We start from the raw sequence: 54,414 nt of genomic DNA, 5'->3' as shown, positions 1-54,414 counted from the left end.
TCCGTGGTTTCGACCTTGGAGAATTCCGGGTGTACCTTGTCATGCGGGACACAGATGATTTTTTCATCCTGCCCGGATTCGTCTTCCATCTTCAGCACGCCAATTGGACGCGCACGAATAACGCTGCCCGGTACCACGTTGGAAGGGGTCAGAACCAGCGCATCCGTCGGGTCACCATCGGCTGCCAGCGTATTGGGGATAAAACCATAAGCCGTTGGGTAGGCCATAGGTGTAAACAGAAAACGATCCACGAACAGAGCGCCACTTTCCTTGTCAATTTCGTATTTGACCGAGGAACCCTGCGGGATTTCAATAACGACATTGATGTCGAACGGTACATCCTTGCCGGGAGAAAGTTTGGAAACGTCCATGAACACTGCTCCAACTCATAAATCAAAGGTAATGGAGCAGACCCTATCCGCCCGCCTGCGGCTTGCCAAGAGCCGGAGCATAAACCGGAGAATATATGGATTTTCCTGCGCCAGACCCTTGCCAAATGGCGCTGGTTGCGTAAATCAGTACTCGCCTGCGCGCCCGTAGCTCAATTTGGTTAGAGCGGGCCGCTCATAACGGCTTGGTTGCGGGTTCAAGTCCTGCCGGGCGCAGGCTGTTCCAGCCTACAGTGCAGCCTGTGACCGTTTTATTTTTTCAGCTTTAGTCCGCATACGGGAGTTCATCATCATGGCATCCTATCAATACGTCTATGTGATGAAGGATCTGACAAAATCCTATCCCGGTGGGCGCGAAGTGTTCAAGGGGATCACCCTTTCCTTCATGCCCGGTGCCAAAATTGGTATTCTGGGTGTTAATGGTGCGGGTAAGTCCACCCTGCTCAAGATCATGGCAGGGATTGATAAGGAATATGGTGGGGAAGCCTGGGCCGCCGAGGGCGTGCGTGTTGGCTACCTTGAGCAGGAACCCCAGCTCGACCCCAAACTGACTGTGGGCGAAAATGTTGCTCTGGGTTTTGGCGACCTGAAAAAAGCGGTGGATCGTTTCAACGAGATTTCTGCCCGTTTTGCCGAACCCATGGAAGACGATGAAATGAATGCCCTGCTGGCTGAACAGGCCGAATTGCAGGAAAAAATCGATGCGGGTGATGGCTGGGAGCTGGACCGCAAGCTGGAAATTGCGCTGGATGCCCTGCGCTGCCCGCCAGCGGATAGCTCGGTAGAAAAACTCTCCGGTGGTGAGTGCCGCCGTGTGGCGCTGTGCCGCCTGCTGCTGGAAAAACCTGACCTGCTGCTGCTGGACGAACCAACCAACCATCTGGACGCCGAAAGCGTGGCATGGCTGGAAAAAACCCTGCGTGACTACGATGGCACGGTGATGGTGATTACCCATGACCGTTACTTCCTGGATAACGTGACCAACTGGATTCTGGAAATCGAGCGTGGTCGCGGCATTCCGTTTGAAGGTAACTATTCTTCCTGGCTGGAACAGAAGCGTAAGCGCCTGTCGCAGGAGGAAAAGGAAGAAAGTGCGCGCCAGCGTGCCCTTGCCGCCGAGCAGGAGTGGATTAACGCCAGCCCTAAGGCCCGCCAGAGCAAAAGCAAGGCCCGTATTGCCAAGTATGAGGAAATGCTGGCCGCCAGCGCCGAGCGTGTGGGCGGTGTGGCCGATATTGTTATCCCCCCCGGCCCGCGCCTTGGTGGTACGGTAATCGAAGCAGACAACCTGACCAAAGGGTTTGGGGACAAGCTGCTGATTGATAATCTGAGCTTCAAGCTCCCACCGGGTGGCATTGTGGGTGTTATTGGTCCTAACGGTGCGGGTAAATCCACCTTGTTCAAAATGATCATCGGGCAGGACAAGCCGGATGCGGGCGAACTGAAAATCGGGGAAACGGTCAAGCTTGGCTATGTTGACCAGTCGCGCGATGATCTTGCCCCCGATAAAACGGTCTGGGAAGAAATCTCAGGCGGGACGGATGTTATCTATCTGGGCAAGCGGGCTGTTCCATCCCGCGCTTATGTCGGGGCTTTTAACTTCAAAGGTTCCGACCAGCAGAAAAAGGTGGGCGTACTCTCCGGTGGTGAGCGTAACCGCGTACATCTGGCCAAAATGCTCCGGCAGGAAAGCAACGTGATCCTGCTCGACGAACCGACCAACGATCTGGACGTGGACACACTGCGTGCATTGGAAGATGCTCTGGCTGAGTTTGCAGGCTGTGCCGTGGTTATCTCCCATGACCGCTGGTTCCTTGACCGTCTGGCAACGCATATTCTGGCGTTTGAAGGTGATTCCCACGTTGAGTGGTTTGAGGGTAACTTCCAGGCTTATGAAGAAGACAAGCGCCGTCGTCTTGGCCCGGATGCCACGGAGCCGGGACGTATTCACTACAAACCACTTGCCCGCTAAAAGGGTGCATGTATGGAGGCTCCGCCATGGGGCCTCCTTTTGTTACGGGGGCTGAGCGCTGTGGATTTACGCTCGGTCCGCACACCACGCCTGCTCCTTAAACCCGTTACATGGCGGGATATGGATGATATGGCCCGTCTAAAGGCCGATGGTGGGGCTTTTGGCCAAATGCTGGGTGGTGTTTGCACCCGCCAGCAGGCTGAGTGCGAAATGGCGGATGACATTGCCTTTTGGGCCTGTCATCGCGTTGGTATTTTTACCATTCATGAAAATGGCCAGTTTGTTGGTATGACCGGCATCCATGACCGACCAGATGGCCGTGGGTTTGGGCTACGCTTTGCCTTGTTCGCCCATGCAAGAGGGCGGGGTATTGCGCGCGAGGCCGCCAATGCGGCCCTGAACTTTGCACACGATGCTGGCTTACACCGCGTTATTGCCGTTGCTGCGGAAAGTAATGTGGCGTCCCGTACTATTCTGGGCGGTATTGGGATGCACGTGTGTGAGACATTTTCCAGAAATGGGCAAACCATGATGGTTTACGAGAGTAAGCGCACATAAAAAAGGCACCCCTGAGGGTGCCTTTTCTGGTTTTGTATACGGATTGTACGACCGTTTAGTCGGCAGGCTGTGCGTGGCGGTCCAGCTGCTTTTGCAGGGCGGACAGCAGCGTATCCACATTGCCACCATTGCGTGCGATAAAGGAGGAATAGTCGTTGCGCTGGGTCAGGCGCAGGCTCGCTCCTTCGCCAATGACGTCCACAACCTGAGGTTTCCCGCTATCATAGCTTACAATCCACTGCATGGCTGCGGGGGGCTGTTGTGGGCGCACGAGGGTGGCGCTGACCGAATCTTCACTCCCAACCTTGCTGACATCCCCAATCGTAAAGCTGACACCACGGTACTCACCCAGCTTGTCGGTAATGGCGTTAACCAGAACCTGATGGAAAAGGGTCAGGTAATGCTGCTTCTGTTCAGCTGTGGCAATTTTCCAGTAGCGGCCAAGGCAGTAGCGACCGATTCCGTCAATATCCACGTTTTTCTGCACCAAAGGTAGGACTTTGGTCTTCTTTTCGGCCAGTGGAACAGGGCTGTTCACAACGGCGACAAGCTGGTTGCCAAAACTTTGAATGAACTGCTTGGCGTTATCCGCTGCACGGGCAGGCAGGGCAAACAGTCCGCTGGCGCATGTCAGGGCCAGAGTGGCAAGAACAATACGGCGACCAGAAAGAAGTTTCATGTCTGCGCTACCTTCTTGTTGTTAGTTATTGATACCAGTCCGGCACGGTGGCGCGATGGTCATTTTTAATGGCCTCGGCCTGAGCCTTGCGCTGCTGCTGGTATGCGCTACGGATGGTGGCGTATGGGTCCAGCGCATCACGCTGCAAAGCGTCCAGATCTTCCAGATGCTCGGAGCGTCCATGCACGACACCCATCATGTTATAGGCCCAGTTAAAGCTGACCAGCCCATAACCACGAGGGACATAATCCCAGGGGGACAAGCCCTGGTCAATGCCGTAGCCAATACCATCGCGGAAGGATGATGGGCCCATAGGCAGGAACAGGTAAGGACCGGAGGAAATGCCCCAGTTGGCCATGGTCAGGCCGGCATCGTTATCGTGGTGGGGGTAGCCTGCCATTTTGGCGACATCAATCAACCCACCAATGCCTACGGTCATGTTAATGCACCAGCGCACGAACGAGTCCCCCGCCCGGCGTGGCTTGCCTGCGCCCACGTCGTTAAAGAAGACGGAGGGTTCGTTCATGGTGGTGATCATGTTGCCCAGCGAATTGCGTACGGGGCGCGGGACGGCCCACACATACGCTTTGGCAACTGGCCGCAAGGCCCATTTATCGAACTTCATGGTCATGTTGAAGACCTTGCGGTTCAACGGTTCGTATGGGTCGTTGGCGGCCTTGTATTCAGCCAGTGCATCAGGGTCTTTGGGAACAGGGGCTTTAATGGAACTGCATCCCGTGGTGCCAACCATGACCAAGCCAAGGCAGAGTGTTCCCAGACGGAAACGGCGATATGCCGAGGAACCTTCCCGCGTCTGATCATGCTGATCCTGAGCGCGAGGGCGGAGCCGTGAGCCGTTCCGTCCTGAAATCATTGCCACCTTTACCTTTGCCTTGTGACGTCCGCATGGTCTGCTGAACAAACCTGTTATTGCTGCCTTCTCTACCATGAGAAACGCAGGGTGCAATGGCAGGGCTTCTCTGCGTAGAGGGCAGGGGACAAAAATAGCCCTTTGCATGTTGCCTTTTTGCCGTGATGGGCGGATTTTTGCAACCGCTGTTGCCAGAAAGTCGCACATCCTGCTCAGGATGTGATGGATGGTGGGGACTCCGGCGCTACAGTCCCCGCTCACGCTTGATAATGTCCCATGCAGCGTTGATTTTGGATATACGGACCGATGCAATCTGGATTTCCTCGGCACTGGCGTTGCGGGCGGCCATGACATCCGGATGGTATTGCCTGACGAGTTTTTTCCAGTGTGCGCGCAGTTCCTCGTTGGGGAGGGAGGCGCTGACACCCATAATGGTATAGGCATCCTCTTCCCCCATTGCGGCTCGCGCCCGGCCCTGTTCGGCCCGTTCCCATGCGCCGCGGCCCAGACCGAACTGGGCATGAACGCGTTTGAGAAAGCGCAGTTCCTCCGGGGCGAGTGGTTCGCCATCAGCCAGATCGGCACGGGCAATGGCGAACAGAATACCCATCAGGTCTTCAAGTGGTGGTTTATCTTTGGCGTAAGCCTGCCCCAGTTCCCGGGCAAATGCCTCGTAGTCGTCTGTCCGTTGGCGCGCCATGTCAAACAGGCGGCCAATGTCGCGCATGTTTTCATCAGGAACGCGGAAGCGTGTTTTAAAGGCGTTGATTTCCCGCCTGTTAACAGGTGCATCGCATTTGGCCAGTTTGGCGCATAGAATAACGCATGTCAGGCCGTAGAGCTGCTCTTTTTTGCCCAGTGTTGCCGCCAGTTTGGCAGCAACAAAAGCTGCGGCCCCGTTAGGGTCCGGGCGGGTTGTCCATCGGTCGCCCCAGCCCATGGCCGGTGGATGCAGCAGGGTGCCGCTATCCGCTGCATGGCCTAAAGCCGTGCCCAATGCTGCACCAATTGGTCCGCCAACGGCAAAGCCGGTTACGCCACCAAAAATTTTGCCCCATATCGCCATAAGCTCTTTTACCATGTTCTGGAGTGGAACCCTAGCCTGAGGAAAGATCACAAAGGATGGGCAGCAATGTGTTCAGGTCGTGTTTGCAGAAAAAATCGGGATAAAAGGTGAGTATGAACGTCCCTATTACTCCACGCCACCTTCCCACCAAACCCACTGTCGCTCTGGTAGGGGCGGGGGCTGTTGGGCTGGTTATTGTTGCAGCTTTTGCCCGTGCCGGGTGGGATGTGTGTGTGTGTGGTGCTCGCGCACCGTTTGAGCAGATTGCAGTGGAGGAGGGGGAGCGCACGCAAAGCTATCCGGTCCGGCATGTTCGTGCTCCGGCGGAGCTTGGCGCGTGTACGGTGGCGGTTGTCGCGGTCAAGGCGCACCAGACTGCGGCTGTTGCTGACTGGTTACGGGCGCTGAACCGGCGGGATATGCCTGTTCTGCTTGCCCAGAACGGACTTGAGCATTGCGAGCGTCTGGCAACCTATGCGCCCATGGCGGCAGGGATGCCTACGGTTGTTTATTTTAATGCAGCACGTCTGGCTCCGGGGCGGAGTGTTCTCCGGCGAATCGGAGAGGTCGATTTGTGCCTGCCCGCGAGCACCGTTGTGCACAAAAGTGTTGTGGCCTTGCAAAAGGGTGGTCTGCGGGTCGTAACGGCAGCGGATATGACCACCGTGGTCTGGAGCAAGTTGCTCACCAACAGTGCCGCCAACCCCCTGACGGCCTTAAGTGGGCAGCCTACGGGTGTTATGCGTGCACCAGCCATGCTGGCAAATGCCCGTCAGATTATGACCGAAGTGGTGCAGGTCGGGCAGGCCGAAGGGGCGGCCCTTACGGAGCGACATGTAGAGCAGGCTCTTGCATGGCTGCAAACCATACCGCCGGAGAGCATGACCTCCATGCTTCAGGACCGTCTGGCGGGGCGTACATTGGAGTATGATGCAATAACCGGGGCGATTGTCAGGGCAGCGGAGCGCCATGCGCTTGATGTGCCCCTTAACCGTTTTATGCTTGGTCTACTGTCTGCCATCAGATCTTCAAAGCCCTGATCCTCAGACTTTTGTTCTGGCTTGGGGCGCAGCAGGCTAAAAATATTGCGATCAGGTCCATCTGGTGGTTGGGTGCAGAAGCCCCGCCCGCATTCCCCTGCTTTTAACCGTTTATGCGAGAAATCTTATGAAACGTGGCTACAAGGTTGTGGATGTTTTTACAAAAATGCCGTTTACGGGCAACCCGGTTGCCGTTGTGCTGGATGCGCAGGGGCTGACAACACAGGCTATGCAGGCAATAGCCAACTGGACCAACCTGTCTGAGACAACATTTGTGCTGCCGCCTCAAAGTGAGGAGGCAGATTACCGATTGCGCATTTTTACACCCCGGAGCGAATTGCCGTTTGCGGGGCATCCAACGCTAGGGAGTGCTCATGCCGTTCTGGAGGCAGGGCGCGCCACACCACGCAATGGGCAACTGGTGCAGGAATGCGCGGTAGGTCTGGTGGGGCTGAAGGTGGGTGGCAGCGCTGCGGACCGTCAACTCTCGTTTGCTTTGCCCCCCGCCAGGCAGGCTGTTCTGGAGCAGGCGGACAGAACGGAGCTGGAGGCTATTCTTGGCGTGGCCGTGGACGACATCGCTCCCCCGATGATGGTGAATGTAGGCCCGGTATGGATTGTGGCCCGTGTTGCCAGCGTGGACCAGTTGCTGGCCCTGCAACCCGACTTTGGGCGGTCGCAGGTGTTTGAGCAACGGCTTGGGGTAACGGGTATCAGTGTTTTTGCCCTCAAGGATGATTGTGGGACGGATATAGAAGTCCGCTCTTTTGCGGCCTCACAAGGTGTTAATGAAGACCCTGTGTGTGGGAGTGGTAACGGTAGTGTGGCGGTGTTTCGCCATGTTCATGGTCTTTTACCGTCTGGTGTGGAGGATTATACGGCCACACAGGGCCAGTGTGTAGGCCGTACCGGGCGCGTGCATGTGCATGTTGGTGCAGATGGCGGCGTGGAAATTGGTGGTCAGTGCGTTACTACGGTCGATGGTTTTCTGGCTGATTAAAAGCGTAATGCACAGACCTGTTAAAAACCTCTTATTCAGGAATGTGTTTTTTGTTGATCCGACATATCACGTTCCTGGAGCCATTCCAGTGCGTACACCCGTAAGGCGGATGCCAAGGACTGGTCTGGTGCTCGCGTGGCATCAACCTGAGTGACCAGTTGCGCCAACGTGGTGTTCTGGTGGGTCAGAATGCGCTCAAGCACGGACCAGAAGGCTGGTTCCAGAGCAACACTGGTATCGTGCCCGGCCAGTATCAGACTTCTTTTTCGTAAATGTCGGCTCATGCTCATATGCTTTCAAGCTGTGCCACAGACCAGTGGGCTGCATCCCTTACAATCGCGTCCGGGTCCGTGCAGAGGGCGCGGGCATGGGGGAGGAGGGAGGGAGTTCTGGAATTGCCAATGGCTATCAACACATTACGGATAAAGCGGTTACGGCCAATACGCTTGATGGGTGAGCCGGAAAAAAGGGTTCTGAACGCTGCATCATCAAGTTGGCTTAGCGTTGCCAGATCAGGGGCAATCAGGTCTGCTCGGGGCTGGAGTTTGATGTGGCGTGCCGTTCTGGCAAATCTGTTCCACGGACAAACAGCCAGACAATCATCACATCCATAAATGTGGGTGCCTATTAAGGGGCGCAGCTCTGTGGGTATGGGGCCTGCATGTTCAATGGTCAGGTAGGAAATGCAGCGCCGCGCATCCATCTGGTAAGGGGCGGGAAAAGCCTGTGTGGGGCAGGCGGTCAGGCAGCGGCTGCAACTACCGCACCCCCCTCCGGAGGGAGGGGAGGCAGGCAGGGCGAGTGTTGTGTAAATCTCCCCCAAAAACAGCCAGCTTCCATGCCTGCGTGAGACAAGGTTGGTATGCTTGCCCTGCCAGCCCAGTCCGGCCTGTGCAGCCAAAGGCTTTTCGGCCACTGGGGCTGTATCCACAAAGACTTTCACTTCCGGGCTGGTCGGGGTCGCCTGCTTGCCTTCGCGCACCACAAACTGCGCCAGATGTTTGAGCATTCCCTTGATAACGTCGTGGTAGTCCCGGTGGCGGGCATAGACGGAAATATTGCCACATTCCGGCTTTTGCAGCGTGGCCAGTGCGTTCCCTTCCGGTGCGTAGGATGTGCCAAGGGCAATAACTGTACGGGCTTCGGGCCATAGGGCTGTGGGCTGGCTGCGTTGTTCCATACGCTCGGCCAGCCAGCTCATTTCCCCATGGTATCCGTTTGCCAGAAAATCCTGCAATCGCGTGCGTGCTTCCGGGCCGAGTGTTGCCGGGCAAAAGCCAATGGCATCAAACCCAAGCTCCAGCGCCTTGTCACGGATGCGGGCGGCAAGGCGGCTGGCAGCAGGAGAAGGATCAGCGTGCCGGGGGGGAGGAGTGTCTGTCGTCATGGCGGGGTGGCGCGCCCGGGCTGTGCGGTGCGGTATGAAGGGCTGTTAAGGAACGGGAGGAATAAAGGGTTGCGGCATTTCATCTTCCGTCCAGTCCTGTGCAGCCCATTCGGCTCTCATTGCAGCGGCGGTATCGTTCAGGTTCCTGTCCATGATTGCCTGACGGATCTGGCGCATTAAACGCTGGTAGTAGGCAATATTATGCCATGTGAGCAGCATGGGGCCCAGAATTTCGTTCGCACGGAACAGGTGGTGCAGATAGGCGCGACTGTGGCGCGTGCAGGCCAGACAGTCACAATGGGGGGAAATTGGCCGTGCATCCGTGGCATGGCGGGCGTTGCGCAGGTTGAGCGTACCCCGTTCGGTATAGGCGCGGGCGGTGCGGCCTGCGCGTGTGGGCATAACGCAGTCAAACATGTCCACGCCACGTTGTACGCTGCCAAGCAGATCGTCTGGTGTGCCAACGCCCATCAGGTAGCGGGGCTTGTCCTGGGGCATAATGGGGGTTGTTGTGTCCAGCGTTGCAAACATCAGTGCTTGCCCTTCGCCCACAGCCAGCCCGCCAATGGCGTAGCCCTCAAACCCGATGTCCGTCAGTGCTTTCACGCTTTCTGCGCGTAGGTCAGCTTCTGTGCCGCCTTGCACAATACCAAACTGGCCATAGCCCGCGCGGGGTACATAAGCCTCGCGCGAACGGGCGGCCCAGCGCATGGACAGGCGCATGGAGGCGGCAATGGCTTCGGGTGGGGCTGGTAAAGCCGGGCATTCGTCAAAACACATGGTGATGGTAGCATCCAGATCATGCTGGATGGCTGTCGAACTTTCGGGCGTTAGCCTGTGTTCCGAACCGTCAATGTGGGAACGAAAGGTGACACCATCCTGATCCAGCCGCCGCAAGGCCCCCAGCGACATGACCTGAAACCCCCCTGAATCGGTCAGTATAGGGCCAGACCAGTCCATAAAGCGGTGCAGGCCGCCCAGGGCTTTTACCCGTGCAGCACCGGGGCGCAGCATAAGGTGGTAGGTATTCCCCAGTACAATGCCAGCTCCGGTGGAGCGCACGGCATCCATGGTCATGGCCTTGACGGTGCCCACAGTGCCGACAGGCATAAAAGTAGGTGTGGCCACGGGGCCGTGGGCAGTGTGCAGCATTCCTGCACGGGCTGCGCCATCAGTGCTTTCACAGGTCCAGTGGAAACGGCTCATCTGTTGGTCCTTGTGGGCTGGTCCGGGGGGAGGGCAAAAAATCAGGGGGTATGAATGCTGTTTGCGCATTGCAGCAGACAGGCATCGCCATAGGAATAAAAGCGGTAGCCGGTGCTTAGGGCATGGGCATAGGCGGCCTTTGCCTGTTCCTGCCCGGCAAAAGCGCAGACCAGCATAAACAGTGTGGACCGTGGGAGGTGGAAGTTGGTCATAAGCACATCCACCGCTTTAAACCGGTAGCCCGGACGGATAAAAATGGCGGTCTCGCCCGCAAAAGGGTGAATAATGCCGTATGCGTCCGCAGCACTTTCCAGCAGGCGCAGGGTGGTGGTGCCAATGGCAATAATGCGCCCACCAGCTGCCCGTGTGGCGTTAATACGCTCAGCGGTCTGAGCGGTGATAACCCCGTGTTCGGAATGCATATGGTGTTGTGTAATGTCATCCGCACGCACTGGCAGGAACGTGCCCGCACCAACATGCAAGGTTAAGGCGCAACGTTCGGCGCCAGTCGCATCCACCGCAGCAAGGAGTTCGGGGGTAAAGTGCAAGCCTGCGGTGGGGGCGGCCACCGCACCTTTGTGGCGTTCAAAAATGGTGGCGTAGTCCTTGGTGTCCTGCGCTGTTGGGCCATCGGGGCGATGAATATAGGGGGGTAGGGCCAATGCGCCCGCTGCCTGCAAAAAGGCGTCAAACGCATCCCCCTCGCAGGAAAAGCGCAAACATGCCCCTCCACCGGGTTCCAGAGCCGTGACCAGTGCAGTCTGGACTGAATTGGGGAAAGTGAGGGTATCCCCTACCCTGAGGCGGCGGGCATTGCGCACGAGCACATGCCATGTGCCATCGGGGCGAATCTGGTCCAGCGTAATGCCAATTTTGGCCTCGTTACGCAGGGCGTGGAGTTGTGCACGAATAACCGCCGTGTTGTTGGCAACCAGCAGGTCCCCTTTGCGCAGCAGGTTTGGCAGGTCACGCACATGGCGGTCCACCAATGCTGTGGGGGTTGTTGCATCCAGCAGACGTGCGGACTCACGCGGGCGGGCAGGCTCCTGCGCAATCAGGGCGTCGGGGAGGTGGAAGTCAAAATCTTCGGTGCGGTTGCTCATGGTGTGCCGGGTTTACGCAATAGGTGGACGCAAGACCAGAGGGAAAGGGAGAGCAGCCTCCACACCACAGGGCTTGCACAGATGCCCATGCAAGCCCAGATTCGGTCTGGAACGCCAGAGCACTCATTACTCTGGCACATGGTTGATTTAAGGAGATGGTCCGGTATGTCCTATGCTTTGCTTGATGCGGCTCGTGTAGCCAAAGCTGCTGGTGTTTCGCTTGGTGTGTTGAAAGCCAGTGAGGAAACATCTGAAACACACGTCCGCAAGGTGGTCATGATTGAACGGATTGAAGCGCTGGCAACCGCTGCATCCGAATCCGGTGAGCGTGTGACCCTGACGTCTGAAGAATTCTGGCTGATTAGCAAAAACTGGTAAAAGGGAGCGCAGTCATGGCATTTGTTCTGACAAGCCCGGCTTTTGCCAATGGAGATGTTCTGCCACAGGCTCAGGTTTACAATGGTATGGGCGAAAACGGGCAGAATCTTTCTCCCGCGCTCCAGTGGCAGGGTGCCCCACAGGGGACCAGAAGTTTTGTGGTGACAGTCTATGACCCCGATGCTCCAACCGGTTCTGGCTGGTGGCACTGGGTTGTGGCGAATATTCCCCCAACCACAACTTCTCTGCCCGAAGGTGCCGGTTCAGGCAGAGCCGGTTTGCCAGCGGATGCCATACAGGTCAGGACTGACTTTGGCACGCCCGGCTACGGTGGTGCTGCGCCACCGGCAGGGCGGGTACATCGCTATGTGTTTACAGTGTATGCGCTGGATGTGCCCAAGCTGGATGTAACACCCGATGTCAGTCCGGCTTTGGTTGGGTTTATGGTGCATCATCACCAGTTGGGTGCCGCAAGCCTGACAGCCCTTTACGGGCGTGCCCAGCGTTAGGGTTTTTCCCCCAGTCAGCCAACTGCCGGAATATGGGCTTGCCGTTTGCGGCAGGCTGTTCAGGCGGTGGGCTGGTTGGGCCTGCGGGGGGTGTTGATCGCCAGATCATGCAGCACATCATCCTGCGAGATCAGGGGTGTACCAGCCTTGACGCTGGGCATTACCAGAATGTCTGGTCCTTCGTTTAAAAACCGGATGGCAAGCGTGTTCCAGCGCGGTAGAATAAAGTGCCGCAGCATTTGCGCCAGTGCACAGCGGTCCATGGCTGTGTGAACCGTGCTTTTGGGCGTATATACGGTATTCAGGTAATCGCTCATAAATGCAGCAATGGCGGGCAGGCGCTCCACTTCGCCCAGATAGAGCAGATCCGTGCCAAGATCCCATGGAGTGCCGCTGGTCTGGTGGCCCTCGTGGTCGAATAATGCCAGATCAAATCCATATGTTGCCGTATTTCTGAGGGTGCGCAGCAGGGTTGCCATGTTGGCGGGAAAATACCCCGCGCAATCCCCCACTAAAACCGGGCAACGGAATTTGGCAACAAGGTCAGGCAGGATCAGGTAGCGCAGGGCAGGTTCCAGTGCGGCATCCTGCACCGTGGTGGCGCCATAGCCAAAATTCAGGCGCAGGCTGGTGGCGTATTGTGCCAGCCAACTGGCAACCGTTTGCAAAAAGCTCAGCTGCGCCGTGTCGGGGTTGGCAACGCCTAGGCACAGTTCTATCCGCCCTGCCGAACGGTCCTCCCTGCAGGCCTGTAACAAGGAGAGGATAAGGCCGGGTAACAGATGGAAATTACGGCTATCGCACGCAAAGACCAGGCAAAAGGCTGCTGGTGCATCTGCCGTGCTGAACTGCCATTGCCAGCGGGAAACACCAGTGCGGTCCGGTATGGCGCGGCTGGCAAGCTGGTTACATTCCTGCGCACCCAGCCAAGAGAAAATGCCCGCGTTTTCGGGCGATGGTGTTGCCCCAGCCTGTAACGCCAGACGGCGGGCAATGGCGTAGTGCGTGTCTGCCTCGGTCTGGAGCCCTGCGAGCCAGCTTGTGTGGCCCATGGCGGCCTCGGTCCACCAGCTCAGCCCGTTCAGCTTTGCTTCGGTTTCCAGCAGGCGGAGGTCTTTGGTGGTGCTCAGCCTTTGATAGGCGTTTTCAAAAAGCATTGCGTATATCTGGCGAATGTCTGGCCCATTTTTGGCCGCCAGTCGCATGGGTACCAAGAGTGTATCAAACCGTTCGTCAAAGCCCGGTAGATCAAGCTCATACAGCATGTCGGGCACAAGAAGCAGCGCGTCCTCGCCTTGCCGCAAGCGTTCCAGAAGTTGGGGCAGGGTGGCCGAAAAATCCTGCTTTGGGTAACGTGCCTGCAGGGCCTGAACCAGCAGGTCGGCTGCGCGTGTATGGTCGCGCATACGCAGGGCTATAAGGGACTGGAGCCACAGCAGGTCCGCCATTTGTGCAAACGATTGGGCGTAGGCGGCAAACTGGCTGCCCAGTTCTCCCTGTCCAAGCTGGCAGCATAGCTGGGCCAGAACAATACAGGGTGCGATGGCTGAAGGGTTGAGGCTGAGCTTAAAAACCTGTTCGCGCACATCGTCTGCTGTAGCCCACGGGTTACGCGCACGGCGGAAAGCCCCGACCTCCAGCAATTCGCACGCAATGTCCAGCAGGTTCTGGAGTGTGCGCGATGGGCAGGTGGTCAGTGTCACCTTATGGGGCGCATTATCCGTCCATAGGGTTAGCGTATCGCCACGGAATTCGGCCTGTAGCTGTTCTATGGGCCATTTATGTGGGCCAAGGCGCAGGTCATGCCCGGTACAGATGGGGGCACCCACATAGGTGTGGCCATCATGCCATGTATTCTGCAACATGGTGCGCAGGAGGTCTGTGTGCTCTGGTGTAAGCAGTAAAAAATGTTCCCACGTTGCGCATACGGGAGCCGCATCGAACTGGGTGGAGCTTCTGCTGGAAAGGTAAGTGTTCCCCGCTCTCAGCGCGACAAGCGGACGATTGGTTACGGTTTCTATTGGGCAGGCCGTAACAAATGCTCCGCCGGGTGAGAGCGTGTTGTGCTGTGTGTCCAGCTCAACGGTTCTGGTGGCACGGGTTGGGGTTGCTGCGGGGCAAAGCGGATGCAGCTTTAAGCCGGTGCAACCGACCAGAGCGCCGTGGAAAGAGAGAAGAGAAAAAGCCATGCCACCCCGTTGATAAAAATGGAATATCCGGGAAAAGTCTTGGACTTAAAAGCATTTTCCCAGAAAATTCCGGTTCAGGACACCGCTTCGAGCAGGGCGGGTAAGTAATGTTCCAGCTTGATCCGTACCGGCATAAGGTAAGCACATCCTTGATCCGCAGCCAGCTCGCGCAGAACAGTCTGCGCAAAAGTAATGTTGGATTCAAGTGTTGTTGAAAAATCCTTGGGGAACACAATATGGTTCGTGGTCTCCCAATAGGAGCGCGAGCGTGGACCAATTACGGGGGAAAGCCCCCAGAACACATCCTCATCCCGCAGCCATTCGCGGCACAGGTCAAAAAGCTTATAATCAAAGACCGGCTGTGTGAAAAAACCGCTGGCTCCAGCTTCTTTTTTACGGGCAACATCCTCCAGTTCCTTCCACGGTGCGCGGCGGTAAGGGTCGAATGCAGCATAAATTTTAAGGTGTGGTGCTTCCTTGCGATAGCGGCGGATAATGCTTTCCGTGCTGTTGGGGTATGTGCGCATGGACAGGTCGGCGGGTGGATCCCCGTGTATGACCAGAATTTCTTCTAGCCCCGGCTGTTCAGCCCCTGGCAGGGGGGCGTTGGGGGCAATATCAATGGCACGGATATGCGGAATAACGCGGGGGAAGGTGGGGTGGAGCTGTGCTGCGGCCTCCCAGCTTCGTAGCGGAAAACGCATAAGGTCAGGCACATTCAATGTATCTGCCGCGGGAAAAACGGATTTAACGGTTGCCACATCCTGCGCCAAAGACTCGGCAGAGCGGGGGATCAGCTCAACACACAGGCGGTTCAGGCTCATTCGGTTTTTCCCTCAATCTGCATCTGTGCCGCGGTGAGCGTGTTTTTAAGCAGGCAGGCAATGGTCATGGGGCCAACGCCACCGGGTACGGGGGTAATGCGCCCGGCCACTTTTGCGGCCTCGTCAAACGCTACATCGCCAACCAGACGGCTTTTGCCGCTTTCAGTCTGGGTGCGGGTAATGCCCACGTCAATAACCGTAGCACCGGGTTTGATCCAGCTGCCTTTAACCAGTTCGCGGCAACCGGTTGCAACCACCAGAATATCCGCCTCGCGGGCAAGGGCTGCTGTATCGCGCGTGTGAATATGGGCAATGCTGACGGTGCAGCCCTCAGCCAGCAGCAACAGGGCCATGGGTTTGCCCACAAGGTTGGATGCGCCAATAACCACCGCGTGCAGGCCCTTCATATCTCCCAACTGGTCACGGAGCAGAAAAAGGCAGCCCAGCGGTGTGCATGGCACAATGCCCGGCAGGTCCACGGCCAGGCGCCCGGCATTGACCTCGCCCAGACCATCCACATCTTTTTCTGGCAGAATGGCGTTGGTTACACGGCGGGCATCCAGACCTTTGGGGAGCGGAAGCTGCACCAGAATGCCATGAATTTCCGGGTCCTTGTTCAGCCGTTCGATCAGGGTCAGCAGCTCTGCTTCTGATGTGGTCTCGGGCAGCATGTGCATAAACGAGCGCATTCCCGCATGGTGCGTCTGAATGGCTTTGTTTTTAACATACACTTCGCTTGCGGGATCATTGCCAACCAGAATAACAGCCAGTCCGGGCGTTACGCCGTGCTGTTCGTGGAAGGCCAGAACATCCTCGCGGATCTGTTGGCGCATGGAGGCGGCAAATGCCTTGCCATCGATCAAGGTCGCCTGATGTTCGGAGGGAAGGGGGGTGGATGTGCTCATCAGTTCTGTGCCGGTCCGGTCGCGTAAACAGGTGGAAAAAGGTCACACCGGCATACGCAAAAAAAAGCGTGCCGACAATGTTTCACGCTTGGAAAAAGCCGCTTCACAGGGGGTGGTATGGGCGGATTTCAGGCATGGAGTGGCTAGGGCGTGCTGTCCTGCCGGTAGGGGCTGAGAGTGCTCAGGGTCTGGGCTTCTGCCTGCATGGCCGGTCGCTCGGCCTGCAAAAAGCGGTCTACCGCCTCGCGCAGGGAGGGGCTTTGCAGCCAGTGGGCGGAATGGGTCAGGCTAGGCAGGTAGCCGCGCTGGATTTTGTGTTCCCCCTGTGCTCCGGCTTCTACCCGTTGCAGGCCATGGGCAATGGCAAAATCTATGGCGCGATAATAGCAGAGTTCAAAATGCAGGAAGGGCCAGTTACCCTCGCACCCCCAGTTGCGACCATATAGCGTGTTTGTGCCCATCAGATTAAGGGCGGCCGCAACCGGGGTTGTGCCATGGCGTGCCAGCATAAGCACCACGCGTTCGCCCAGCCGTTGGGCCATCAGCGGGAAAAACTCTGGCGTCAGGTAAGCGCTGCCCCATTTGCGGTCTATGGTGTTCTGGTAAAATTGGTAAAAGGCCTGCCAGTCGGCCGGTGTTATGCTGGCCCCCTGCAAGGTTTCGAACGTAAGACCCGCATTGTTGGCATCGCGCCGTTCACGTTTGATGTTTTTGCGCTTGCGGGCTGAGAGTGTGGCTAAAAAATCGTCAAATGTTGCGTAGTTCCTGTTATGCCAGTGGTATTGCACACCAAGGCGGGGCAGCCAGCCACGCTGCGCCAGAACAGCACTGTCTCCTTCGGTGCAGAAGGTCACATGGGCGGAGGACAGGCCCGTATCCGCACAGATCTGGCGTAGGGCATCGGCCAGTACGGCCCGGGTTTCGGGCGGAGCGCTGGGGTGGACCAGCAGCCGTGGGCCGGGTGCTGGCGTAAAGGGGACGGCAATCTGGAGTTTGGGGTAGTATTGCCCTCCTGCCGCCTCATACGCGCGGGCCCACCCCTGATCAAAAACATATTCGCCCCAGGAATGGCCTTTAAGGTAAGCGGGGCAGGTAGCAGCAAGCTGACCATCGGGGCTGTGCAGGCATACGTGCCGGGGCAGCCAGCCAGTCTCGCGCTGGACAGAGCCGCTGTCTTCCAGTGCGGATAAAAAGTCATGGCTGACAAAAGGGTTGTCCGGCCCTGCGCAGTCCGCCCACTCCTGTGCGGGAATGTCGTGAATACTGTTGTGCAGGGTAACGGACCAGTCAGCCATGGCGTTTTGTTCCGATTGGTCAGATGATCTCGAACAGACCTTCCACTTCCACCGGTGCATCGAGCGGCAGGGAGGGAACGCCAACGGTGGAGCGGGCATGGCGGCCTGCATCCCCAAACACGGCCACAGCCAGATCGGACGCACCGTTCATAACGGATGCGTGGGCTGTGAACTCCGGCGTGCACGCAATAAAGCCGCCCAGACGGACAACGCGCTTCACGCGGGAGAGGTCACCAACGGCGGCTTTGACCTGCGCAATAACGTTGATCATGCTGTAACGCGCAGCTTCAACCGCTGTGTCCACGCTGACCGCATCTCCCAGCTTGCCGGTCGCGAACAGCTTGCCATTGTGCAAAGGCAACTGGCCGGAAACCACAAGCAGCGAACCTGTTTGAACACAGGCAACATAATTGGCAACGGGTGCTGCCGGTGTGGGCAGTTCAATACCCAGTTCAGCCAGACGGGATTGGGGAGTGCTCATAGCGTTTTATTCCGTTCCTTGTACAAACAGGGGCCTAGCACACCAGCCGCAGGTTACGCCTTGGGCGGGTGGGCTGCGTATCATCCCCTTCGGGCAGGTCCAGCGGGAGCAGCGGGTCCGGTTCGGAGGTGCTGTCCTGATGGGGGCCGTCGGGCAGGCGTTTGTCCAGATAGGTGTCGGACAAGGCCCTGAAGACGTAGTCCAGCATGGAAGTGGCATAGGAGGCAACCGGGTCGCCTTCCACAGTGCCCGCCGGGCCAAAGCAGGAATAGGCAAAGTTTTCCACGTAAGCTTCCAGTGGCGCGCCGTATTGCAGGCCAATGCTTATGGCATCGCCAAAGCTTTCCATCAGCCCGCGCACCATATTACTTTCCCGCGTGGGGGTCAGGGACAGTTCGCCCAGCGTGCCGTCCTCATATTCTCCGGTGCGCATGAACAGGCGGTGCCCACCAATGGTGGTCTTTTGTGTAAAGCCGCCATGTCGTGCGGGGAGAATCCGCCGCATCCCCCGTTCGAGCTTAAGGCGTACTGGCGTTGGGAGTGTTTCGGGGCGGGCGGGCATCCGGTCTGCAAAGCCGGTTAGGGCGCGGTACATGGCCAGATGGGCCTTGGGGCCGGGCTGGGGCAAAACCGTTTCGCCCGCAAGGGCCGCGGCCAGTGCCGTTTCCACCGTAAAGCCGCGCATGTCCAGCCGTTGCCGTGCGCTGTTGGCAAGCCGTCCATCGGGGCGCAGCATGGAAAAAACTGGTGCCAGCCCGCAGGCTTCCACTCCAAGCAGGCCATCTATGGGGTTGGGGGTGGAAAAACCTGTTTCAATCGGGGCCAGCGGGGCATCGGTTTCCACCGCGGCTTCGTTCCAGACTGCACGCAGGGTTTCGCCCAGTCCGGGTAGCACAGTCCGGACGGGAGGGAGTGGGAGCGATTCCGGTCCCCGGCCTGCATGGGCGGTCAGTGTGGCCAGAGCGGTAATGGCGCAGGCGGCTGCCCGGCCATCTTCACTATCATAATCCAGCCCAACTCCCGCCAGGCAGGCATCCATGTTGGTGAGCAGAATATCGCCAGCCGTAGGGGCCTGGAGCGGAGGGGCATCCGTGCCTGCGGCATGGGCGGGCACAAACAGGTCTGGTAGAAGCAGGTCACCATTGCGCTGGTCTGCCATATTCCTGGCCGTTTGGCGCAGCACCGAACAGATCAGCTTAAGGGCGGCCACAAAGGTGCGGGCGGCAAACCCTTCACCGGGGGAGACAAAGGCTGCCAGATTGACCACAAAGCCCGCAGGCCGATCAAAGGCGCAGTGCCACACAGCCTCCACCGGCGCAGCCTGCCGCGTAAGCAGCAGCCAGACCAGCGACCGTGCGGAGGCCTCGTCCGGCGCAAGGGCCGTAATCCACCGCGACGCAATGGCGGGCAGATCAATCGGGCCGTCGCCCGGCATAAGTTGGGCAAGTGCGGAAGCGGCGTCCACATCCCACTCTGCGGGCAGCGTAACGGAGCGAAGGGGTGCATCCGGGTCTGCTGCGGCCTCCAGTGTGCTCATCAGCACACCGTTCCAATGGCGTCTGGCTGTTGTCATGTCTGCATGTTACTGCCGGGCGTGCAGGCAGCGGAACCCGACAAAACAGCTTCAGGCTGCCGTTATTACCCTGCAAAGTGAGGATATGGGGGATAACTTTTGCCCCAACCCGCTCGAGCGCAGTTGATCGGGCGTTGGACGATAAAATATGGACCGCAGGGTGTGCGGAGTCCTATCATCCTTCTTATGGCAAATTTCGGAACATGGCTGCATACGCGCCGGAAAGGTCGGCTGATTGGCAAGGATGCCGATGGCCGCTGTTATTACGAATCAACCGGCCCGGCCCGTAAGGGTGGCGGCATGGATCGCCCCGAACGTTGGGTGATCTACCTGAAAGGGGAAGATGCCTCCGCCGTGCCGCCAGAATGGTGGGGGTGGCTGCACCACACACTGGATGCACCGATTGCGCCAGAAGAGCGCAAACCCTGGCAGATCCCTTACCAGCCCAACATGACCGGCACAGCGCAGGCTTACCACCCGCAGGGCAGCCTGTACGCCACAGGCCAGCACCCGCCAGCAACGGGTGATTATGAGCCTTGGACACCGGAGAGTGCGACCGAGGCGTGATTTGCGGAACATTCCCTGTTACAGTGGCTGCAAGCATTAGGGAGTGTACGTAGTTCATGGCATCGGCAATGGCGGAAAAATCACGGCGCAGTCTTGCAGAGCTTCTGACCGGCACTGCCGTGCTGGTCGCTCTGGCAGGCATGTTGACCGCAGCAGTGGTGGGCGAAGGCCGTAAGACGGATACAGTCGGTTATCAGCTTAGTGCTGATTTCTCGCATATTGATGGTTTGGATGTTGGATCGGATGTGCGGCTGGCCGGGGTCACAGTTGGCACCGTGCAGAGCGAGAGCGTCAATCCGCAGACCTTTAAGGCGCATGTGGTTTTTACCGTACGGCCTGATATTCACCTCTCCGCAGATACAGCCGCTATTATTACCAGCGATAGCCTGCTGGGCGGCAAATACATTGCGCTCTCTCCGGGTGGGGATGATAAAACCCTGTCAGCAGGGAGCAGCATAAGCCAGACGCAGGGGTCCATCAGTCTGGAACAGCTCTTGAGCAAATTTATTTTCTCCGTCACCGATACGCTGACCCGGGCCAACAAGGATGCTGCCAACCCCCAGAATGGAGCCAGTGGCACCAACGTGCCCTGAAACAGACATAAAACCGGTTTAGCAACAAGATTTAGAGTAAGGCGGACAGAATGACGGCGTTGCGCATATGGCCGCAAGAGGACGGGCAGCCTGTCTCATGTCAGGAAAAGCTGCGAGTGCTGGAAGAAAACTGGCAGGAAGTGCAGCAGGTTCTTGCCGATGCGTTTGAGGATGCAATGCTGATGGGGGTAAGTGAACAGGTGATGCGTGAACGACTGGCAGAGCTTGTCTCTTCCCTTCCATCTCCCAAGGTGGCCAGAGTATGATGCAGCAGAACTGGGGGCGGTCTGTTCGTCTGTTTGCGGTCAGTATGCTGGTGACTGCCGGGTGTGCAGCCACGGCTGGGGCTGTTGGTACGCCCTTGGCACCACCGGCTGTGTACCCTGCCAGTACGTGGCAGGGTAAAGGCACGGCGGTCGTGCGTGTTCTGGACCGACTGGATGCCCATGTGGAGGTGCTGTCCGTCCCCGTTGGGGGGGAGGCTGTTCACTATAAAAATCTGGATATTCTGGCTCGCCGCTGCCTTCAGCGCCCGCCAACACGCGCACCTGATGCTGCCGCGTGGCTGGAAATACAGGATACACACCCAGGAGGGGCGGCCTTTAAGGGCTGGATGCTGGCAGCAGAGCCGGGCTTGGGTGTGCTGGAAAGCTCTGTGTATGATGTGCGTATGGTGCAGTGTGCGGGGGATGATGTTGCACCGTTCCTTCCCCCGCTGCCCAAGCCTGCGGCACCCCCTCCTCTGCCCGAAGCGGCTCCGGTTGAAGGGGGAGCACCTCCATCCCCCACACCGCCGGGCCTTGTGGTGCCAGCCAGTCCGGCCAAACCAGCCGCGCCGGATAACGCCAATCCGTTTCAGCCCGATCCGGATGGAGCCTACTAAGGCCCAGGCTGGAAGGTGTGCAGTTAATATGCAGCGCACCCCATAAATCGGGGCTGCTTTGGGCGTTGCAAACAGGAAATAATGAGGTGCGTTGTGTTTGGTTCCTCCTTTGCGCAGGATAGCCGTTTTAAAATTCCGTCTTTAAGTCAGGCAGCTTTTCTGCTGGATTTTGATGGTACGCTAGTGGACATAGCTCCCACCCCAGAAGCCGTGGTGGTCCCCCCCGGTTTGCCGGAAGTCCTGCGCCAGCTCCGCGATGCCTGTGGCAATGCGCTGGCTATTATTTCTGGTCGGCCGATAGACCAGATCGATCAGTTTTTAGGTGATGTGCCTTTTGCCGTGGCAGGCGAGCATGGTGTGGCTATTCGTCACCGCCCTGGCGGTCCTATTGAGCGGGCTGTTCTGCCGACCTTGCCGCAGCGTTGGCTGGTGCAGGCTTCCGACCTGCTGGCAACGCTGCCGGGAACCCGGCTGGAACATAAGCAGGGTGGGTTTGTGCTGCATTACCGTGCTGCTCCGGAAAAAGCGGAAATCCTACGCCAGACGGCGGAGCGCTGGGTGCGGGAATCCGAGGGAGCCTTTACGCTCCAGCCAGCCAAAATGGCATGGGAAATCCGCCCTACAGGGGTGGATAAAGGGTACGCTGTATCTCTGCTTATGGAAACCGCACCCTTTGCGGGGCGTAAACCTGTGTTTGTAGGAGACGACGTAACGGATGAGGATGGCATGGCCGCTGTCCATCGTATGGGGGGCGTGTTTTTCCGTATTCCAGCGGATTTTCCAACTCCCGCGGTGTTCAGGGCATGGTTGTCATCCCTTGTGCCAGAAAAAAGGGGGTAAATCATGCGGAGGCTGGTCATTGTTTCCAACAGGGTACCAGCAGTACGTGACCGTAAACAGCCAGCGGGTGGTCTGGCTGTGGCGCTTAGGGCCGCGGTTCGGGACCACCCCTGTTTATGGTTTGGGTGGTCCGGGCAGCAGATAGCTGGAGATTGTGCGGACAGGCCCCTGAGCGTGGATACGGTCGGTAATGTGACCTATGCCACAATAGGGTTAACCCATAAGGAATATAACGGATTTTATCAGGGGTATTCCAACGGTATTCTATGGCCTCTGTGCCATTACCGTGCCGGGTTAATGAATTATAGCAGGCACGACCTGCAGATTTATAACAACGTAAATACCCTGTTTGCGACCAGACTGGCTCCTTTGCTGGAGCAGGATGATGTGGTCTGGGTGCATGATTATCATTTGTTCCCGCTGGGTAAAGCACTGCGTGATTTAAAAATAAAAGCGCGGATCGGCTTTTTTTTGCATATTCCATTCCCACCGTGGAGTTTGATGCGCTCCTTGCCCGAAGCCGCCACCCTTATGCGCGCCCTGCGTGCGTATGATGTGATTGGCGTGCAGACCGAAGATGATGCGCGGAATATGAACGAAGCTTTTGCAGTGTTGGGTATTCCTGCCAAAGCGCGTGTTTTTCCCATCGGTATTGATCCGGACAGTTTTGCTACCTGTGCGCGGGAGGGGCAGAACTTGCCACAGCTCCAGCACCTGCAACAGGATCTGCGGGGCAAGCCGCTTATTATTGGTGTGGACCGCATGGATTATTCCAAGGGCCTGCCAGAGCGGCTGCGAGGTTATGCAACGTTTCTTAAACGCTACCCCGAATACAGGGGGAAGGTCGTGTACCTCCAGATCACGCCCATATCGCGCGGGAGCGTGCCCGAATACCAGAGCCTGCGTGCGGAACTGGACAAGATCGTGGGGCACATTAACGGCACATATGGCCAGTTTGACTGGACACCTGTGCGCTACCTGACTCATCCACTCCCGCGTGAACTTCTGGCGGCTTTTTTCCAACTATCCAGTGCTGCACTGGTAACGCCCCTGCGTGATGGCATGAACCTTGTTGCCAAGGAATATGTGGCCGCTCAAGTGCCGGATAATCCGGGAATGCTCATTCTGTCCCGTTTTGCTGGAGCGGCACCGGATATGGAGGATGCGCTTCTGGTCAACCCGCATGATTCAGACGAAATTGCATCCGCCCTGCATAAGGCGCTAAGCATGTCCCTTTCCGAGCGTCTGGTGCGCTGGGAGCGTCTGCGCACGGATGTGTGGCGGGTTACGGCTGCAAGCTGGGCGCGGTCGTTTATTGCGGCGTTATCAGAGGTCCGAACAGCATGAAAAAATCCATGCGGCAGAATACAGTAGCGTTGTTCATCATTCTGTCAGGTTTTGTGGCGCTGGGGGTGGCGTGGTGGACGCAGCATCAGATGGGGATCATGCCATGTGAACTCTGTTTGTGGGAGCGTTGGCCTTGGCGTGTGCTGATTGTGCTGGGGGGTATTGCTCTGGCGTTACCTGCCCGGCTGGGGCGGTGGGTTTTGTGGGCGTGTGGCCCTGTTCTGTTTGCGGCAGAGGGGTTAGCTCTTTGCCATGCTGGTGTGGAGTGGAAGTGGTGGCCTAGTCCTTTCCCGGCCTGCCACGCAACGCGGGTGGTAGGTCGCACTCTGGCTGAACGCTGGGCATCCATGCCACTTGTGCCATCCAAACCGTGCGATGCCGCAACCTACCTGATCCCCGGCTTTCCCGTTTCCATGGCGGTTATGGGGGGCGTGTTCGCGCTTGTTGTGTTTGCAGTATGGTTTTTTGGAATGATGAAAATCAGAAAAACCAATATATTTTAAGGGTATTTTGTTTTACTCAGTTCCAGTGCCTTGCATAATGGTGTGCGCAATACTGTAAAGGCGCGCACTGGCCTGTTCCCCTAACTGGCTGATTTCCTCATAACTGAACCAGCGAGCTTCCTGCGCATCATCTCCGGCAACGGGGGCCGTCAGGGCGGTAGGTGGTTCCGTGCAGAGCACGGCCAGAATAAGGTAGTGGAACGTTAATGTGCCGTCAGGCGCGTAGTGGATGCTGTCAAACACATCGACCAGAGATGTTGCCTTTGCCTGTATGGATGTTTCCTCCATAAGTTCACGTTCTGCGGCTTGGAAAAAAGTTTCCCCTCCTTCTACCTTCCCGCCGGGGAAGCCCCATAACCCTGCATCCGGTGGGTTGGCCCGCCGTACAAGCAGAAAATTGCTGCCGCGGCGTACAATGGCCAGCACACCAGCACGGGGAAACACGGAAGGGGGATGAGCGTTCATGGCGGTGCAGTCTAGGGTGCCGTGCATACAGGTCAACCCATCTTTGCTGCAAAATACTACATCTCTGTTCAGATGCGGTGTTTAATGCGTAAGGTTTTGCAAGAGTGCCGGAACAGGCCAGTTCGGGAAAAAAACAGGGAGAATATGACGTGACAGCAGAATTTGTAAAAATTGAAGGTATTCCCAAACCGGCTTCGCGTGTTGCGCTTGGTACATGGGCTATGGGCGGTTCCATGTGGGGTGGTGCAGATGATGATAATGCCAGAAAAACAATCGATAAAGCATTGGATGTTGGTATAAATTTGATTGATACAGCCCCAGTCTATGGTTTTGGTCATTCGGAGGAAATTCTGGGCAAAGCGCTGGAAGGTCGGCGCGACAGGGTGGTGCTGGCGACAAAGGTGGGGCTGAACTGGCAGGATGGTCAGGTTTTCCGCGATAGCAGAAAAGCCCGGATTGAGGAGGAACTCGACGCCTCGCTCAAGCGCCTGCGTACGGACCATATTGACCTGTATCAGGTGCATTGGCCTGACCCCAAAACACCGTTTGAAGAAACAGCCCGTGCGTTGGAAAAAATTGTTCAGGGTGGCAAGGTCAAAGCTCTGGGTCTAAGCAATTTTTCGCCCGAGCAGATGGATGAGTTCCGTAAGTTTGCGCCTGTTGCAACAATCCAGCCACCTTACAACCTGTTTGAGCGTGAGATTGAAAAAGATATTCTTCCTTACGCAGTCAAAAATAATCTGATTGTTCTGGCTTATGGCCCTCTGTGCCGCGGTCTGTTGTCTGGTAAAATGACGGCAGATCATGTGTTTACGGGGGATGACCTGCGCAAGGTGGACCCCAAGTTCCAGCAGCCCCGCTTTAACCAGTATCTGACGGCTGTTGAAGCGCTTAAAACCATTGCTGCGCAGCATGGCAAAAGCCTGCTGGCACTGGCCATTCGCTGGGTGCTGGACCGTGGCCCTACCATTGCTTTGTGGGGAGCCAGAAAACCCGAACAGATAACAGGTGTGCAGGATGCTTTTGGCTGGACATTGAGCGAGGGAGATATGGCGGCCATAGACAGGATTCTGGGCACGACCATTACAGACCCGGTTGGACCGGAGTTTATGGCCCCTCCCGCGCGCTCCTGACCTGAGGAGCCTGCGTGCCCTGCCTGAATGCGGGGCACTGCATTAGGCGCGGGGGAGGTATGATGGTGTTGACGGGGAGTGTGTTTTTTTCTCATGCTGACCCGTCATGAAAAAACCGCAGGTTCCTGAGAGCGCCGGAACACAGAGCGCCACGGTTTGCCGCTTTCCGTTGCAACGGGTTATGGAGCGGCGGCAGGCTGCTGCGTATTTGGGTATTCCTGCACGCCGGATGCGTTATCTGGTCGCCTTGGGGTATGGACCAGCTTCCATAAAAGGGTCAGCTTGCCAGTTCCGCAAAGACGATCTGGACCAGTATAGCGCGGCGCTATTTGCCCGCGCAGGGTTGGGGCCAGTGGCCCTTGCCCATTACCGTAAAAGCAGGGAACAGGCTGACCGGGGGTTTGATCCTTTTTTGGATATGGCGAGCCGGGATGAACTGAATCAGGCCCTTGCCCGCTATGCCAGCAGGGCAGTTATTGGGGTGGGGCTGGTTATTATTGTGCTTTCCCATACGCCTTTGTCGCGTATTCTGTTCCATGTGCTGCGTTAGAGGCGGTTCGTTCCCTTGCATAGCTGCGCAGACTTGCCCATCTTGTTGGGTATGGGTGCATCTTCTTCTTCCGCAGCGTCGTCCTCTGCCTTACGTGGCAAAAAACGGCCTTCTCTGAGCGAGCGGGCGGCTAGCCTGCCACCAGTCACGTTTGAACCAGACCGCCAGTCGCCCCGTCCGCGCCTGCGTAGGATGGAGGTTGTCTCCGAGTATGAGCCAGCGGGGGATCAGCCGCAGGCGATCAAGGAACTTGTGGCCGGGGTGGAGGCCAATGAGCGCGATCAGGTTCTTCTGGGTGTGACCGGGTCTGGTAAAACATTCAGTATGGCCAAGGTTATAGAAGCCACCCAGAAGCCAACACTTATTCTGGCCCCCAACAAAACATTGGCCGCGCAGTTATATGGGGAGATGAAGCAATTTTTCCCCAATAATGCAGTCGAATATTTTGTCAGTTACTACGACTATTATCAGCCCGAAGCGTATGTCCCCCGGTCTGATACCTATATTGAAAAAGATAGCCAGATTAACGAGCAGATTGACCGTATGCGCCATGCTGCCACGCAGGCTTTGCTGGAGCGGAACGATGTTATTATTGTTGCATCTGTCTCGTGTATTTACGGTATCGGATCGGTGGAAACCTACTCCCGCATGGTGGTCAAGCTGGAACTGGGGGGAGAAATTGACCGGGATAAGCTGATTAAAAGTCTGGTTGAACTGCAATACCGCCGGAACGATGCGGCTTTTGCACGCGGCACCTTCCGCGTGAGGGGGGAAACGATTGATATTTTTCCCGTGCAGAATGAAGACAGGGCTTGGCGTGTCTCGCTTTTTGGCGATGAGGTCGATGGTATTACCGAGTTTGACCCACTAACGGGTGATAAAACTGCCGATCTGCAGGAAATAACTATTTACGCCAACAGCCACTACGTTACGCCGCGTCCGACCCTTAATCAGGCGATCAAGGGGATCAAGCATGAGCTGCGTACACGTCTGGACCAGTTTACAAACGCAGGCAAACTGCTGGAGGCCGAGAGGTTGGACCAGCGCACTACGTTTGATTTGGAAATGATGGAAACAACAGGGGTATGCAAGGGAATTGAGAATTATTCCCGCTATTTATCCGGTCGCAAACCCGGGGACCCGCCGCCAACCCTGTTTGAATATCTGCCAGAAGATGCATTGCTGATTGTGGATGAAAGCCACGTAACCGTGCCTCAGATCGGGGGGATGGAGCGGGGAGACTTTGCCCGTAAGTCCATTTTGTCTGACTTCGGCTTTCGGTTGCCATCCTGTCTGGATAACCGTCCGCTTAATTTTGCGGAGTGGGACAAGTTCCGACCCCAGACCATATTTGTCAGTGCCACACCCGGCCCGTGGGAAATGGAACGCACGGGGGGTGTTTTTGCCGAGCAGGTCATTCGCCCCACGGGCCTGATCGACCCTGTTACCATTATCCGCCCTGTAGAACATCAGGTTGATGATCTGCTGGCAGAATGCCGGGAGACCATAGCAAAAGGCAGCCGCGTGCTGGTTACAACCCTGACCAAGCGTATGGCCGAAGATCTGACGGATTATATGAACGAGGCCGGTATTCGGGTGCGTTATCTCCATTCCGATGTGGATACGCTCGAACGGATCGAGATTATCCGCGACCTGCGCATGGGGGCGTTTGATGTGCTGATTGGCATTAACCTGCTCCGCGAAGGGCTGGATATTCCTGAATGTTCGCTGGTAGCTATTTTGGATGCGGATAAAGAAGGCTTTTTGCGGTCACGCACATCGCTCATCCAGACCATTGGCCGTGCTGCGCGTAATGTGGATGGGCGCGTGCTGCTTTATGCAGACAAAATGACCGACTCCCTGACCTATGCGGTGGAAGAAACCGCACGCCGCAGGGAAAAGCAGATGGCATGGAACGAGGCGCACGGTATTACACCACAGAGCGTGCGCAAACAGATTGGCGATATTGTAGGCTCTGTGTTTGAGCAGGACTATGTGACTGTAGCACCAGATGACGATACCGGGGTGGCCGAATTTGTGGGGCAGGACCTGCAAGCCACCATTGCCGGGCTGGAAAAGCGGATGCGTGATGCCGCTGCCGAACTGGAGTTTGAAACAGCAGGCCGCCTGCGGGATGAAATTAAAAGGCTGGAGGCTCTCCAGCTTGGGCTGGACGTGCCGCCAACGCCCACCTCCAAGGCGGGGCAGCGGGCAGGTGGGCGCAAAACCGGCAAGGAGCAGGTGCCACGTCCATTGGGGCCGGGTGGCGGCGGCTACGAGCCCAAACCCGGCAAAGGGCGCGGTAAAAGGCGGGGTTGATGCCCTGCTCTTGTTTATGCTGCGCAACCCTTCTACCGTTTCAGCGGTTAACAGGTTCACTTTTGCGGACAACAGGGTATGACCACGTCAGAATCCACCATCCGGCCCGATTACGAGGCCTTGTTGCAAGCGCCCGTCTGTGCGGAGCCGTACACACACATTATGGTGCCGCACTTTATTCGCAAGGATGATTTGCCAGGGCTGTTTGCCAGTCTGCCCCATATTGGTTCTGGTGGTTCGTTTCCACCACAGTCACTTAAACTGTCCCCTCTTGTCCAGTCGTTGGTGCAGGAGATGGAAGGCCCCGAACTGCGGCAGATTATTGCGCAAAAGCTGGGACTGGACCTGCAGGGCGCTCCATCCATGCTGACCATCCGGGGCCGCACGCGGGAAAAGGATGGTCGTATTCACACCGACTCTCTGGCCAAGCGCGTGACCATTCTGCTTTACCTGAATCCGGCTGGCCCGGGGTGGGAAAAACAGGAGGGCTGCCTGCGCCTGCTCCGTAGCCCACACGATATTGAGGATTACGCCAAGGAGGTGCAGCCTGTAGATGGTACGTTGCTGATCTTCCCCAATGGCCCCACCACATGGCATGGGCACAAGCAGTTTGTGGGGTCGCGCTATACCATTCAGCTGAATTACATGACCGAGGATGCCAAGGCCCGCTCCGAACTCCGGCGGCACAAGCTTTCTGCTCTGGCCAAAAAACTACCTTTGCCCAGCATGGGCTATTAGGTGCTTTTTCCTTGCTGTTTTAACCCAACACAGGATTTTTCATGATTTTTCGTAAAGCTACCATTTCCCGCGCAAGGGCCGCTGCATTGGTTGTGGGGGTTGCTCTGTGTGGGAGTGCCCTGTCTCCTCTTGGTGCGTCTGCACAGGTTGCATCTCCGTCCATGCCGTCCGTGCTGGTGCCACCTTCGCTTAGTAGTGCTCAGGTGGTCAGGGCGACTTTGCCCAATGGTCTCAAGGTTGTCATCGTACCGAACAAGCTGGCACCGGTGGTTACAACGGAAATCAATTATCTGGTTGGTTCTGCTGAAGTGCCAAAGGGTTTTCCCGGTACGGCACATGCGTTGGAACATATGATGTTCCGGGGCAGCAAGGGGTTGGACAAGGATCAGCTTGCTGCTGTGGGTACACGCCTTGGCGGCAGTTATAATGCGGATACAACGGAAGACGTAACGCAGTATTTTTACACGGCACAGGCACAGGATTTGCCCGTACTGTTAAAAATCGAAGCGCTCCGCATGAACGGACTAACCCTTTCGGAAGCAGACTGGAACAAGGAACGTGGCGCGATCGAGCAGGAAGTCTCGCGCGATCTGTCCAGCCCGGCTTACCGTTATCTGGAACAGTTGCAGGCCATTCTGTTTGCCGGAACACCCTACGAGCATGATGCACTGGGCACACGCCCGTCCTTTGATAAAACAACGGCAGCCGACCTGCGTGCATTTTATGAAAAATGGTACGGACCCAATAACGCCGTTCTGGTGATTGTTGGGGATGTAAACCCGGTGACCACCTTGCAACTGGTGGAAGATACATTCGGGTCTGTTCCACGTAAAACATTGCCTGCACGGCATAAGGTTGCTCCCGTTCCCCCACCGGCCAAAACGCTTACGCTGGCAACGGATTATCCAGTCGGTTTTGCAACGCTTGCGTTCCCAATGCCTGGCTCTTCCTCTGCGGATTTTGCTACGGCCGATATTCTGTCCGATGTGCTTTCCAGCCAGCGGGGAGCCTTGTATGGCCTTGTGCCACAGGGCAAGGCCCTGTTTGCCGGGTTTGAATATGCCCCCAAAAAGGAGGCTGGCTTTGGGCTGGCTTTGGCGGCTTTCCCCAAAGGAGGGGATGCGACAAAAGCCATGGCCGATATACGGGGTGTGCTGGAGGGTATTCGCAAGAATGGTGTTCCGGCTGATCTGGTGGAAGCCGCCAAACGGCGCGAGATTGCGCAAATGCAGTTTGCTGCCAATTCGGTAAGCGGTCTTGCGTCCACATGGTCTACGGCTCTTGCTTTTCAGGGGCTGGATGCACCGGGCGATCTGGTGGCTGCCTATCAGGCTGTTACGCCAGAAGCGGTTAACAGGCTGGCGGCAACCCTTTTGAACCCCGCCCATGCTGTATCTGCCGTGCTGACGCCAGAAAGTTCGGGCAACCCCGTTTCCGGCAAAGGTTTTGGGGGGGCAGAATCTTTTGCATCGTCTCCGGATAAACCCGTCAAACTCCCAGACTGGGCGGAAAAAGCGTTGCTCAAGCTCGATAAACCCGAGCTTTTATCCCAGCCGTACGTAAGTACCCTGTCTAATGGTATTCAGCTTATTGTCTGGCCCTCCCATGTCAGCCATACCATTCAGGTAAGCGGGCAGGTCCGGCAGACACCCTCCTTGCAGCAGCCAGAAGGCAAGGATGGTGTGAATGATGTAACCGAAGCCCTGTTCTCCTACGGGACCACGCATTATGACCGGCTGGCCTTCCAGAAGGCGCTGGACGACATTCCGGCATGGGAGAGTGCGGGAAGTTCCTTTTCCTTGCAGGTTCTGACACCCGACTTTGCCAAAGGTGTTGCTCTTCTGGCCGACAATGAGCTGCATCCGGCATTCGCGGAAAAGGATTTTCAGGTCGTACGCCAGCAGACGGCTCAGGCACAGGCAGGCGAGCTGCTCTCGCCCGACCATCTGTTCAGCCGGGCAATAAAAATGGCTGTGCTGCCACCCAAAGACCCCACCCTGCGGGAAGCTACGCCACAATCCATTATGAGCGTAACGCATGATGATGTTCTGGCGTATTACAAAAAAGTCTGGCGGCCGGACCTGACCACAATTGTGGTTACGGGTGATATTAGCCCGGAAAAAGCACAGGCAGTTTTGGAACAGGCATTTGGTGGGTGGAAAGCCGAAGGCGCAAAACCCAACATTGACCTGCCTGCCGTTCCTTTGAGCAAGGCATCCCACGCACAGGTGCCAGATAAGAGCAGCGTGCAGGATGAGGTAGTTCTGGCCGAAACGCTGGGGCTAACAGCCGCACATCCTGACCATTTTATGCTCCAGTTGGGGAACGAGGTGCTGGGTGGTGGTCTGTTCTCATCCCGCCTGTACCGCGACCTGCGTGTTAAAACCGGATATGTTTATACCGTGGGGAGTGCGTTCGAGTGGGGGCGTACGCGCGGCATGTACACGGTCAATTACGGTGCAGACCCGGATAAGGTGGGCAAGGCGCAGGCTGCTGCCGTGCGCGATATAAAGGCCATGCAGTCGGCTCCGCCATCGGATGATGAACTGGCTTTGGCCAAGGCATCACTGTTGCGCAGCCTGCCGCTTGCGCGTGCCAGTCTGGATCGCATTGCCGCGCAGTATTTGCACCTGAGTGAACTTGGTTTGCCGCTGGATAATGCGGACCGTGGTGCGCAGGCATATTATAATGCAACGGGTGCAGATGTGCAGGCAGCCTTCCGCCAGTGGATCCGGCCGGATGATCTGGCCTCCATTGTTAAAGGCCCTGCACCGGCCCTGTAATAAAGGATAGCTGTTAAAAAACTGTGTATGGGTGGCGGAAATTCTATTTTCCGCCACCCATGTTTTTTATGGCCATGGGGTTAGAAAACGCTGTTAAAAGCGACCTGCGGCGAAACATCAAAGCCGGTGTTGTGCCCTGCAAAATAGGTGGACACACCAGCAATAACCCCAAACTGGGGGGACCAGTTGTATTCAATGGCCGGTGCGATCTGCCAGTCGCCAGAGGATGCAGCAATGGTATCTATTTTTTTTCCGGCGTTTGAACCGCGCAAATGCGCACCATTGGCCCAGTCTCGCGCCAGATCCAGTGCCAGAACCCATCTCTGATTGATAGCAAATTCCAAAGAAAACCCGCTTTCGCCATACATTCCAGGCTGGGCACGGCCTTTAAAGCCGGATGTGGTGCCATAGCTGGTGACATCGTGCAGATGGGCGGTGGTAACGGCACGGCGGAAGGTGCTCCATACACGCAGGCGTAGTTCATGCTGCCCGGGTAACGTGTAAGTCGACTGTTCGGTCAAGGCCAGACGGAAGGTATAAGCCCCTGCGCCAACCCCGTCCTGTGCTCTGCCCAGTTTGTTATAATCGCCTGTTGGAAAAGCCATTCCGGCAAAAAGGCTGAGTGCTGGAATATAACGTTTTGGGTCTGCATCTACGTAACGCCACATCAGGTCCACAGGCAGGTCACCAAATTTGAGACCACTGCTGGTGTTATCCCCTTTTTTCCAGCGATAGCTGATAACAGGCGTAAGCTGAATACTGATTGAATCCGTAATGGAGTATTTATAAAGCGTAAAATTGCTAACCGCTTTTTGCCGTGGGTGGAGTGGTCCACTACTGCCATTACTATTGAGGTATCCCACAGGCTGGCTGTAGGTCATGTATGGCTCCCACGCAAACATGCCTTTTTGCGTCATAGCCCCTGAGGGAGAGACAAGAGACCCTGTGTACCACTGGGGTTTTGAGTTTTGTAATACTTGCGTGCTGCTGGTCTCGTCCGTGCTTGTGTCTGCCGCATGGGCAGCCATGGGCATGGAGAGTAATGCAGGGATGCTCATAAACACCCATAAGTTCTTGTACATATTTGCAAGTTTTCCAGATATGGCACAAGGGCGCGGCATGGTTTGCATTAGCGGTTATTCATCTGGGTGGGGGGCTGTGCATCAATCAGGTCTTCTGTCAGCACGATTGACGGCACGGTCTGGGGCACAGGGGTGTGTGCGGGTGTGTTCCGCAGGATGCGCCACCCAAGTGCCAGCACAATGACCAGCAGAGGGATTGCGGCAATTGTAAAGGACCCTATGGGGTAATCAAATGCCATTAATCCGATCACACCTGCAAAAAAAGCCAGTGTCATCCATGAGGTAAAGGGAGCACCGGGCATGGGAAAACCAGTGGGTGCTATTTCCCCATTACGGATTTTTTTGCGCAGTTGCATCTGGCACAGAACAATAAATGCCCATGTGCTGAGAATACCAAGAGCAGCCATACTGAGCATGATTTCAAAAATCTTGCTGGGCAGATAATAGTTCAGCACCACACCAACCAGATAAATGGCAACAGTGCTTAAAATGGCTGTGTAGGGAACGGATTTGTCGTTCATTGCGGTCAGATAACGCGGGGCAGATCCGTCCAGTGCAAGGGCGCGCAGCACCCGGCCTGTGGAGTACAAGCCAGAATTGAGACTGGAGAGTGCAGCCGTCAGCACCACAATGTTCATGATGCTATCAATCCCCGGCACGCCCAGTTTGGAAAAAAATGTTACAAACGGGCTGATACCGGCCTGATAGGATGTCCATGGTAACAGCAGAACCAGCAGGGTAATGGTGCCAACGTAAAAAATGGCAATACGCCAGATGACGTTGTTAATGGCTTGTGGCAGCACGCTCCGCACATCATGACATTCACCCGCAGCCGTGCCAATTAACTCAATGCTCGCATAGGCAAAAACCACGCCCTGAATAAGCACAAGAGCAGGTACAAAACCGTGTGGGAACAGGCCGCCATTTTCGGTTACAAGGTGCAGGCCGGTGGTGTGTCCATCCACTGGTATACGCATGGCCAGCACAATAACGGCCAGAACCAGAAAACCCCCAAGGGCAACAACCTTGATCAGGGAAAGCCAGAACTCCAGCTCTCCAAACCATTTAACGCCAGTCAGGTTCATACCTGTGACAAGCAGCAGCGCCATAAGGGCAAAAACCCACTGAGGAACTGCCGCAAAACTGGGCCAGAAGTGCATGTACATGGCCACGGCTGAAATATCCACAATGCCAGTGACCCCCCAGTTAAAGAAAGACATGCACCCTGCTACGTACGATGCGCGTGGCCCCAGGAATTCCTGTGCGTAGGAGACAAAACTCCCACTGGAGGGGCGGTACATTGCCAGCTCGCCCAAGGCGCGGAGCATCAGAAATGCAAAAATGCCGCAGACCAGATACACCAGCGCCAAAGATGGCCCAACAGCCTGCAACCGACCGCCAGCACCGAGGAACAACCCCGTGCCAATGGCACCACCCAGAGAGATCATCTGAATTTGCCGTTTACCTAACCCCCGATGGTACCCTTCTGGCGTTTTGCCCGTGCTCGCGGAGCCGGTTTGGGAGGATACGGGGGAGGACGCAGTCATTCAGCCAGCCTTACGCAATACAGTCTTTTGTAATGGAGCCGTATCGGTTGCCCCGAATTGTTGCGGGTGTAAAGATGTAACACCTATAAAATGACTGTATCCACAACGGAGTGTGATCGGCATTTTACCGTTTAAGCTAGGATTTTTGGTCTGTTTTGTGCGGTGTTTCTGGTTATTTACTTTTTGTATATTTCGGTATCAAAACATTTTCTGTGAATGACTTTGTGGAATTCCTGCATTCATCCATATTTTGTATATCAATTCTTTACGGCAGTAGGGAAAGTTGGCGTGCTCCCTCGGCCTGTCCGGGCAAAACCAGCCCGGTCAGGGACAAACCCAAAAGGCGAACAGGTTTGGCAAGGGGGAGCAAAGGGGATAACAGGCGCACACCGGCTTTGAGCAGGGTTGCCTCATCTCCTACAGGGTCCGTGAACGACTGACTGCGGGTCAGTTGGGTAAAATCCGAATGACGGAGTTTGAGCGTCACCGTCCGCCCGCTGAGTTCGCGCTTCTGGCAGCTTGTCCAGACCTGCGCTGCCAGTGAGGTCATGGCGTGTACAAGATCGGCCTCCGTATGGAGGTCTTCTATAAAGGTGGTTTCTTTCCCCAAGGATTTGCGTGGGCGATTGGCTTCAACCGGTCGGTTATCAACCCCATGGGCAATGCCGTGGTAAAATGCGGCGGCCTTGCCAAAATGGTGCTTAAGAATATCCAGCGGGCAGGCGCGCAGGTCTGCGCCGGTATGGATGCCCAGAGCGTTCATTCGCCGTGCCGTTGCCGGGCCAACGCCGTGGAACGTGCCAACCGGCAGAGGCGCAACAAAGCTCTCACCCTGACCGGGTGGAATAACAAATAATCCATTAGGCTTACGGTGATCGGATGCGAGTTTGGCCAGAAATTTGTTGTAGGAGACCCCGGCCGAGGCTGTCAGTCTGGTTTGTTCAAAAATACTGGCGCGGATTTCTTCTGCAATGGCTGTAGCAGATGCACGGCGGAGCAGGGGGTGGGTAATGTCCAGATAAGCCTCATCAAGCGAGAGAGGCTGTATAAGCGATGTATAGCGGGCAAAAATGGCATGTATCTGGGCAGATACAGCTCTGTATGCCTCAAAACGTGGTGGAACAAATACCAGATCGGGGCATTTGCGTTGGGCAATAAGGGAAGGCATGGCGGAGCGGACGCCATAGGGGCGGGCTTCGTAGCTGGCAGCGGCAACAACACCCCGCTCCTGGCAATGGCCTACAGCAACCGGCCGCCCTTTAAGGGCCGGATTGTCGCGTTGTTCGACTGAGGCATAGAATGCGTCCATGTCGATATGAATAATGCGGCGGACGGGCGTAGGCATTGCCCAACCCTTATGGCATGAATATCGCCATAATGGAACGTAAAGAGAACAATTATTGTAATATGGTCGCGACCAGGTCTGTTCGCGCTACCAAGCGCTTGCCCGTGCTTCGGGCAAAGGCTGAGCATGCACACACTACGGTCCTGACCCCTTGTGGAGTATGGGGGGGCGACTCCACTAACCTGCCGTATGGGGGGTATAACTGCGGCGCGCGGGCGCATACCGCCATGAATGAGCAATGCTCATATCCAGATCATGCCAGCGTGCGACCGAAAGGGCGGCGGTTGCAGGGTAGGCGGCGCGGCTCATGCCTGTCAGGGCAACGGGCTGTTGCAAGGGGCGTGCTGCATGGTGCGAGAGCCAGTAGCCAGCCCCCGCCAGACAGGCGCCCAGAGTGGTCAGGGCTGCCATCATGCGTTGGCGCAGGCGCGCAAAGGGGAGCAGGGGGCTAAGCAGAGCCTGCATGTCTGTTTCCCGCTCATTTTGCGCAGCTTCCGTGGCAAGGAGCAGATTATACTCGGTTTCCGTTACGGCCAGTGTGCTGCCTGCACAAATGTCCAGTGCGGGCATTTCGTGCGCTGCCATATCGGTCAATGCATCCTGAAAAGCTTGGGAAACCGCCATAAACTCCTGCCGAAAGCAGGGGAGGAACAGGCTGCCCGATGCACCGGGTGCGGCCCCACAGGGCGGGGGTGCCCCGGCAAGGCGGCGGATGGTCCACAGGGTCAGGCGTTCGCTGGCGGCAAGATCGGTGAGGTAAACGGGTGTGTGCTGCATGACGTGATCCGGAGGCGGAGCCTCCCTCCCTTGCTATCGGTCATAAGAGAGCATTAAATGAGAATCAGTCTTAGTTGCAAGTAAAACTTTGCGCTAAAACCGTGTGCTCACGTGCGTGGTTTTTTCTCTTTCCTTGGGGGGCAGCTTGAGGCACTAAAAATCCATGTCTTTGCTCGCATCCCTTTCCCTCCCGCTTGTGCGCAAGCTTGATCCCGAACAAGCGCATAAGCTTGCCATAGATGCCCTTATGTTGGGCATTTCCGTTCCCTTCAAACGCCCTGCGGATGACCCGGCACTTGCCACCCGCGCTCTGGGTATGCGGTTCTCCAACCCGATCGGCATTGCCGCAGGGTTTGATAAGGACGCCCGCGTCCTGCGCCCATTGGCGCGTCTGGGCTTTGGTTTTGTGGAAGCAGGGACCGTGACCCCGCGCCCGCAATCGGGCAACCCCAAGCCGCGCCTGTTCCGGCTGGTGGAGGACCGGGCGGTTATCAACCGTATGGGCTTTAACAATCAGGGGATTGACCGGTTTGCCGTGCGCCTTGCCCGCCTCAGCCGCCCCCTGCCATCTGGCCGTGCCGGTGGCGCAGGGGTGCCGGTGGGTGCCAACATCGGCATTAACAAGACAGGCGCAGACCCCGAGCGCGATTACCCGGCACTTGTGGCGCGGGTTAAGCCGTATGTGAATTATATTGTGCTCAACGTATCCTCCCCCAACACACCCGGTTTGCGGGGGTTGCAGGATGCGGCAAGGCTTAAGGGTATTCTGGACGCCATAGCTGCCCGCCACCCGGAGCGCCCCCCCCTGCTGGTCAAGCTTGCGCCGGACCTGGAAGATGATGCCCTTCCTCCGATTGTGGAGGCAGCGGTCGCTGGTGGCGCACAGGGGCTGATTATTAACAATACCACGCTGGCCCGCCCTGCTACGTTGCGTAGCCCGTATAAAGGGGAGGCTGGTGGCCTGTCTGGCCGTCCGCTGGCAACCCGTTCAACCGAAATGCTGCGGCTTGTGGCCACCCTTGTTGCTGGCCGTCTGGCACTTGTCTCCTGCGGGGGGATTGAAAGCGGGCAGGATATTCTGACCCGTATCCGCCTTGGGGCCGATCTGGTGCAGGTTTATAGTGCCTTTGCTTACGAAGGACCGGCTCTGGTTGCACGGTTAAAGCGTGAGATGCTCCAGATTATGCGAGCAGAAGGTGTGGAAACGCTGGATGATGTGCGTGGAGTGGATTTGTGAGCACCTCTTCAAATTGGACGTTGCCACAGGTGGCCGGGCTGGAAGCACTGGCCAGCCAGTATGATGGTTACATTATTGACCTGTGGGGCACAGTGCATGATGGCGTGCGCCCATACCCCGGTGCCATAGAGTGCCTGCAGGCTTTGCATAAGGCAGGCAAGCGGGTGGTCATGTTGTCCAACGCGCCCCGTCCGGCCGAAGTGGTCGCAACCCAGCTGGAAGCGTTTGGCGTCAGCCGTGCGCTTTATAATGGGGTCATGACCAGTGGGCAGGAAACACACCGCCAGATGCAGGCGAAGACCGACCCATGGTTTGCGCGCCTTGGCAGCAAAGTGCTGCATATTGGTGGTGTGCATGACCTGGGATTGTACGAGGGTCTGAACATCCAGCGTGTAACCGATGTGGGCATGGCCGATTTTGTTATGAACACAGGCCCGGATCTGGAGCGTGGTGTTGCCACACTGGACCCTTACCTGCCTGAACTGCGCGCCTGCCTTGCCCGTAACCTTCCCATGATCTGTGCCAACCCCGACCGGGTGGTGGTCAAAGGGGGGCACCGGCAGATCTGTGCGGGTGCTCTGGCGGCATTTTATGCCGAGCAGGGGGGAGATGTCCGATGGATCGGCAAGCCTTACCCCGGTGTGTATCAGCCCGTGTTCGATATGCTGGGTGTGCCGCATTCACGCATTCTGGCAATCGGGGATGCACTGGGGACCGATATTAAAGGTGCTGCGGCTGTTGGTGTGGATAGCCTGTGGATTCTGGGTGGTATCCATCAGGAAATGATCGGGGATGATATGGCACTGGCTACGGCAGAAGCCAATGCGGCTGGTCTGCGCCCTGTTGCGGCTGTGCAAAGGCTGGTCTGGTAATTATGCAGCCCGCTGTGGGGTGTGGCGCCTTTATTCTGCGGGATGGGTTTTTGCTGCTCATACGGCGGGTTAAAGCACCCGAGGCCGGTTGCTGGGGCTTACCCGGAGGGAAGGTCGATCCGTTTGAAACCGTTGCACAGGCTGCCATGCGGGAAGTGCGGGAAGAAGTGGGGCTGGAACTGGAGGCCGGTCCGCTGCTGTGTGTGGTGGACCAGATCGACCGTGCAGCAGGTACGCACTGGGTTGCGCCCGTTTACAGGGTTGCAGCGGTGCGTGGAGAACCCCGGTTGTGCGAACCCCACAAACATAATGGTCTGGGATGGTTTGCCCTCAATGCCCTGCCGCACCCGCTGACCGAGGCCACACGGGTTGCCGTACAGGCATTTAACGCCCAGAACGATTAGAAATCAGGCAGGGTCTGGGCAAGCAGCCCGCCCTGCCGCAGGGGGGCTACCCGGCGGGCAAGGCCGGTTGCATCATCCGTTTCTACCATAATCCCGCAGATCGTGGCTTCTCCTTCGGAGGGCTGGAGCCGTTCGCCGGGCATTTTGCGCACAAAGCGAGCAACTGCCGGTTCCTTCGTCATGCCGATCACGCTGTCATAATCCCCGCACATCCCGGCATCGGTCTGGAAGGCTGTTCCCGCAGCCAGAATGCGGTGGTCAGCGGTCGGAGTATGGGTGTGAGTCCCCACAACAAGGGAGACGCGACCATCCAGCATATGGCCAAAGGCCCATTTTTCGCTTGTGGCTTCCGCATGAATATCCACGACTATGGCATGGACCGTAGCCCCCATGCGATGTTTGGTCAGCAGTTCGTTCATGCAGCGGAAGGGGTCATCGAGCGGGTCCATGAACAACCGCCCCATAACATTGACCACCAGCGCCTTGCGGCCATCGGCCAGAGCCACCACCACACTGCCTTGACCGGGGGTGGCCGGAGGGTAGTTGAGGGGGCGGATAATACGGGGTTCCCCATCAATATGCCCGATCAGGTCACGGCGGTCCCATGCATGGTTGCCCAGTGTAAGCACATCCACGCCACTTTCCAGGAGCGATGTGGCAATGGCGGGGGAAAGCCCAAAACCGTGGCTTGCGTTTTCCGCGTTGACCACCACAAGGTCCAGCGCCAGACGTGCGCGCAGGTCGCTCAGGCGGGAGAGCACACCATCGCGCCCGGTGCGACCGACAATATCGCCCAGAAACAGAATTCTCACGCGCTTGTCTTTCGGTCTGTGCGCACTTGTGGATCAGTCAAAGCGGATAACCTCCTTTTCGGTTACAATACAGCTCAGGGGCTGGTCATAAGGGCCACAGGGCAGGTGCCCGACCTCCTGCGTGGAGGGAGCATAGCCTATACTGGTGGCGTGGGGCAGGGCAGCCAGGGTGCGGTCGTAATAGCCACCGCCATACCCAAGCCGGTGACCTGCGCGGTCAAAACCTAACAGCGGGACGAGCACAAGATCTGGTTCCATAACTGGCCCATCAGGGTAATGGGTGCCAAAGCGACCGGTCAGCATGGTTGATCCGGGGTGCCATTGCCTGAAAACCAGCGGAGTACCGCGTGGTGGTGTTTGCGGTAGGGCAACCTGAATGCCCCACTCTGCCAGCTTATGGCAAAGCGGGCGCAGGTCCACCTCGTGCGGGAGTGGCCACACGCAGGCTACTGGACCAGCGCTGCGGTGGAGCAGGCGCTCAAGATTATGGATAATGCCCTGATCACGCGTGACCTCACGCGCTCTGAGTGCTGCCATGCAGTGGACCCGTAGGTCTTTTTTGCGCGCAGCAACGTCAGGCGGATCATTGCATGGAGGAGGAGTGTGCGGAGCCACCATGGACCGTGGGTCTTTCAACCTCCAGGACCTGCTAGTGCAGGTGGGCACCGGGTAATGTGACCAGGGCCACAACAGAGCCAGCTCCCTAGGAAGTGCTTATCGGCCCAGGGGATGACTTGCCTCACGCGTCGGGCAGCCCCGCCTCTCCTATGTAGGCGCGCTCTATCTCCGCTGCAAGAGATTCCGCAGTGTCGGCCAGATCAGCCAGTCGATTGTTGGTCAGGGCCAGTTCCGCCCGCAAGCGTTCTGCATCCTGTGCGGCCAGTGCTGTGGTCTCGGGCACGCGGTTACCGGAGAGATCCTGAATTTCGTCCGCCATAAGCAGGGCGGCCAGTACCAGTACGCGGGTTTCGCCACTAAAACCCAGATTGCGGACCTGCTGCACGCGGCGTTCAACCTGATGAGCCATGGCCTGAACGTGGCGTTCCTGCCCGTTCTCGCATCCTACAGTATAGCTGTGGCCGTTAATATGAACGGAAACAAGCGCCATGGGTCAGTTCTCTTCCTCATGCCGGGGCGGGAGCGGGTTATGGCCGGGGGTGTCCTGCGCGGTTTGCTCCAGAGCGTCGCGTACACGCATGATCAGCGCATCAATATTGGCCAGCAGCTCCTGCTGGTGTGTGCTGGTGAGGTGCTGTTTTTGCTGCTTTTTATCAAGAGCAAAGGAAATGCGCTGCAATGCGCGGTCCAGACGGGTGATGGAATCTTCCGCCGATCCTGCGCGTGCGGATGCGCTGGCATAGCTGTTGCCTTGGGGTGAGTGCGGCTCCACGGCTTGATCCTGCATTCTTTTTCCCTTCTCTTAGGGTAAGGAATCACCCGCAAAAGCGATTGCGTCAAGCATGCTCACGGAAAACAGGCCACTTTTCTCATATTCTTCCGCGTCTATCCGGTATGTGTGTGTGCATGACCTTGCTGGCGCACGCATGGCTTTGCAGGTAGCGGATCAGGCTGGGTATGCCGGGTGCGTTGGCCTGCTCTCCCCCCAGGGGGCTGTGGCATTTATGGGGGTTGGCTGGTGGCAGGCATTGGTCAGCGCGCTTGCAGAATCGGCCAGCCGGACTTTTGTGCATGTGCTTGATTGCGGCAGCAGCCCGGCGGGTGCGCTCATGGCGTTGCGTTGTGGGCAGCAAGCTGCCATTCTACGCCCACAAAACCCACAATATGAGGCAGTTAGCGCCCTGTATGCACAGCAAAAAGCGGAACTTCTGCCCCAACGTCCATCATCATTTAACTTTATCATGCCGCTAAGTGGCATATCGTCTCTTGTCGGGTATTTCGCCCACGGTTATTGCCAACACCAGCATCCGGAAAATAATGTGCCGGACACAAGGCAAAAGAAGGACTGTTCCATATGACGCTTACCCCGAAGGTTAAGGCTATTCTCAACCAGTATGAGAGCGATAACCCCGGTACCAAGACGAATCTGGCCCGCCTGCTCAATGCGGGCAAGCTGGGTGGAACTGGCAAAATGGTCATTCTGCCGGTCGATCAGGGGTTCGAGCATGGTCCAGCCCGCTCTTTTGCTGCCAATCCGGCTGCCTATGACCCGCACTACCATTTCCAGCTGGCGATTGAAGCCGGGCTGAGCGGTTATGCTGCTCCGCTGGGTATGCTGGAATGCGGTGCCGCCACCTTTGCGGGTGAAATTCCGCTGATCCTCAAGTGCAACAGCTCCAACAGCCTTGCCACCGAAAAAGATCAGGCCGTAACTGGCACCGTGGCCGATGCGCTGCGCTTGGGTTGCGCGGGTATTGGCTTTACCATTTACCCCGGTTCCGAATACTGCTTCGACCAGATGGAAGAGCTGCGCGAACTGGCGGCAGAAGCCAAGTCCGCAGGTCTGGCCGTGATCGTATGGAGCTACCCGCGCGGTCCGGTGCTGGACAAAAAAGCCGAAACAGCGGTGGATGTCTGTGCGTATGCAGCCCATATGGCCGCCCTGTGCGGTGCGCACATCATTAAGGTCAAACCCCCGACCGATGTTGTTGCGCTTGATGCCTGCAAACCTGTGTATGAAAAGAACAAGGTGGACGTGGCAACTCTGGCTGCCCGTATCAACCATGTTGTGCAGTCCAGCTTCGGTGGCCGCCGGATTGTCATTTTCTCTGGTGGTGAACACACCGGCACGGACAACCTGCTGGCAACCATTCAGGGCATTCACGATGGTGGTGGCTTTGGCTCCATTATCGGTCGTAACGTGTTCCAGCGCCCCAAAGCAGAAGCGCTGGCCCTGCTCGACCAGATCATTACCATCTTCAAGAACTAAGGCGTGTTGGCGCGTATCGTGCGGGAAGGATAACTGGCGTGTCGGAACTCTATCTTGTTACGCCTCCGCTCGTGCGCGCCGGTGCGTTTTTGCCCATACTGGAACAACGTTTGGCCTTCTGCCAGCCAGCAGCCTTGCTGCTGCGTCTGGCAGAAGGGATAACCCCCGCTGCGGCTCAAGAGCTGATTGCGGCCATTCGACCAGTTGTTCAGCACAAAGGGATCGCCCTGATGCTGGAGAATGCACCCGAACTGGCGGCTCAGACCGACTGCGATGGTGTGCATCTTTCTCACACCTACACAACCGCATCAGTCCGCGACGTACGCCGCCAGATTGGCGACGAACTGCAACTGGGTGTTGATGTTGGGAGCAGCCGGGATGCCGCCATGCGGGCGGGTGAGGAAGGCGCAGATTACATCTGCTTTTCGCCCGGGCCACAAGGCACGGCAGAGGCTACGCAAACAGTGCAGGCCCTTGCCCAGTGGTGGTGTATGATGATGGAGTTGCCAGCCGTAGCCATGGCTGCAAAACCGGAGGATGCCACGGCATTGGTTGGGTGTGATGTGGATTTTATCATGCCAGATGTGACCTGGTGGGATAACCCCGCTCCGTGGGTGCTCTAACGGGCTTCCAATCTGGCACAACGGCGTTCCGTGTGGTTTTGGGTGCTGCCCGGTTCCTTCAGCCTGCCTGTTCCGGGCCTTAGGGTACGGATGCTGCCGCGGTTGTGGGGGGCAGAAGCAACTCACGGGTAAAATATAAAACCCCATTGGATTGCGGAATTCCCATCACCCATAACTGGCTGTTAAGGCCGTTGGTAGCACCAACCATAATCTGTTCGCTTTGTGGGTCCGCCCAAACTGCCAGCGGCGCTCCGTTTAGTGTTGGCAGGGACAGCCTATGGGCTGGAGCTGCTTGAAGTGCAGCACGCAGGGCTTTGTGTGGCCATTTACCGGGTACAATCGTGTAGCTCAGGAGTGTGCGGACCTGTGCGGCGTTGACAGGGTTAAGGAGTTGTCCCCCTGTTTGCCGGTTGTAGGTTTCCAGCGCATTGTTGGGCAGGGCAAACACCGTAAAGGGACCAGCCTGCTGCAAGGTGGGGAGCAGACCCGTGGTGTCCAGCAGGTGTGTGTAGTCGGCCAGTTCTATGGAGCTACGCAGTGTGTCTGATAAGGGACGGTCACAGAACGCAGGTGTTTGCGGGTTGCTGTAAGCGACTGCGCTATCAATTGGAGTGCTGGTCTGATCGGTATTGGCTGTGGTCCCCCTGTTGCGCCCGGTGGTGTACGTGCGTGTGCCGGAGACTGTGGGCATCATAGCGGCGCAGGTGGAGGCAGGGGTTAAGTACGTGTCCTGCCGGGCAGGGCTTTGTGCGCACCCGCTCACAACCACCATGGTGGCCAAAAGCAAAGGACGGCCCACCAACATGCACCATTTTTTCGCAGGTATGGTGTCTGGGTGGGGGGAATACAGGGGCGCCTCCTGACCAGTCATGGCATGGAGCAGCAGATACGGGTCAGAAGGCACAGCATGGTCAGGCCAGTTTAGCAGCCGTCCCCGCGCATTGTCCAACTTTTGACCACATCATTGACCAGTTCAAAGTTGGTCTGGCAGCTATAGGTGTAGGCTGTGCCAAAGCCACCACCCCAGCCTCCGCCGTAACCACCCCAGCCACCCCATCCGCCGTAGCCGCCCCAGCCACCACCCCAGCCGGGTCCATAACCCCAACCACCCCCCATGGGCATGGAGTAGTCGGTTTCCTGCGTGATGTAGGCAAGGAAGGTGTGGTTTCCAGTTGTAAACTGGCGTGTGGGCACACCAAAGGTCCGGATAACGTCAACCGTTTGCCGCCCGATCATGGAATCGAGTCTGCGGCGTTCCTGCGCGCTGGGGACCTGGCACGCGGTAAGGGCCAGAAGCCCGACCAGTAAAAGTTTGTTTGCGTATGTCATGGCACTGACTTGCCCCCTGATGGAATACGCCAGCGGTATTCATCCTGTTGGTGGAAGATAAGCAAAAAACACCTGTTAAGGCTAAATGTTGCAGACTAATCCTGTATCCACAAGACATCCTGTATCCGGGGGGCACCCGTGGCCAGCATGACCAGCCGGTCAAACCCCAAGGCAATGCCCGAACAGGGGGGCATGTTGGGCAGGGCTGAGAGCAGTTTTTCGTCTATCGGCCAGGTGGGGCGGGTCGGGTAAAGCTGGCGGCGTTCGGCGCTGTCTTGCTCAAATCGGGTGCGTTGTTCCGTGGGGTCTGTAAGCTCTTCAAACGCATTGGCCAGCTCCATACCGGCAGCGTAGAGCTCAAAGCGTAGGGCAACGCGTGGATCTGTGGGGTCTTTGCGTGCAAGGGCTGCCTGTGTGGCAGGCCAGTGGGTTAAAAATGTTGGACGGGTCTGGCCAATGGTGGGTTCGATTCGTTCAAGCAATAAGCGGAAAAACAGATCCTCCCAGTTTTCCCCATCGCGCAGGGAGCAGCCTGCTGCATGGGCAAGGGCCTGCGCGTTACCTTGTGTTGGCAGCAGGTCTACACGGGCATGGCGACGAAAAGCCTCTTCCATGCTCAGGCGTTCAAAGGGCTGGCTCAGGTCCAGCGTGCAGGTGTTGCGGTGCACGGTGGGGGGGAGCACGGTTTTGAGCAGGCTTTCCGTCTCATCCATCAGGCCGGTGAGTGTCATATTGGGCTGGTACCATTCCAGCATGGTAAATTCGGGCGCATGGGTCGCGCTGGACTCGCCATTGCGCCAGACACGTGCAAACTGGAACAGGGCTAGCCCGGTGGCTGCTACAAGGCGCTTCATGGCAAATTCGGGACTCGTATGCAGGAACAGCGGATGCTGCTGGCCATCTGGCATTTCCCGCATGGTCTGGAAGGGGAGCAGATGCACCTCTTCCCCCGGTGTAGGCACGGCGTAGGGGGTTTCCACCTCCACGCAGCCTTGTGCTTCCAAAAAGGCACGCACCCCCCGCATGATCAGGTTACGGCGGATTAAAAATGGCAGCCGGTCACGAATATGCTCGGGATCCGGGGCATCAAAGGGACGATGAGATGTTGCAGACACAGACATGGGCAGAGTAGAGGCGGTACATGTCTTCCCCGGTCAAGCCCCCTTTTGCGATCAGCCGAACGCTGCGCACTCCAGATGAACTGATAGCCGCAGGCATGGTCCCGCCGGATGGCAGAGCGGATTTGCAGGCCGTGGCCCAGCAGTATGCTACGGCGGTTCCTCCGGCTTTTGCCAGTCTGATGGAAAGCCCGAACGATCCGATTGGTGTGCAGGTTATCCCAACGGCACAGGAACTTCTGGTTGCACCAGAAGAGCGGTCTGACCCGATCGGGGATGATGCCCTGTCCCCCGTGCCCGGTATTGTACACCGTTATGCGGATCGCGCCCTGCTCAAACCCTTGCTGGTCTGCCCTTTGTATTGTCGTTTCTGTTTCAGGCGCGAACATGTGGGACCAGATGGAGGGGTACTGGATGAGGAGGCACTGGACCGTGCGCTGGACTGGTTGCGCACGCATGAGCAGATCCGTGAGGTGATTCTGACAGGAGGAGACCCGCTTATGCTCTCCCCCCGTCGGCTGGGGGATATTGTTCAGGCTCTTTCGGCCATGCCACACATCACCACCATACGGGTGCATACACGTGTGCCGGTTGCTGTACCTGAGCGTGTTACGGATGCCCTGCTGGATGCGCTGGAAACAGAGAAGGCCATGTGGATGGCCGTGCATGTTAACCACGCGCGGGAAATGGCGCCCACCGCTCGGTCCTGCCTGCGCCGCATTGTCCGGCGTGGCATTCCCCTGCTGGGGCAATCCGTTCTGTTGCGCGGTGTGAATGACAGTGAGGAGGCGCTGGAATCCCTGTTTCGCACAATGGTGGAAAACCGTATGCGACCGTACTATCTGCACCAGCTCGACCCTGCTCCGGGTACGGCGCATTTTCATGTGCCGGTAGAGCAGGGGCAACGTCTGCTGGCTGGCCTGCGGGGGCGCGTAACCGGGTTGGCATGGCCTATTTACGTGCTGGATATTCCCGGCGGGTACGGCAAGGTGCCACTAGGTCCAGATTATATACTGGGGCCACAACAGGTGCGGGACCCGGAGGGTAAAACGCACGCGCTGGACCGGCTGTAAAAACGAGAATGGTAGGAAGAGTGCTTACTCCCCTACCGCAGCTCCTCCGGGGTGGCGGTGGTCAGCCCCCCCATAAAAACGGGCAGACCCTCTGGTGTTCAGGCTAGGCCCACCGACCAGAATACCCTCCGGGATTCCCCAAGGTGCATGGAGGACAAAGCTGTACCCCTCCTGCTCAAGAGTATGCTGGACCTGTTGGGTCAAGGCGCCTTCTTCGACTTCTACAGTCTCTGGCATCCACTGTTCATGCAGGCGTGGCAGGTCTATGGCCTGCTGGATGTTAAGTCCGTAATCCACAACGCCCAGAAGAACAGACAGAACAATGGTGGGAATGCGCGACCCGCCGGGGCTGCCAATAACCATAACCGGTCTGTCATTGCGCGAGACAATGGTGGGTGCCATGGAGGAAAGAGGGGTTTTGCCCGGTGCTATGGCATTGGCCTTGCTGCCGGGAATGCCAAACATGTTCAGGGCACCGGGCTTGATGGAAAAATCATCCATCTCGTCATTCATCATAATGCCGGTCTCCCCCCCCATCACCTTGGCCCCAAACCAGCCGTTGAGTGTGTAGGTGGTGGAAATGGCAAAGCCATTCTGGTCAATAACCGAAAACTGGGTGGTTTCCTGTTTTTCTGGCGCGGCTACTCCTGCGCGCAGGTCGGCTGAAGGCACAGCGTGATTGTCAGGTGTGTGCGCACGAATGCTGGCAATATAGGCAGGGTCCAGCAAGCTGCTGACAGGGTTGTGGACAAAAGCCGGGTCGCCCAGATTCCGCCGGTCGGAATAGGCATGGCGCATGGCTTCAATTTCATGCTGCAGAGCAGGAGCCGAGTGCAGGCCAAGGGCGTGCATGTCATACCCGGCCAGTATTTCCAGCATTTCGCACAGGGCTATGCCGCCAGCACTGGGTGGCGGCGCTGTTTCCACCAGAAAACCACGGTAGGAACATTTTATGGGAGCAAGTTCGCGCGGTTTGTAGCGTTCAAAATCCGCTGCCTGCAATATGCCTCCATGTGCCTTGGACTGGGCAAGCAGGCTGGCAGCAATGGGGCCTTTGTAAAAAGCATCGGCTCCTTTGTGTGCAATCAGTTCCAGCGAGTGCGCCAGATCTTTTTGGACCAGCCTGTCACCGGGGCGCAGGGGCGTGCCATCGGGGCGCAGGAATATTTTGCGGGCATATGGGTCTTTAAGGAACGCAGATGTGGAGGTGTTCAGGAGTTCCACATCTCCTTCTCCCAGCACAAATCCGTCACGGGCAAGTTGAATGGCCGGTTCCATAACGGTCTGCCGGGGCAGATGCCCCCATCGGGTCAGCACCCTGTCCAACCCTGCAACGGTACCGGGTACGGCAACGGCTTTCCACCCCAGTACGGATTGATCGGGAATAACATTGCCCTTGCTGTCCAGATACATGTCTGGTGTGGCTGCAAGAGGGGCTTTTTCCCGGAAGTCGAGAAAAATGGAGGACTGGCCGGGGGGACGCAGCATCATAAAACCACCCCCACCCAGATTACCGGCTGCGGGGTACACGACTGCCAGCGCATACCCCATGGCGACAGCGGCATCTGCTGCATTCCCGCCTTTGGCCAGAATATGGGCACCAACATCGGATGCCAGCTTCTGGGCGGACACAGCCATGCCATGCTGCCCCGGCACAGGGGTGGCGACAGGTGGGGCGGAGAGCGAGGTGGAACCATAGGCCAAGGGGTCGGCATTAGGTGTGGTCTGTGCTGCAAATACCGTCCCACTGACCTGCAAACACACTGCCGCCAGCACCACATGCCGCATAACAAGGGAGGAGAATGTGGTGGAGGCGACTGTCATGCAGCTTATCCTTGGGTTGGGTAGGGGGGGCAGTCGAGGCCAGCGGGGGAACGGGTAAAAATTTCATACCCGGTCTGGGTTACTGCCAGCATATGTTCAAACTGCGCGGACAATGAGCGATCGCGTGTGACCGCAGTCCAGCCATCGTCCAGAATCTTGACGTCAGCTTTGCCGATATTCAGCATGGGTTCAATGGTAAACACCATGCCGGCTTTCAGCTTCATCCCTTCGCCGGGGCGACCATAGTGCAGGATGTTCGGTTCAGCATGGAACACCTGCCCAATGCCGTGACCGCAAAAATCTTCCACAATGCTGTAGCGGTGTTTTTCCGCGTAGCTCTGAATGGCGTAACCAATATCACCCAAAGTCGCGCCGGGGCGTACAACCTCAATCCCGCGCATCAGGCTTTCGTAGGTTGTGGTTATCAGCTTGGCAGCCTTGATGGAAACCTTGCCCACTGTGTACATCCGGCTGGAATCGCCAAACCAGCCGTTCAGCTTGGGGGTCACATCAATATTCACAATATCGCCCTCAACAAGGGGGCGGTCACCGGGAATGCCGTGGCACACCACATGATTAACGGAAATACAGCAGGATTTGGGGTAACCCCGGTAGTTTAGCGGGCCCGGTGTAGCGCCATGTTCCAGCGTATAGGCGTGGATAATACGGTCCAGTTCGCCCGTGGTTACGCCGGGTTTGACGTAAGGCGTAATCATGTCCAGCGTAGCAGCGGCCAGTTGGCCCGCTGCCCGCAGGCTTTTGAAGTCTTCTTCGGTATGGAGAACGATTCCGCCTCTGCCCGCCATTCTGCACTTCCTCATCGTTGTTGGTGCTTTTGAGAAAGCAGCAAGATGAAGAGTGCAAGCCACAAAGGCAACCCGCTTTGGTTATAACGGGCCGCCTAAATGGCTAGAAAATGCTAGGTCCGGTTATGCGCTGCGCGATGCCGGGCCGCTCCACGCTGGATGGCAGGGGTGGAAATGGTATGAACCTTGGCTCCGATCACAGCAGAATGGTGGCCGTGGCTGACACGGGTAATCGCGGCATGGTGGCGGCGCGTGGCAGGGGCTTCCGCCACTTCCAGAGGGGCATGTCTGCGGCTGGCAGCAGCCATGATCAGCGTGCCACGGTGGCTGCGGTGGCGCAGCGTGCTGCCAGCCTGTGCAACCATGAGCGGTCTGGCAACTGGTGCAACGCCCTCGGCATCAAAACCGTGGTCAAGCTGGTTGGCCATAACCAGAGAACGCTGTGTGTTGCTGGATGCCCCCATGACCACGCCAACCAGACGCACATTGTCCCGCAGGGCGGAGGTTACAAGGTTGCGTCCGGCTTCCTGCGTGTATCCCGTTTTCATACCATCTGCTCCGGCATAAACCTTGAGCATGGGGTTATGGTTGGGAATGTACCGGCCATGGAAGCGGAAAGCTGGCGTGGCAAAATAGTGGTAATATTCAGGGAAATCGGCAATCAGGCGGCGGCCCAGAGTAGCCAGATCACGGGCTGTGGTCATCTGGTCGGGGTCTGGTAGGCCAGACGCATTGCGGAACAGCGTTTTGGACATGCCCAGCGCATGGGCCTGCTGGGTCATCATGGTTGCAAACTGTGGTTCGCTGCCCCCACCAATCAATTCGCCCAAGGCGCAGGCCGCATCGTTGGCAGATTTGGTAACCAGAGCAAGAATAGCCTGCTCAACCGTCAGGCGGGAGCCGGGCACCAGCCCCAGTTTGGAAGGTTCCATGGTGGAAGCATGGATGGAAACAGGAACAGCCTGATTAAGCGATATGGCTCCAGCGCGCAGGGCATTGAAGGTCATATACAGGGTCATCAGTTTGGTCAGGCTGGCAGGGTAGCGGCGCAGGTCAGGGTCGGTCTGGGAGAGTACGGTACCGGTGTTGGCATCCATAACAATGGAACTGATCTGCCCGGCATATTGTGCATGGGCGTAATGGGTGGTGGTCAAAGAGCCGACCACGACCCCGGTCAGCAGGGCTGCCCATTGGCGTAAACGTGGCTTTTTTATGCTGGTGCCAGATACCGGTCTGCCGTGTTCTGCCATCTGCCGTAAAGTCGGTTTGTCTGCCACTGCTACCCCCACCTGCTTCCGTATGGAGCACTATTCCGCCTACCGTTAGGAATCGCAAGAGCATGGCGGCAAAAAACTGAAATTCCAGCGCAAGGAATCCAGTTGGCCAGAACCCCGATCACCATGTGTCATGTTGTGTCAGTGTATGGCATAAATATGGCACGGGGCCGCAGGTTGGGGGTGGAGCGGCATTATTGTGTCCGGTTGCCCCCTTTTATTGTACTTCGGCTTTTCCAATATGGTGGTAAGGAACACCTCTTGTTTTTTACCCCTTGTCTCTGGAGTTTGGTTGCTATGGCCTCGTTTCACTTTCCTGTTCTGCATACAGGCAATGGGCCATCGCGGCGTGATGAGGGAACGGATTCGGATCGGGATGATGCGGAAATTGGTGTGGTGGTGCGGGCCAGACCCAAAACCCGCAAACCCGCCATGTATAAAGTGCTCATGCTTAACGATGATTATACGCCCATGGAATTTGTGGTGTACGTGCTTGAACGCTTTTTTCAGAAAAACCGGGAAGAAGCGACAGACATCATGCTGAACGTCCACCGTAAGGGCGTAGGTGTGTGTGGTGTGTTTACCTACGAGGTGGCGGAGACCAAGGTGTCGCAGGTCATGGACCTTGCACGCCAGAACCAGCATCCCTTGCAGTGCACCATAGAAAAAGACTGAAAGCGCTTAGCCCGTATCAAGCCCCATGTTCGCGTTCCGGGGGTGTCTGGTGCCGTCTGGTGGAGTGACTACGGATTTTTAAGAAATACACGCCACTCCGTAAAAGCGCCAAAAACCAGCATTTTTACGGAATGTGAGAACGAAAAATGCGTGAGCGTGCGTTTTTTGCGAGGTTATGACTCGCATTTCTTGCCGAAGCAGCCAAATATGGTTTTAGGGCATCCGATCGTGGTCTGTTGGTCGTTTTACCACGCTCGGAAAGTCCGGGGAAAGGAGCGTCTCGTCATGTTGTCACGCAATCTTGAGCAGACGCTGCATCGGGCGCTTATTCTGGCCGGAGAACGGCACCATGAATATGCCACGCTAGAGCATCTGCTTCTTGCCCTGGTTGATGATGCGGATGCCGTAACGGTGTTCCGCGCCTGTGGGGTTGATCTGGACCGACTGCGGACAGACCTGACGGGCTTTCTCGACAAGGATCTGGCTGGTCTGGCGTCTGATCGTCCGACCGAACCCAAGCCAACGGCTGCATTCCAGCGGGTTATTCAGCGGGCGGCCATTCATGTGCAATCCACCGGGCGGGATGAAGTAACGGGTGCGAATGTGCTTGTTGCCCTGTTTGCCGAGCGCGAAAGCCACGCAGTGTACTTCCTGCAATTGCAGGATATGACCCGGCTGGATGCGGTCAATTTTCTCTCCCACGGGATCGCCAAGGCACCAGAGCGCACAACCCGCCGACCTGTTGCTGGTAGCAATTCCGGTGCGGAAAAAGGCGAAGAACCCGAACGGGCAGAAGCCAAAACACAGAAAAATCAGGACGCGCTCTCAACCTACTGCGTTAATCTGAACGATAAGGCAGCCGCCGGTAAGGTCGATCCGCTTATCGGGCGGGATACGGAAATTGAGCGCACAATCCAGATCCTGTGCCGCCGGACCAAAAACAACCCGCTTTATGTGGGTGATCCGGGTGTGGGTAAAACTGCCATTGCAGAAGGTCTGGCGCGCCGGATTGTAGAAGGAAGCGTGCCCGAGGTACTGCTTAAATCCACCATCTATTCGCTGGATATGGGCGCTTTGCTGGCTGGTACCCGCTACCGGGGCGACTTTGAGGAACGTCTCAAGGCTGTTGTCACGGAGCTGGATCAGGACCCGCACGCCATCCTGTTTATTGATGAAATTCATACGGTCATAGGCGCAGGGGCGACCTCTGGCGGGGCCATGGATGCATCCAACCTGCTTAAACCGGCTCTTGCGGCTGGCACATTGCGGTGCATTGGTTCCACCACCTACAAGGAATTCCGCCAGCACTTTGAAAAAGATCGTGCGCTTGTGCGGCGATTCCAGAAGATTGATGTGCCCGAGCCAAGCATTGACGATGCGGTTAAAATTCTGCGCGGCCTCAAAGGCAGCTACGAAAAGCATCATAAAGTCCGTTATACGGAAGAGGCTATTCGTGGTGCGGTGGAACTCTCCGCCCGTTATATTCATGACCGGAAATTGCCTGACAAGGCGATTGACGTCATTGATGAGGTCGGGGCCTCCCGTATGCTTCAGCCAGAAGGTCGTCGCCGCAAAACGGTGAACCTGAAGGATGTGGAAGACATTATTGCCCGTATTGCCCGTATTCCACCCAAAAGCATTTCTGCTGATGACAAGGAAGTTCTCCGCTCGCTGGAGCGCGACCTTAAAGGCATGGTGTTCGGGCAGGATCAGGCGATTGATGCGCTCTCCGCCGCCATCAAGCTGGCGCGCGCGGGCCTGCGGGACCCGGAAAAACCGATTGGTAACTATCTGTTCTCCGGTCCTACCGGGGTTGGTAAAACGGAGGTGGCACGCCAGTTGGCCAATGCTCTGGGTATTGAGCTGATTCGGTTCGATATGTCCGAGTATATGGAGCGCCACTCCATCTCGCGCCTGCTGGGAGCGCCTCCGGGTTATGTTGGGTTTGATCAGGGCGGATTGCTGACCGATTCCATAGACCAGCACCCCCACGCCGTACTGCTGCTGGATGAAATTGAAAAAGCTCATCCCGATCTGTACAACGTGCTGTTGCAGGTTATGGATAACGGTCGCCTGACGGACCATAACGGCAAAACGGTCGATTTCAGGAACGTCATCCTGATCATGACGACCAATGCCGGTGCGTCTGACATGAGCAAGGAAGCCGTAGGTTTTGGCCGTAAAGTGCGTGAAGGGGAGGATGAAGAGGCTATCAAACGCCTGTTTACGCCAGAGTTCCGCAACAGGCTGGATGCGGTTATTCCATTTGCCCATCTGACGCAGGAAATTGTGGGTCAGGTTGTTGAAAAATTTGTTCTGCAACTTGAGGCACAGCTGGCAGACCGGCACGTAACCATCGAGCTGTCTTCGGCAGCCAAGGAATGGCTGGCAGAAAAAGGGTATGACCGCCTGTATGGCGCGCGTCCGCTAGGCCGGGTTATTCAGGAATCCATTAAAAAGCCCTTGGCCGAGGAACTGCTCTTTGGCCGACTGGCCAAAGGTGGAGCCGTTAAGATCGGTCTGAAAAATGGCGAGCTGGCGTTTGACATTGTGGAAAGCAATGGTAGCGCAGCTTCCAGCTCC

56 protein-coding genes, 1 tRNA gene, 1 other RNA gene and 1 pseudogene (2 of these 59 running past the window's edge) are annotated in these 54,414 nt (G+C 57.1%); 29 read left to right on the top strand and 30 right to left on the bottom strand.

Going from position 1 to position 54,414, the window contains the following annotated elements:
• Positions 1 to 371, bottom strand: the 5' portion of a protein-coding gene (ppa, locus tag Absy_RS08045; protein ID WP_048854213.1) for an inorganic diphosphatase. Its footprint begins 157 nt before the window's first position; 371 of the gene's 528 nt are visible here — the first part of the coding sequence; the start codon lies at positions 369 to 371; its stop codon lies off the left edge, out of view.
• 159 nt (positions 372 to 530) lie between these two features.
• On the opposite strand from ppa, the gene Absy_RS08040 reads away from it, so the two are divergent.
• The 3 genes from Absy_RS08040 (at position 531) to Absy_RS08030 (ending at position 2,919) form a co-directional block, all read left to right on the top strand.
• Positions 531 to 605: transfer RNA gene (locus Absy_RS08040), tRNA-Ile, on the top strand.
• Between the two features lie 76 nt (positions 606 to 681).
• Positions 682 to 2,361: an energy-dependent translational throttle protein EttA gene (gene ettA / locus Absy_RS08035; protein WP_048854240.1), complete on the top strand. Its 1,680-nt coding sequence runs from the start codon at positions 682 to 684 to the stop codon at positions 2,359 to 2,361.
• Positions 2,362 to 2,421: 60 nt separating this feature from the next.
• Complete coding sequence (locus Absy_RS08030) at positions 2,422 to 2,919, top strand: GNAT family N-acetyltransferase (protein ID WP_048854239.1); 498 nt, start codon at positions 2,422 to 2,424, stop codon at positions 2,917 to 2,919.
• Positions 2,920 to 2,974: 55 nt separating this feature from the next.
• Here Absy_RS08030 and Absy_RS08025 read toward each other — a convergent pair whose 3' ends face one another.
• The 3 genes from Absy_RS08025 to Absy_RS08015 all read right to left on the bottom strand — a co-directional run bounded on the left by Absy_RS08025 (position 2,975) and on the right by Absy_RS08015 (position 5,535).
• Positions 2,975 to 3,598, bottom strand: a complete 624-nt coding sequence (locus Absy_RS08025) for an MlaC/ttg2D family ABC transporter substrate-binding protein (protein ID WP_048854212.1) — start codon at positions 3,596 to 3,598, stop codon at positions 2,975 to 2,977.
• A 25-nt stretch (positions 3,599 to 3,623) separates the two neighbouring features.
• Positions 3,624 to 4,472 carry an MlaA family lipoprotein gene (locus Absy_RS08020; RefSeq protein ID WP_048854238.1) on the bottom strand — a complete coding sequence of 283 codons (849 nt, stop codon included), beginning with the start codon at positions 4,470 to 4,472 and terminating at the stop codon, positions 3,624 to 3,626.
• Positions 4,473 to 4,713: 241 nt separating this feature from the next.
• Positions 4,714 to 5,535, bottom strand: a complete 822-nt coding sequence (locus Absy_RS08015; protein WP_048854237.1) for a TerB family tellurite resistance protein — start codon at positions 5,533 to 5,535, stop codon at positions 4,714 to 4,716.
• Between the two features lie 113 nt (positions 5,536 to 5,648).
• On the opposite strand from Absy_RS08015, the gene Absy_RS08010 reads away from it, so the two are divergent.
• Together Absy_RS08010 and Absy_RS08005 are read left to right on the top strand one after the other, a co-directional pair.
• A complete protein-coding gene (locus tag Absy_RS08010; protein ID WP_048854211.1) occupies positions 5,649 to 6,575 on the top strand; it encodes a ketopantoate reductase family protein in 927 nt (308 codons plus the stop codon).
• A 127-nt stretch (positions 6,576 to 6,702) separates the two neighbouring features.
• On the top strand, positions 6,703 to 7,575 hold the full coding sequence (locus Absy_RS08005) for a PhzF family phenazine biosynthesis protein (protein ID WP_048854236.1): 873 nt from the start codon (positions 6,703 to 6,705) through the stop codon (positions 7,573 to 7,575).
• A 35-nt stretch (positions 7,576 to 7,610) separates the two neighbouring features.
• Here Absy_RS08005 and Absy_RS08000 read toward each other — a convergent pair whose 3' ends face one another.
• From Absy_RS08000 to queA, 4 genes are read right to left on the bottom strand one after another with little or no spacing between them, the layout of a single operon-like run.
• Positions 7,611 to 7,859 (bottom strand): ribbon-helix-helix domain-containing protein, encoded by a 249-nt coding sequence (locus Absy_RS08000; protein ID WP_048854210.1) that lies wholly within the window; start codon positions 7,857 to 7,859, stop codon positions 7,611 to 7,613.
• 2 nt (positions 7,860 to 7,861) lie between these two features.
• Positions 7,862 to 8,962, bottom strand: coding sequence for a tRNA epoxyqueuosine(34) reductase QueG (gene queG / locus Absy_RS07995; protein WP_048854209.1), 1,101 nt, complete (start codon positions 8,960 to 8,962; stop codon positions 7,862 to 7,864).
• Between the two features lie 45 nt (positions 8,963 to 9,007).
• The gene (tgt, locus tag Absy_RS07990; protein ID WP_048854208.1) at positions 9,008 to 10,168 is read right to left on the bottom strand and encodes a tRNA guanosine(34) transglycosylase Tgt; all 1,161 of its coding nucleotides are present in this window, start codon (positions 10,166 to 10,168) and stop codon (positions 9,008 to 9,010) included.
• Positions 10,169 to 10,209: 41 nt separating this feature from the next.
• The gene (gene queA / locus Absy_RS07985) at positions 10,210 to 11,271 is read right to left on the bottom strand and encodes a tRNA preQ1(34) S-adenosylmethionine ribosyltransferase-isomerase QueA (protein ID WP_048854207.1); all 1,062 of its coding nucleotides are present in this window, start codon (positions 11,269 to 11,271) and stop codon (positions 10,210 to 10,212) included.
• Positions 11,272 to 11,436: 165 nt separating this feature from the next.
• On the opposite strand from queA, the gene Absy_RS07980 reads away from it, so the two are divergent.
• Positions 11,437 to 11,649 (top strand): hypothetical protein, encoded by a 213-nt coding sequence (locus tag Absy_RS07980; RefSeq protein WP_048854206.1) that lies wholly within the window; start codon positions 11,437 to 11,439, stop codon positions 11,647 to 11,649.
• Positions 11,650 to 11,663: 14 nt separating this feature from the next.
• Positions 11,664 to 12,158, top strand: coding sequence for a kinase inhibitor (locus Absy_RS07975; RefSeq protein ID WP_048854205.1), 495 nt, complete (start codon positions 11,664 to 11,666; stop codon positions 12,156 to 12,158).
• A 59-nt stretch (positions 12,159 to 12,217) separates the two neighbouring features.
• On the opposite strand, the gene Absy_RS07970 is transcribed toward Absy_RS07975, so the two are convergent.
• From Absy_RS07970 to Absy_RS07945, 6 genes are all read right to left on the bottom strand, one after another.
• Positions 12,218 to 14,347, bottom strand: a complete 2,130-nt coding sequence (locus Absy_RS07970; protein WP_048854204.1) for a hypothetical protein — start codon at positions 14,345 to 14,347, stop codon at positions 12,218 to 12,220.
• Between the two features lie 74 nt (positions 14,348 to 14,421).
• Complete coding sequence (locus Absy_RS07965; RefSeq protein WP_048854203.1) at positions 14,422 to 15,171, bottom strand: methylenetetrahydrofolate reductase; 750 nt, start codon at positions 15,169 to 15,171, stop codon at positions 14,422 to 14,424.
• On the bottom strand, positions 15,168 to 16,076 hold the full coding sequence (locus Absy_RS07960; protein ID WP_048854202.1) for a bifunctional methylenetetrahydrofolate dehydrogenase/methenyltetrahydrofolate cyclohydrolase: 909 nt from the start codon (positions 16,074 to 16,076) through the stop codon (positions 15,168 to 15,170). The genes Absy_RS07965 and Absy_RS07960 overlap by 4 nt, the downstream gene beginning before the upstream one ends.
• Before the next feature lie 143 nt (positions 16,077 to 16,219).
• On the bottom strand, positions 16,220 to 17,371 hold the full coding sequence (locus Absy_RS07955; protein ID WP_048854201.1) for a GNAT family N-acetyltransferase: 1,152 nt from the start codon (positions 17,369 to 17,371) through the stop codon (positions 16,220 to 16,222).
• A gap of 19 nt (positions 17,372 to 17,390) precedes the next feature.
• Positions 17,391 to 17,852, bottom strand: coding sequence for a RidA family protein (locus Absy_RS07950; RefSeq protein ID WP_048854200.1), 462 nt, complete (start codon positions 17,850 to 17,852; stop codon positions 17,391 to 17,393).
• Between the two features lie 34 nt (positions 17,853 to 17,886).
• Positions 17,887 to 19,425, bottom strand: coding sequence for a TSCPD domain-containing protein (locus tag Absy_RS07945; RefSeq protein ID WP_048854199.1), 1,539 nt, complete (start codon positions 19,423 to 19,425; stop codon positions 17,887 to 17,889).
• On the opposite strand from Absy_RS07945, the gene Absy_RS12875 reads away from it, so the two are divergent.
• The 8 genes from Absy_RS12875 to Absy_RS07910 all read left to right on the top strand — a co-directional run bounded on the left by Absy_RS12875 (position 19,424) and on the right by Absy_RS07910 (position 24,158).
• On the top strand, positions 19,424 to 19,552 hold the full coding sequence (locus Absy_RS12875) for a hypothetical protein (protein ID WP_257006249.1): 129 nt from the start codon (positions 19,424 to 19,426) through the stop codon (positions 19,550 to 19,552). The two genes, Absy_RS07945 and Absy_RS12875, sit on opposite strands and share 2 nt — an antisense overlap.
• A gap of 59 nt (positions 19,553 to 19,611) precedes the next feature.
• Positions 19,612 to 19,992, top strand: a complete 381-nt coding sequence (locus Absy_RS07940) for an NADH:ubiquinone oxidoreductase subunit NDUFA12 (protein WP_048854198.1) — start codon at positions 19,612 to 19,614, stop codon at positions 19,990 to 19,992.
• A gap of 56 nt (positions 19,993 to 20,048) precedes the next feature.
• A complete protein-coding gene (gene mlaD, locus Absy_RS07935; protein ID WP_048854197.1) occupies positions 20,049 to 20,585 on the top strand; it encodes an outer membrane lipid asymmetry maintenance protein MlaD in 537 nt (178 codons plus the stop codon).
• A gap of 50 nt (positions 20,586 to 20,635) precedes the next feature.
• Positions 20,636 to 20,851, top strand: a complete 216-nt coding sequence (locus tag Absy_RS07930) for a hypothetical protein (RefSeq protein WP_048854196.1) — start codon at positions 20,636 to 20,638, stop codon at positions 20,849 to 20,851.
• On the top strand, positions 20,848 to 21,468 hold the full coding sequence (locus tag Absy_RS07925; protein WP_084597006.1) for a DUF2155 domain-containing protein: 621 nt from the start codon (positions 20,848 to 20,850) through the stop codon (positions 21,466 to 21,468). The genes Absy_RS07930 and Absy_RS07925 overlap by 4 nt, the downstream gene beginning before the upstream one ends.
• Positions 21,469 to 21,561: 93 nt before the next feature.
• On the top strand, positions 21,562 to 22,308 hold the full coding sequence (gene otsB, locus Absy_RS07920) for a trehalose-phosphatase (protein ID WP_084597014.1): 747 nt from the start codon (positions 21,562 to 21,564) through the stop codon (positions 22,306 to 22,308).
• A 3-nt stretch (positions 22,309 to 22,311) separates the two neighbouring features.
• Positions 22,312 to 23,655 (top strand): alpha,alpha-trehalose-phosphate synthase (UDP-forming), encoded by a 1,344-nt coding sequence (locus Absy_RS07915; protein ID WP_048854194.1) that lies wholly within the window; start codon positions 22,312 to 22,314, stop codon positions 23,653 to 23,655.
• Positions 23,652 to 24,158, top strand: coding sequence for a disulfide bond formation protein B (locus tag Absy_RS07910; protein WP_048854193.1), 507 nt, complete (start codon positions 23,652 to 23,654; stop codon positions 24,156 to 24,158). The genes Absy_RS07915 and Absy_RS07910 overlap by 4 nt, the downstream gene beginning before the upstream one ends.
• Before the next feature lie 12 nt (positions 24,159 to 24,170).
• On the opposite strand, the gene Absy_RS07905 is transcribed toward Absy_RS07910, so the two are convergent.
• A complete protein-coding gene (locus Absy_RS07905; RefSeq protein ID WP_371861716.1) occupies positions 24,171 to 24,659 on the bottom strand; it encodes an NUDIX hydrolase in 489 nt (162 codons plus the stop codon).
• 113 nt (positions 24,660 to 24,772) lie between these two features.
• Here Absy_RS07905 and Absy_RS07900 point away from each other — a divergent pair, with 113 nt between their 5' ends.
• The 5 genes from Absy_RS07900 to Absy_RS07880 all read left to right on the top strand — a co-directional run bounded on the left by Absy_RS07900 (position 24,773) and on the right by Absy_RS07880 (position 32,146).
• A complete protein-coding gene (locus Absy_RS07900) occupies positions 24,773 to 25,756 on the top strand; it encodes an aldo/keto reductase (protein ID WP_048854233.1) in 984 nt (327 codons plus the stop codon).
• 106 nt (positions 25,757 to 25,862) lie between these two features.
• A complete protein-coding gene (locus tag Absy_RS07895; protein WP_048854192.1) occupies positions 25,863 to 26,306 on the top strand; it encodes a MerR family transcriptional regulator in 444 nt (147 codons plus the stop codon).
• Between the two features lie 51 nt (positions 26,307 to 26,357).
• On the top strand, positions 26,358 to 28,625 hold the full coding sequence (gene uvrB, locus Absy_RS07890; protein WP_048854191.1) for an excinuclease ABC subunit UvrB: 2,268 nt from the start codon (positions 26,358 to 26,360) through the stop codon (positions 28,623 to 28,625).
• A gap of 78 nt (positions 28,626 to 28,703) precedes the next feature.
• The gene (locus Absy_RS07885; RefSeq protein ID WP_048854190.1) at positions 28,704 to 29,363 is read left to right on the top strand and encodes a 2OG-Fe(II) oxygenase; all 660 of its coding nucleotides are present in this window, start codon (positions 28,704 to 28,706) and stop codon (positions 29,361 to 29,363) included.
• Between the two features lie 41 nt (positions 29,364 to 29,404).
• Entirely contained in the window at positions 29,405 to 32,146 is a 2,742-nt protein-coding gene (locus tag Absy_RS07880; RefSeq protein ID WP_048854189.1) for a M16 family metallopeptidase, read from the top strand.
• A gap of 80 nt (positions 32,147 to 32,226) precedes the next feature.
• Here the strand turns inward: Absy_RS07880 and Absy_RS07875 are convergent, their stop codons facing one another.
• The 4 genes from Absy_RS07875 to Absy_RS07860 form a co-directional block, all read right to left on the bottom strand.
• The gene (locus tag Absy_RS07875) at positions 32,227 to 33,228 is read right to left on the bottom strand and encodes a hypothetical protein (RefSeq protein ID WP_048854232.1); all 1,002 of its coding nucleotides are present in this window, start codon (positions 33,226 to 33,228) and stop codon (positions 32,227 to 32,229) included.
• 47 nt (positions 33,229 to 33,275) lie between these two features.
• Entirely contained in the window at positions 33,276 to 34,775 is a 1,500-nt protein-coding gene (locus Absy_RS07870; protein ID WP_048854188.1) for an amino acid permease, read from the bottom strand.
• Between the two features lie 265 nt (positions 34,776 to 35,040).
• Complete coding sequence (gene dinB, locus Absy_RS07865; protein ID WP_048854187.1) at positions 35,041 to 36,120, bottom strand: DNA polymerase IV; 1,080 nt, start codon at positions 36,118 to 36,120, stop codon at positions 35,041 to 35,043.
• 177 nt (positions 36,121 to 36,297) lie between these two features.
• Positions 36,298 to 36,897 carry a hypothetical protein gene (locus tag Absy_RS07860; protein WP_048854186.1) on the bottom strand — a complete coding sequence of 200 codons (600 nt, stop codon included), beginning with the start codon at positions 36,895 to 36,897 and terminating at the stop codon, positions 36,298 to 36,300.
• A 163-nt stretch (positions 36,898 to 37,060) separates the two neighbouring features.
• On the opposite strand from Absy_RS07860, the gene Absy_RS07855 reads away from it, so the two are divergent.
• The 3 genes from Absy_RS07855 to Absy_RS07845 are packed head-to-tail and all read left to right on the top strand — an operon-like array spanning position 37,061 to position 39,410.
• Positions 37,061 to 38,134 carry a quinone-dependent dihydroorotate dehydrogenase gene (locus tag Absy_RS07855; protein ID WP_048854185.1) on the top strand — a complete coding sequence of 358 codons (1,074 nt, stop codon included), beginning with the start codon at positions 37,061 to 37,063 and terminating at the stop codon, positions 38,132 to 38,134.
• Positions 38,131 to 39,006 (top strand): TIGR01459 family HAD-type hydrolase, encoded by an 876-nt coding sequence (locus Absy_RS07850; protein WP_371861715.1) that lies wholly within the window; start codon positions 38,131 to 38,133, stop codon positions 39,004 to 39,006. Before Absy_RS07855 ends, Absy_RS07850 begins: the two co-directional genes overlap by 4 nt.
• Positions 39,007 to 39,008: 2 nt before the next feature.
• Positions 39,009 to 39,410, top strand: a complete 402-nt coding sequence (locus Absy_RS07845) for an NUDIX hydrolase (protein ID WP_048854183.1) — start codon at positions 39,009 to 39,011, stop codon at positions 39,408 to 39,410.
• Here Absy_RS07845 and Absy_RS07840 read toward each other — a convergent pair.
• From Absy_RS07840 to Absy_RS07820, 5 genes and pseudogenes are all read right to left on the bottom strand, one after another.
• Entirely contained in the window at positions 39,407 to 40,222 is an 816-nt protein-coding gene (locus Absy_RS07840) for a TIGR00282 family metallophosphoesterase (RefSeq protein WP_048854182.1), read from the bottom strand. The two genes, Absy_RS07845 and Absy_RS07840, sit on opposite strands and share 4 nt — an antisense overlap.
• Before the next feature lie 33 nt (positions 40,223 to 40,255).
• The gene (locus Absy_RS07835) at positions 40,256 to 40,840 is read right to left on the bottom strand and encodes a 5-formyltetrahydrofolate cyclo-ligase (protein ID WP_048854181.1); all 585 of its coding nucleotides are present in this window, start codon (positions 40,838 to 40,840) and stop codon (positions 40,256 to 40,258) included.
• A non-coding RNA gene (gene ssrS / locus Absy_RS07830) (6S RNA) lies at positions 40,827 to 40,982 on the bottom strand. Before ssrS ends, Absy_RS07835 begins: the two co-directional genes overlap by 14 nt.
• A gap of 147 nt (positions 40,983 to 41,129) precedes the next feature.
• Positions 41,130 to 41,330 (bottom strand): annotated as a pseudogene (locus Absy_RS07825) (cell division protein ZapA); the annotation flags it as partial.
• A 3-nt stretch (positions 41,331 to 41,333) separates the two neighbouring features.
• Positions 41,334 to 41,627, bottom strand: a complete 294-nt coding sequence (locus tag Absy_RS07820) for a hypothetical protein (protein WP_048854179.1) — start codon at positions 41,625 to 41,627, stop codon at positions 41,334 to 41,336.
• 55 nt (positions 41,628 to 41,682) lie between these two features.
• On the opposite strand from Absy_RS07820, the gene Absy_RS07815 reads away from it, so the two are divergent.
• The 3 genes from Absy_RS07815 to Absy_RS07805 are packed head-to-tail and all read left to right on the top strand — an operon-like array spanning position 41,683 to position 43,732.
• Positions 41,683 to 42,198: a hypothetical protein gene (locus Absy_RS07815; protein ID WP_052945728.1), complete on the top strand. Its 516-nt coding sequence runs from the start codon at positions 41,683 to 41,685 to the stop codon at positions 42,196 to 42,198.
• Complete coding sequence (locus Absy_RS07810) at positions 42,195 to 43,109, top strand: class I fructose-bisphosphate aldolase (RefSeq protein WP_048854178.1); 915 nt, start codon at positions 42,195 to 42,197, stop codon at positions 43,107 to 43,109. Before Absy_RS07815 ends, Absy_RS07810 begins: the two co-directional genes overlap by 4 nt.
• A 38-nt stretch (positions 43,110 to 43,147) precedes the next feature.
• A complete protein-coding gene (locus Absy_RS07805) occupies positions 43,148 to 43,732 on the top strand; it encodes a thiamine phosphate synthase (RefSeq protein WP_048854177.1) in 585 nt (194 codons plus the stop codon).
• A 79-nt stretch (positions 43,733 to 43,811) separates the two neighbouring features.
• On the opposite strand, the gene Absy_RS07800 is transcribed toward Absy_RS07805, so the two are convergent.
• From Absy_RS07800 to epmA, 3 genes are all read right to left on the bottom strand, one after another.
• A complete protein-coding gene (locus Absy_RS07800; RefSeq protein WP_186807906.1) occupies positions 43,812 to 44,636 on the bottom strand; it encodes a fasciclin domain-containing protein in 825 nt (274 codons plus the stop codon).
• A 17-nt stretch (positions 44,637 to 44,653) separates the two neighbouring features.
• On the bottom strand, positions 44,654 to 45,061 hold the full coding sequence (locus tag Absy_RS07795; protein ID WP_048854176.1) for a hypothetical protein: 408 nt from the start codon (positions 45,059 to 45,061) through the stop codon (positions 44,654 to 44,656).
• A gap of 95 nt (positions 45,062 to 45,156) precedes the next feature.
• A complete protein-coding gene (gene epmA, locus Absy_RS07790; protein ID WP_048854175.1) occupies positions 45,157 to 46,182 on the bottom strand; it encodes an EF-P lysine aminoacylase EpmA in 1,026 nt (341 codons plus the stop codon).
• 20 nt (positions 46,183 to 46,202) lie between these two features.
• Between epmA and Absy_RS07785 the strand changes: the two genes are divergently transcribed.
• Positions 46,203 to 47,252 carry a lysine-2,3-aminomutase-like protein gene (locus tag Absy_RS07785; protein WP_048854174.1) on the top strand — a complete coding sequence of 350 codons (1,050 nt, stop codon included), beginning with the start codon at positions 46,203 to 46,205 and terminating at the stop codon, positions 47,250 to 47,252.
• A gap of 24 nt (positions 47,253 to 47,276) precedes the next feature.
• Here the strand turns inward: Absy_RS07785 and ggt are convergent, their stop codons facing one another.
• The 3 genes from ggt to Absy_RS07770 form a co-directional block, all read right to left on the bottom strand.
• Complete coding sequence (ggt, locus tag Absy_RS07780; RefSeq protein ID WP_095351168.1) at positions 47,277 to 49,040, bottom strand: gamma-glutamyltransferase; 1,764 nt, start codon at positions 49,038 to 49,040, stop codon at positions 47,277 to 47,279.
• Positions 49,041 to 49,081: 41 nt separating this feature from the next.
• Positions 49,082 to 49,882, bottom strand: coding sequence for a type I methionyl aminopeptidase (map, locus tag Absy_RS07775; RefSeq protein ID WP_048854172.1), 801 nt, complete (start codon positions 49,880 to 49,882; stop codon positions 49,082 to 49,084).
• A gap of 113 nt (positions 49,883 to 49,995) precedes the next feature.
• Positions 49,996 to 51,132, bottom strand: a complete 1,137-nt coding sequence (locus tag Absy_RS07770; RefSeq protein ID WP_048854171.1) for a D-alanyl-D-alanine carboxypeptidase family protein — start codon at positions 51,130 to 51,132, stop codon at positions 49,996 to 49,998.
• A 321-nt stretch (positions 51,133 to 51,453) separates the two neighbouring features.
• On the opposite strand from Absy_RS07770, the gene clpS reads away from it, so the two are divergent.
• Positions 51,454 to 51,831: an ATP-dependent Clp protease adapter ClpS gene (clpS, locus tag Absy_RS07765; RefSeq protein ID WP_048854229.1), complete on the top strand. Its 378-nt coding sequence runs from the start codon at positions 51,454 to 51,456 to the stop codon at positions 51,829 to 51,831.
• A 285-nt stretch (positions 51,832 to 52,116) separates the two neighbouring features.
• Positions 52,117 to 54,414: the 5' portion of an ATP-dependent Clp protease ATP-binding subunit ClpA gene (gene clpA, locus Absy_RS07760; protein ID WP_048854170.1), read on the top strand. 48 nt of this gene lie beyond the right edge of the window; 2,298 of the gene's 2,346 nt are visible here — the first part of the coding sequence; the start codon lies at positions 52,117 to 52,119; its stop codon lies off the right edge, out of view.

This window comes from Acetobacter syzygii, assembly GCF_000964225.1.
GTDB lineage: Bacteria > Pseudomonadota > Alphaproteobacteria > Acetobacterales > Acetobacteraceae > Acetobacter > Acetobacter syzygii.
Note: the sequence above shows the minus strand (reverse complement) of the source record. Positions and strands in the feature narration are given on the sequence as shown.

What these genes read in the sequence shown, in the direction of transcription:
- ettA (WP_048854240.1), top strand. Translation starts at nt 682, where the DNA reads ATGGCATCCTATCAATACGTCTATGTGATGAAGGATCTGACAAAATCC.
- Absy_RS08025 (WP_048854212.1), bottom strand. Translation starts at nt 3,598, where the DNA reads ATGAAACTTCTTTCTGGTCGCCGTATTGTTCTTGCCACTCTGGCCCTG.
- Absy_RS08020 (WP_048854238.1), bottom strand. Translation starts at nt 4,472, where the DNA reads ATGATTTCAGGACGGAACGGCTCACGGCTCCGCCCTCGCGCTCAGGAT.
- Absy_RS08015 (WP_048854237.1), bottom strand. Translation starts at nt 5,535, where the DNA reads ATGGCGATATGGGGCAAAATTTTTGGTGGCGTAACCGGCTTTGCCGTT.
- Absy_RS08010 (WP_048854211.1), top strand. Translation starts at nt 5,649, where the DNA reads ATGAACGTCCCTATTACTCCACGCCACCTTCCCACCAAACCCACTGTC.
- Absy_RS08005 (WP_048854236.1), top strand. Translation starts at nt 6,703, where the DNA reads ATGAAACGTGGCTACAAGGTTGTGGATGTTTTTACAAAAATGCCGTTT.
- Absy_RS08000 (WP_048854210.1), bottom strand. Translation starts at nt 7,859, where the DNA reads ATGAGCCGACATTTACGAAAAAGAAGTCTGATACTGGCCGGGCACGAT.
- queG (WP_048854209.1), bottom strand. Translation starts at nt 8,962, where the DNA reads ATGACGACAGACACTCCTCCCCCCCGGCACGCTGATCCTTCTCCTGCT.
- tgt (WP_048854208.1), bottom strand. Translation starts at nt 10,168, where the DNA reads ATGAGCCGTTTCCACTGGACCTGTGAAAGCACTGATGGCGCAGCCCGT.
- queA (WP_048854207.1), bottom strand. Translation starts at nt 11,271, where the DNA reads ATGAGCAACCGCACCGAAGATTTTGACTTCCACCTCCCCGACGCCCTG.
- Absy_RS07980 (WP_048854206.1), top strand. Translation starts at nt 11,437, where the DNA reads ATGTCCTATGCTTTGCTTGATGCGGCTCGTGTAGCCAAAGCTGCTGGT.
- Absy_RS07975 (WP_048854205.1), top strand. Translation starts at nt 11,664, where the DNA reads ATGGCATTTGTTCTGACAAGCCCGGCTTTTGCCAATGGAGATGTTCTG.
- Absy_RS07970 (WP_048854204.1), bottom strand. Translation starts at nt 14,347, where the DNA reads ATGGCTTTTTCTCTTCTCTCTTTCCACGGCGCTCTGGTCGGTTGCACC.
- Absy_RS07965 (WP_048854203.1), bottom strand. Translation starts at nt 15,171, where the DNA reads ATGAGCCTGAACCGCCTGTGTGTTGAGCTGATCCCCCGCTCTGCCGAG.
- Absy_RS07960 (WP_048854202.1), bottom strand. Translation starts at nt 16,076, where the DNA reads ATGAGCACATCCACCCCCCTTCCCTCCGAACATCAGGCGACCTTGATC.
- Absy_RS07955 (WP_048854201.1), bottom strand. Translation starts at nt 17,371, where the DNA reads ATGGCTGACTGGTCCGTTACCCTGCACAACAGTATTCACGACATTCCC.
- Absy_RS07950 (WP_048854200.1), bottom strand. Translation starts at nt 17,852, where the DNA reads ATGAGCACTCCCCAATCCCGTCTGGCTGAACTGGGTATTGAACTGCCC.
- Absy_RS12875 (WP_257006249.1), top strand. Translation starts at nt 19,424, where the DNA reads ATGTCTGCATGTTACTGCCGGGCGTGCAGGCAGCGGAACCCGACAAAA.
- Absy_RS07945 (WP_048854199.1), bottom strand. Translation starts at nt 19,425, where the DNA reads ATGACAACAGCCAGACGCCATTGGAACGGTGTGCTGATGAGCACACTG.
- Absy_RS07940 (WP_048854198.1), top strand. Translation starts at nt 19,612, where the DNA reads ATGGCAAATTTCGGAACATGGCTGCATACGCGCCGGAAAGGTCGGCTG.
- mlaD (WP_048854197.1), top strand. Translation starts at nt 20,049, where the DNA reads ATGGCATCGGCAATGGCGGAAAAATCACGGCGCAGTCTTGCAGAGCTT.
- Absy_RS07930 (WP_048854196.1), top strand. Translation starts at nt 20,636, where the DNA reads ATGACGGCGTTGCGCATATGGCCGCAAGAGGACGGGCAGCCTGTCTCA.
- Absy_RS07925 (WP_084597006.1), top strand. Translation starts at nt 20,848, where the DNA reads ATGATGCAGCAGAACTGGGGGCGGTCTGTTCGTCTGTTTGCGGTCAGT.
- Absy_RS07915 (WP_048854194.1), top strand. Translation starts at nt 22,312, where the DNA reads ATGCGGAGGCTGGTCATTGTTTCCAACAGGGTACCAGCAGTACGTGAC.
- Absy_RS07910 (WP_048854193.1), top strand. Translation starts at nt 23,652, where the DNA reads ATGAAAAAATCCATGCGGCAGAATACAGTAGCGTTGTTCATCATTCTG.
- Absy_RS07895 (WP_048854192.1), top strand. Translation starts at nt 25,863, where the DNA reads ATGAAAAAACCGCAGGTTCCTGAGAGCGCCGGAACACAGAGCGCCACG.
- uvrB (WP_048854191.1), top strand. Translation starts at nt 26,358, where the DNA reads ATGGGTGCATCTTCTTCTTCCGCAGCGTCGTCCTCTGCCTTACGTGGC.
- Absy_RS07885 (WP_048854190.1), top strand. Translation starts at nt 28,704, where the DNA reads ATGACCACGTCAGAATCCACCATCCGGCCCGATTACGAGGCCTTGTTG.
- Absy_RS07880 (WP_048854189.1), top strand. Translation starts at nt 29,405, where the DNA reads ATGATTTTTCGTAAAGCTACCATTTCCCGCGCAAGGGCCGCTGCATTG.
- Absy_RS07875 (WP_048854232.1), bottom strand. Translation starts at nt 33,228, where the DNA reads ATGTACAAGAACTTATGGGTGTTTATGAGCATCCCTGCATTACTCTCC.
- Absy_RS07870 (WP_048854188.1), bottom strand. Translation starts at nt 34,775, where the DNA reads ATGACTGCGTCCTCCCCCGTATCCTCCCAAACCGGCTCCGCGAGCACG.
- dinB (WP_048854187.1), bottom strand. Translation starts at nt 36,120, where the DNA reads ATGCCTACGCCCGTCCGCCGCATTATTCATATCGACATGGACGCATTC.
- Absy_RS07860 (WP_048854186.1), bottom strand. Translation starts at nt 36,897, where the DNA reads ATGCAGCACACACCCGTTTACCTCACCGATCTTGCCGCCAGCGAACGC.
- Absy_RS07855 (WP_048854185.1), top strand. Translation starts at nt 37,061, where the DNA reads ATGTCTTTGCTCGCATCCCTTTCCCTCCCGCTTGTGCGCAAGCTTGAT.
- Absy_RS07845 (WP_048854183.1), top strand. Translation starts at nt 39,009, where the DNA reads ATGCAGCCCGCTGTGGGGTGTGGCGCCTTTATTCTGCGGGATGGGTTT.
- Absy_RS07835 (WP_048854181.1), bottom strand. Translation starts at nt 40,840, where the DNA reads ATGGTGGCTCCGCACACTCCTCCTCCATGCAATGATCCGCCTGACGTT.
- Absy_RS07820 (WP_048854179.1), bottom strand. Translation starts at nt 41,627, where the DNA reads ATGCAGGATCAAGCCGTGGAGCCGCACTCACCCCAAGGCAACAGCTAT.
- Absy_RS07815 (WP_052945728.1), top strand. Translation starts at nt 41,683, where the DNA reads ATGCTCACGGAAAACAGGCCACTTTTCTCATATTCTTCCGCGTCTATC.
- Absy_RS07810 (WP_048854178.1), top strand. Translation starts at nt 42,195, where the DNA reads ATGACGCTTACCCCGAAGGTTAAGGCTATTCTCAACCAGTATGAGAGC.
- Absy_RS07795 (WP_048854176.1), bottom strand. Translation starts at nt 45,061, where the DNA reads ATGACATACGCAAACAAACTTTTACTGGTCGGGCTTCTGGCCCTTACC.
- epmA (WP_048854175.1), bottom strand. Translation starts at nt 46,182, where the DNA reads ATGTCTGTGTCTGCAACATCTCATCGTCCCTTTGATGCCCCGGATCCC.
- Absy_RS07785 (WP_048854174.1), top strand. Translation starts at nt 46,203, where the DNA reads ATGTCTTCCCCGGTCAAGCCCCCTTTTGCGATCAGCCGAACGCTGCGC.
- ggt (WP_095351168.1), bottom strand. Translation starts at nt 49,040, where the DNA reads ATGCGGCATGTGGTGCTGGCGGCAGTGTGTTTGCAGGTCAGTGGGACG.
- map (WP_048854172.1), bottom strand. Translation starts at nt 49,882, where the DNA reads ATGGCGGGCAGAGGCGGAATCGTTCTCCATACCGAAGAAGACTTCAAA.
- Absy_RS07770 (WP_048854171.1), bottom strand. Translation starts at nt 51,132, where the DNA reads ATGGCAGAACACGGCAGACCGGTATCTGGCACCAGCATAAAAAAGCCA.
- clpS (WP_048854229.1), top strand. Translation starts at nt 51,454, where the DNA reads ATGGCCTCGTTTCACTTTCCTGTTCTGCATACAGGCAATGGGCCATCG.